This is a genomic window from Streptomyces sp. NPDC127177, assembly GCF_042672475.1.
GTDB lineage: Bacteria > Actinomycetota > Actinomycetes > Streptomycetales > Streptomycetaceae > Streptomyces.
Genome location: NZ_JBHXUW010000027.1, coordinates 56,789 through 103,282 on the forward strand (window position 1 = coordinate 56,789; position 46,494 = coordinate 103,282).

At 71.2% G+C, this 46,494-nt stretch carries 39 protein-coding genes and 2 tRNA genes (1 of these 41 running past the window's edge); 21 read left to right on the forward strand and 20 right to left on the reverse strand.

The features are described 5' to 3' along the window. The 5 genes from ACFVJX_RS18465 to ACFVJX_RS18485 form a co-directional block, all read left to right on the forward strand. Positions 1-349: the end of an extracellular solute-binding protein gene (locus ACFVJX_RS18465; RefSeq protein WP_384127627.1), read on the forward strand. The gene continues 1,025 nt to the left of window position 1, outside the view; the window shows 349 of its 1,374 coding nt (coding positions 1,026-1,374); the start codon falls outside the window, past its left edge; it ends in the stop codon at positions 347-349. A 2-nt stretch (positions 350-351) separates the two neighbouring features. Next, a complete protein-coding gene (locus tag ACFVJX_RS18470; RefSeq protein ID WP_384127700.1) occupies positions 352-1,344 on the forward strand; it encodes a carbohydrate ABC transporter permease in 993 nt (330 codons plus the stop codon). Between the two features lie 11 nt (positions 1,345-1,355). After that, positions 1,356-2,243, forward strand: a complete 888-nt coding sequence (locus tag ACFVJX_RS18475) for a carbohydrate ABC transporter permease (protein WP_384127629.1) — start codon at positions 1,356-1,358, stop codon at positions 2,241-2,243. Positions 2,244-2,275: 32 nt separating this feature from the next. After that, entirely contained in the window at positions 2,276-4,825 is a 2,550-nt protein-coding gene (locus ACFVJX_RS18480) for a CBM35 domain-containing protein (protein WP_384127631.1), read from the forward strand. A gap of 75 nt (positions 4,826-4,900) precedes the next feature. Further along, on the forward strand, positions 4,901-6,517 hold the full coding sequence (locus ACFVJX_RS18485; protein WP_384127633.1) for an alpha-amylase family glycosyl hydrolase: 1,617 nt from the start codon (positions 4,901-4,903) through the stop codon (positions 6,515-6,517). Between the two features lie 112 nt (positions 6,518-6,629). Here ACFVJX_RS18485 and ACFVJX_RS18490 read toward each other — a convergent pair whose 3' ends face one another. The 6 genes from ACFVJX_RS18490 to ACFVJX_RS18515 all read right to left on the reverse strand — a co-directional run bounded on the left by ACFVJX_RS18490 (position 6,630) and on the right by ACFVJX_RS18515 (position 11,910). Continuing rightward, on the reverse strand, positions 6,630-7,388 hold the full coding sequence (locus ACFVJX_RS18490; RefSeq protein ID WP_384127635.1) for an IclR family transcriptional regulator: 759 nt from the start codon (positions 7,386-7,388) through the stop codon (positions 6,630-6,632). 166 nt (positions 7,389-7,554) lie between these two features. Further along, on the reverse strand, positions 7,555-8,406 hold the full coding sequence (gene ehuA / locus ACFVJX_RS18495; protein ID WP_384127636.1) for an ectoine/hydroxyectoine ABC transporter ATP-binding protein EhuA: 852 nt from the start codon (positions 8,404-8,406) through the stop codon (positions 7,555-7,557). Further along, positions 8,396-9,040, reverse strand: coding sequence for an ectoine/hydroxyectoine ABC transporter permease subunit EhuD (gene ehuD / locus ACFVJX_RS18500; RefSeq protein ID WP_384127637.1), 645 nt, complete (start codon positions 9,038-9,040; stop codon positions 8,396-8,398). Before ehuD ends, ehuA begins: the two co-directional genes overlap by 11 nt. Beyond that, a complete protein-coding gene (gene ehuC, locus ACFVJX_RS18505) occupies positions 9,037-9,771 on the reverse strand; it encodes an ectoine/hydroxyectoine ABC transporter permease subunit EhuC (RefSeq protein ID WP_384127639.1) in 735 nt (244 codons plus the stop codon). Before ehuC ends, ehuD begins: the two co-directional genes overlap by 4 nt. A 19-nt stretch (positions 9,772-9,790) precedes the next feature. Further along, positions 9,791-10,693 carry an ectoine/hydroxyectoine ABC transporter substrate-binding protein EhuB gene (gene ehuB, locus ACFVJX_RS18510; RefSeq protein WP_384127641.1) on the reverse strand — a complete coding sequence of 301 codons (903 nt, stop codon included), beginning with the start codon at positions 10,691-10,693 and terminating at the stop codon, positions 9,791-9,793. 257 nt (positions 10,694-10,950) lie between these two features. Then, entirely contained in the window at positions 10,951-11,910 is a 960-nt protein-coding gene (locus tag ACFVJX_RS18515) for a D-2-hydroxyacid dehydrogenase (protein ID WP_384127643.1), read from the reverse strand. 228 nt (positions 11,911-12,138) lie between these two features. Here ACFVJX_RS18515 and ACFVJX_RS18520 point away from each other — a divergent pair, with 228 nt between their 5' ends. Both ACFVJX_RS18520 and ACFVJX_RS18525 read left to right on the forward strand, forming a co-directional pair. After that, complete coding sequence (locus tag ACFVJX_RS18520; RefSeq protein WP_384127645.1) at positions 12,139-12,963, forward strand: decarboxylase; 825 nt, start codon at positions 12,139-12,141, stop codon at positions 12,961-12,963. A gap of 72 nt (positions 12,964-13,035) precedes the next feature. Then, positions 13,036-14,133 carry an LLM class flavin-dependent oxidoreductase gene (locus tag ACFVJX_RS18525; protein ID WP_384127646.1) on the forward strand — a complete coding sequence of 366 codons (1,098 nt, stop codon included), beginning with the start codon at positions 13,036-13,038 and terminating at the stop codon, positions 14,131-14,133. A gap of 47 nt (positions 14,134-14,180) precedes the next feature. Here ACFVJX_RS18525 and ACFVJX_RS18530 read toward each other — a convergent pair whose 3' ends face one another. Continuing rightward, positions 14,181-16,052 carry a putative bifunctional diguanylate cyclase/phosphodiesterase gene (locus ACFVJX_RS18530; protein WP_384127648.1) on the reverse strand — a complete coding sequence of 624 codons (1,872 nt, stop codon included), beginning with the start codon at positions 16,050-16,052 and terminating at the stop codon, positions 14,181-14,183. A 428-nt stretch (positions 16,053-16,480) separates the two neighbouring features. Between ACFVJX_RS18530 and ACFVJX_RS18535 the strand changes: the two genes are divergently transcribed. Next, positions 16,481-17,695: a M6 family metalloprotease domain-containing protein gene (locus tag ACFVJX_RS18535; RefSeq protein WP_384127650.1), complete on the forward strand. Its 1,215-nt coding sequence runs from the start codon at positions 16,481-16,483 to the stop codon at positions 17,693-17,695. A 71-nt stretch (positions 17,696-17,766) separates the two neighbouring features. Here ACFVJX_RS18535 and ACFVJX_RS18540 read toward each other — a convergent pair. The 7 genes from ACFVJX_RS18540 to ACFVJX_RS18570 form a co-directional block, all read right to left on the reverse strand. After that, positions 17,767-17,840 (reverse strand) — tRNA-Lys (locus tag ACFVJX_RS18540). Continuing rightward, a complete protein-coding gene (locus tag ACFVJX_RS18545; RefSeq protein ID WP_384127652.1) occupies positions 17,831-18,538 on the reverse strand; it encodes a bifunctional DNA primase/polymerase in 708 nt (235 codons plus the stop codon). Before ACFVJX_RS18545 ends, ACFVJX_RS18540 begins: the two co-directional genes overlap by 10 nt. 174 nt (positions 18,539-18,712) lie before the next feature. Beyond that, on the reverse strand, positions 18,713-19,054 hold the full coding sequence (locus tag ACFVJX_RS18550) for a hypothetical protein (RefSeq protein WP_384127653.1): 342 nt from the start codon (positions 19,052-19,054) through the stop codon (positions 18,713-18,715). A 109-nt stretch (positions 19,055-19,163) separates the two neighbouring features. Next, entirely contained in the window at positions 19,164-20,498 is a 1,335-nt protein-coding gene (locus ACFVJX_RS18555) for an AAA domain-containing protein (RefSeq protein ID WP_384127655.1), read from the reverse strand. Then, positions 20,495-22,102 (reverse strand): hypothetical protein, encoded by a 1,608-nt coding sequence (locus ACFVJX_RS18560; protein WP_384127656.1) that lies wholly within the window; start codon positions 22,100-22,102, stop codon positions 20,495-20,497. The genes ACFVJX_RS18555 and ACFVJX_RS18560 overlap by 4 nt, the downstream gene beginning before the upstream one ends. Further along, on the reverse strand, positions 22,093-23,259 hold the full coding sequence (locus ACFVJX_RS18565) for a hypothetical protein (protein WP_384127658.1): 1,167 nt from the start codon (positions 23,257-23,259) through the stop codon (positions 22,093-22,095). Before ACFVJX_RS18565 ends, ACFVJX_RS18560 begins: the two co-directional genes overlap by 10 nt. Continuing rightward, a complete protein-coding gene (locus ACFVJX_RS18570) occupies positions 23,165-24,136 on the reverse strand; it encodes a phosphatase PAP2 family protein (RefSeq protein WP_384127701.1) in 972 nt (323 codons plus the stop codon). Before ACFVJX_RS18570 ends, ACFVJX_RS18565 begins: the two co-directional genes overlap by 95 nt. Before the next feature lie 301 nt (positions 24,137-24,437). On the opposite strand from ACFVJX_RS18570, the gene ACFVJX_RS18575 reads away from it, so the two are divergent. Next, positions 24,438-25,034, forward strand: a complete 597-nt coding sequence (locus tag ACFVJX_RS18575; protein WP_384127660.1) for a histidine phosphatase family protein — start codon at positions 24,438-24,440, stop codon at positions 25,032-25,034. Positions 25,035-25,240: 206 nt separating this feature from the next. Here the strand turns inward: ACFVJX_RS18575 and ACFVJX_RS18580 are convergent, their stop codons facing one another. Beyond that, a complete protein-coding gene (locus ACFVJX_RS18580) occupies positions 25,241-26,602 on the reverse strand; it encodes a tetratricopeptide repeat protein (RefSeq protein WP_384127662.1) in 1,362 nt (453 codons plus the stop codon). Between the two features lie 243 nt (positions 26,603-26,845). On the opposite strand from ACFVJX_RS18580, the gene ACFVJX_RS18585 reads away from it, so the two are divergent. Together ACFVJX_RS18585 and ACFVJX_RS18590 are read left to right on the forward strand one after the other, a co-directional pair. Further along, a complete protein-coding gene (locus ACFVJX_RS18585) occupies positions 26,846-27,313 on the forward strand; it encodes a hypothetical protein (RefSeq protein WP_384127702.1) in 468 nt (155 codons plus the stop codon). A gap of 98 nt (positions 27,314-27,411) precedes the next feature. Beyond that, complete coding sequence (locus ACFVJX_RS18590; protein ID WP_384127664.1) at positions 27,412-28,341, forward strand: spermidine synthase; 930 nt, start codon at positions 27,412-27,414, stop codon at positions 28,339-28,341. A gap of 58 nt (positions 28,342-28,399) precedes the next feature. On the opposite strand, the gene ACFVJX_RS18595 is transcribed toward ACFVJX_RS18590, so the two are convergent. Further along, positions 28,400-28,939 carry a hypothetical protein gene (locus ACFVJX_RS18595; RefSeq protein WP_384127666.1) on the reverse strand — a complete coding sequence of 180 codons (540 nt, stop codon included), beginning with the start codon at positions 28,937-28,939 and terminating at the stop codon, positions 28,400-28,402. An 88-nt stretch (positions 28,940-29,027) separates the two neighbouring features. Here ACFVJX_RS18595 and ACFVJX_RS18600 point away from each other — a divergent pair, with 88 nt between their 5' ends. The 8 genes from ACFVJX_RS18600 to ACFVJX_RS18635 all read left to right on the forward strand — a co-directional run bounded on the left by ACFVJX_RS18600 (position 29,028) and on the right by ACFVJX_RS18635 (position 39,947). Next, a complete protein-coding gene (locus ACFVJX_RS18600) occupies positions 29,028-29,735 on the forward strand; it encodes a response regulator transcription factor (protein ID WP_384127668.1) in 708 nt (235 codons plus the stop codon). Next, positions 29,732-31,177, forward strand: a complete 1,446-nt coding sequence (locus ACFVJX_RS18605) for an ATP-binding protein (RefSeq protein ID WP_384127670.1) — start codon at positions 29,732-29,734, stop codon at positions 31,175-31,177. The genes ACFVJX_RS18600 and ACFVJX_RS18605 overlap by 4 nt, the downstream gene beginning before the upstream one ends. A gap of 129 nt (positions 31,178-31,306) precedes the next feature. Further along, the gene (locus ACFVJX_RS18610) at positions 31,307-32,788 is read left to right on the forward strand and encodes a cellulose binding domain-containing protein (RefSeq protein ID WP_384127672.1); all 1,482 of its coding nucleotides are present in this window, start codon (positions 31,307-31,309) and stop codon (positions 32,786-32,788) included. Between the two features lie 783 nt (positions 32,789-33,571). Then, entirely contained in the window at positions 33,572-34,897 is a 1,326-nt protein-coding gene (locus ACFVJX_RS18615; RefSeq protein WP_384127674.1) for an ABC transporter substrate-binding protein, read from the forward strand. 208 nt (positions 34,898-35,105) lie between these two features. Continuing rightward, complete coding sequence (locus tag ACFVJX_RS18620; RefSeq protein WP_384127676.1) at positions 35,106-36,104, forward strand: carbohydrate ABC transporter permease; 999 nt, start codon at positions 35,106-35,108, stop codon at positions 36,102-36,104. Positions 36,105-36,119: 15 nt separating this feature from the next. Next, the gene (locus ACFVJX_RS18625; protein WP_384127678.1) at positions 36,120-37,040 is read left to right on the forward strand and encodes a carbohydrate ABC transporter permease; all 921 of its coding nucleotides are present in this window, start codon (positions 36,120-36,122) and stop codon (positions 37,038-37,040) included. 121 nt (positions 37,041-37,161) lie between these two features. Further along, entirely contained in the window at positions 37,162-38,622 is a 1,461-nt protein-coding gene (locus ACFVJX_RS18630; RefSeq protein WP_384127680.1) for a GH1 family beta-glucosidase, read from the forward strand. A gap of 293 nt (positions 38,623-38,915) precedes the next feature. After that, positions 38,916-39,947, forward strand: a complete 1,032-nt coding sequence (locus ACFVJX_RS18635) for a LacI family DNA-binding transcriptional regulator (RefSeq protein WP_384127681.1) — start codon at positions 38,916-38,918, stop codon at positions 39,945-39,947. A 280-nt stretch (positions 39,948-40,227) separates the two neighbouring features. On the opposite strand, the gene ACFVJX_RS18640 is transcribed toward ACFVJX_RS18635, so the two are convergent. From ACFVJX_RS18640 to ACFVJX_RS18655, 4 genes are all read right to left on the reverse strand, one after another. Further along, positions 40,228-41,778 (reverse strand): FMN-binding glutamate synthase family protein, encoded by a 1,551-nt coding sequence (locus ACFVJX_RS18640; protein WP_384127683.1) that lies wholly within the window; start codon positions 41,776-41,778, stop codon positions 40,228-40,230. Positions 41,779-42,093: 315 nt separating this feature from the next. Then, a tRNA-His gene (locus ACFVJX_RS18645) sits at positions 42,094-42,166 on the reverse strand. 126 nt (positions 42,167-42,292) lie between these two features. Continuing rightward, a complete protein-coding gene (gene orn / locus ACFVJX_RS18650; protein WP_384127685.1) occupies positions 42,293-42,895 on the reverse strand; it encodes an oligoribonuclease in 603 nt (200 codons plus the stop codon). A 10-nt stretch (positions 42,896-42,905) separates the two neighbouring features. Beyond that, positions 42,906-44,141, reverse strand: a complete 1,236-nt coding sequence (locus tag ACFVJX_RS18655; RefSeq protein WP_384127687.1) for a helix-turn-helix domain-containing protein — start codon at positions 44,139-44,141, stop codon at positions 42,906-42,908. A gap of 916 nt (positions 44,142-45,057) precedes the next feature. On the opposite strand from ACFVJX_RS18655, the gene ACFVJX_RS18660 reads away from it, so the two are divergent. Together ACFVJX_RS18660 and ACFVJX_RS18665 are read left to right on the forward strand one after the other, a co-directional pair. Then, positions 45,058-45,579 (forward strand): universal stress protein, encoded by a 522-nt coding sequence (locus ACFVJX_RS18660; RefSeq protein WP_145763629.1) that lies wholly within the window; start codon positions 45,058-45,060, stop codon positions 45,577-45,579. A 282-nt stretch (positions 45,580-45,861) separates the two neighbouring features. Beyond that, positions 45,862-46,434, forward strand: a complete 573-nt coding sequence (locus ACFVJX_RS18665; protein ID WP_384127690.1) for an acetate uptake transporter — start codon at positions 45,862-45,864, stop codon at positions 46,432-46,434. The last annotated feature ends 60 nt before the right edge of the window (positions 46,435-46,494 follow it).

The window sequence follows — 46,494 nt, forward strand, 5'->3', positions numbered from 1 at the left end:
GTGGAAGTACCTGCGCAGCCCCGAGCGGGAGGCAGTCGACAGCAAGCGGGCCAAGAAGGACGGCGTGCCGATCGGACTGCCGCAGCCCCGGCTGTTCGCAGGTGACACCCAGGCCGAGATCGACCGGATCCACGCCCAGTACGCCAACACCCCGGTCAAGAACTACCAGCCGTTCGTCGACCGCAACGCCCAGGTGACGACCAAGGTCGAGCCGCCCAACGCCCAGCAGCTCTACACCGTGCTCGACGGCGTCATGCAGTCCGTGCTGACGAAGAAGGACGCGGACATCGACGCGCTCCTGACCGAAGCGGCGAAGAAGGCCGACACCATCCTCGCCTCGGTGAAGTGACCATGACCGTGTCGCCGCTCTCCTCCGCCGTGGCGAAGAGCACCGGCCGGGAACAGCGGGACCCGGCACCCGCCGGGCCCCCGGCCCCGGCCCGTACCGCCGGCGCTGCCGGTCCCGGCGGCTCCCGGCTGGGGCGCAGGATCCGCGAGAACCTCGTCGCGTACCTCTTCCTCGCCGCCGGTGTGCTCTGCTTCGCCCTGTTCTCCTGGTACCCCATCGTCCGCGGCGTCCTGCTCGGCTTCCAGCAGGTCACCTTCGCCCAGCCCGCCCAGTGGGTCGGACTGGACAACTTCCAGCGGCTGTTCGACGACCCCGTCTTCCTCACCGCCTGGAAGAACACCGGCTACTTCACCCTGCTCGCCCTGGTCTTCGGCTTCGCGGCCCCGTTCGCCACCGCCGTCGTCCTGAACGAGCTCCGGCACGGCCGCTCGTACCTTCGGATGACCGTGTACCTGCCGGTCATGCTGCCGTCCATCGTCACCATGCTGCTGTGGCGCTGGTTCTACGACCCGGGCCCCGGCCTCTTCAACAACGTCCTGGAGGTCCTCCACCTCCCCGGCCAGCAGTGGCTGGAGTCGGAGAACCTCGCCATGGTCTCCCTGGTCCTCGTCTCCACCTGGGCCAACATGGGCACCACCACCCTCATCTACCTGGCGGCGCTCGGCGGCATCCCCGGCGAGCTGTACGAGGCGGCGGAGCTGGACGGGGCGTCCATCCGGCAGCGGCTGTGGCACGTCACCATCCCGCAGATGCGCTTCATCCTGATGATCACGCTGCTGCTCCAGGTCATCGGGACGATGCAGGTCTTCGTCGAGCCCTTCGTGCTCACCGGCGGCGGCCCCGACGACGCCACCGTCACCGTGCTCCTGCTGCTCTACCGCTACGCCTTCGTCTACAACGACTTCGGCCTGGCCAGCGCCATGAGCACGCTGCTGTTCGTGGTGCTCGGACTCTTCGCGGGCGTCTACCTGCGCCTGACCCGGACCAAGGGCTGAGAGGAACCGTCATGCAGGCCGAAACCCCCGTACGCACCCTGATCGCACCCGCCGAGATGAACCGCCGCACCGGCAGGTTCCTCTACCGCTTCGTGCTGGTCCTGACCCTGATCGGCTTCACGCTCACCTTCGTCTTTCCGCTGTACTGGATGGCGACCGGCGCGATGAAGTCGTCCGCCGAACTCGCCGACTCCACGCCCACGCTGCTCCCGCAGAGCTGGCACCCCGAGAGCTACGCCGACGCCTGGACCAACGTCGGGCTCGGGCACTACTTCCTCAACACCCTGGTCCTCGCCCTCGGCGCCTGGCTCACCCAGCTGCTCGTCGACGTCTCCGCCGCGTACGCGCTGTCCAAGCTGCGGCCACTGCTGGGCAACGTGGTCCTCGGCATGATGCTGGCCTCGCTGATGCTGCCGGTGTCGGCGCTGCTCGTCCCGATGTACCTGACCGTCGTCGACGTACCGCTCTTCCACGTCAACCTGCTCAACACCCCGTTCGCGGTCTGGCTGCCCGCCGCCGCCAACGCCTTCAACATCTTCATCCTGAAGCGGTTCTTCGACCAGATTCCCGCCGAACTCCTCGACTCGGCGCGGATCGACGGCGCCGGCACGCTCAGGATCCTGCTCTCCGTCGTCCTGCCCCTGTCACGCCCGGTCCTCGCCGTCGTCTCGATCTTCGCGGTCGTCGCCGTGTGGAAGGACTTCCTCTGGCCGATGCTCGTCCTCCCCGACGAGGCACGGCAGCCGATCACCGTGGCCCTCAACCGGCTGTCGGAGTTCATGCCCGCCAACCAGCTGCTGGCCGGCATGGCCATGGCCGCCGCACCCCTGCTCGTTCTCTTCCTGATCTTCCAGCGCCACATCATCGCGGGCCTCACCGCGGGCAGCCTCAAGGGCTGACCTCACCCCCCCCACAGGAAGGACACACAGTCGTGTCTCCTGCACCAAGAAAGCGCTCCCACACCCACCCCCACCCCCGCCTCCACAGCCTGCGGACCGTACTGCCGCTGCTCCTGTCGATGCTCGGAGTCCTGCTGTACGGGGCGACGGCGACGTCGGCCGCGTACGCCGCAGGCACCGCGCTCGAAGCGGAGTCCGCACAGCTGTCCGGCGGAGCCGCCGTCTCCACCGAGCACCCCGGCTACACCGGCGGCGGCTTCGTCGGCGGCTTCACCGACGCCAACAAGGGTTCCGCCTCCGTCGCGTTCACCGTCGGCTCCGAAGCGGCCGGCGCCGGATCCATAGCCATCCGGTACGCCAACGGCACCACGGCCACGATGACCCTCAGCCTGTACGTCAACGGCGACAAGGTCCGCCAGGTGAGTCTGGCCGCCACCGCGGACTGGGACACCTGGGCCACCCAGGAGGAGGCGGTCACCTACCGGGCGGGCGCCAACACCGTCGCCCTGACGTTCACCGCGGCGGACAGCGGCAACGTCAACGTCGACAGCGCCACCCCGGCCACCCCCAGCACCCCCACGGACCCGGGCCCCACCACCCTGACCCACCAGGCCGAGGACGCCTTCGTCTCCGGCGGCGCCGCGAAGGCCACCACCGCCACCGGCTACGAGGGCAGCGCCTACCTCTCCGGCCTCACCGCGGCGGGAGCCCGCGCGGTCTTCTCCGTCCGCGCACCCGAGGCAGCCACCTACCCCCTGGCCGTCCGCTACCGCACCGCCGGGACCGGCGACGCCACCGTCACGCTCCTCGCCAACGGCACCACCGTCCGCCGTCTCACCCTGCCCGGCACCGGCGGCGCCTGGGCCACCGCCGACACCGACGTGCCGCTGCGCGCCGCGCTCAACAGCGTCACCCTGCGCACCGCGTCCGGTGACAACGGCGACTACCAGCTCGACGGCATCGGCGTCACCGGCTCCACCCCCGCCGCGGCCCGGGGCGCCTCGCTCCCGTACACCGCCTACGAGGCCGAGGACGGCGACACCAACGCCACCACCACCGGCCCCGACCGCACCTACCTCACCGTCCCGTCCGAGGCGTCCGGCCGCAAGGCCGTCGTCCTCGACGCCACCGGCGACTACGTGCAGTTCACCCTGACGAAGCCCGCCAACGCGCTGACCCTGCGCTACTCCCTGCCGGACAACGCGGAAGGCACCGGCACCAATGCCTCGCTGAGCGTGTACGCCGACGGCACCGAGCTGAAGAACCTCGACCTCAGCTCCAAGTACAGCTGGGTCTACGGCGCCTACCCCTACAACAACGACCCCTCCCAGGGCTCCGGCCACCACTTCTTCGACGAGACCCGCACCCTGCTCCCCGGTGAGCTCCCGGCCGGCACCGTGCTGAGGTTCCAGAAGGACGCGGACGACACCGCCGCCTCCTACACCCTGGACCTCGTGGAGACCGAGACGGCCCCGGCCGCGCTCACCATGCCGGACGGATTCGTCTCCGCCACCACGCTCGGCGTCACCCCGGACGACGGGACGGACGACACCTCCGCCCTCAACACCGCGCTCTCCACCGCCACCTCGCAGGGCAAGGGGCTCTGGCTGCCCTCCGGTACGTACGACATCTCCGGACACATCGACCTCGCCGGGGCCGATCTGCGCGGCACCGGCCAGTGGCACACCGTGCTGCGCGGCAAGAACGGCAAGGGCGGCCTCTTCGGCCGCGGCGGCACCAGCAACGTCCAGGACCTGATGATCGCCGGTGACGTCTCCTACCGGGACGACGCCAACTTCGACGCCGCGATCGAGGGCGACTTCGGCAACGGCTCGACCCTGCAGAACATCTGGATCGAGCACACCAAGGTCGGCCTCTGGATCGACGCCCCCACCACCGGCCTCCTCGCCACCGGACTCCGCATCCGCGACACCTTCGCGGACGGCGTCAACCTCCACAAGGGGACCGCGGGCAGCGAGGTCTCGCAGTCCAGCATCCGCAACACCGGCGACGACGGACTCGCGATGTTCTCCGAGAACGAGGCCGTCACGGACTGCGCGTTCCGCTTCAACACCGTGCAGCTCCCGCTGCTCGCCAACACCGTCGGCATCTACGGCGGCCACGCCAACCAGGTCGAGGACAACCTCCTCGCCGACACGGTCACCGGCGCCTCCGGCATCGCCATCAGCAGCAGGTTCGCCCCCGTGCCGTTCAGCGGCACCACCTCGGTCCAGCGCAACACCCTGACCCGGACCGGCGGTTACGAACCCAACTGGGACAGCAAGCTCGGCGCGCTGTGGATCTACGCCGACTCCTCCGACATCACAGCGCCGGTCGAGCTGAAGGACAACGACGTCCTCGACAGCACCTACAGCGGTCTGCTCATCAGCTGGGAGAAGAACGTCGCCGCCCTGACCGTCGACGGTCTGAAGATCGACAAGGCCGGCTCGTACGGCATCGAGATCGACTCCGCGGGAGCCGGGGCCTTCTCCGGCGTCACCGTCAGCGGCGCCACCGACGGCGGGCTCTCGCTCGCGGGCGGCTTCGCGATCACCCGAGGCACCGGCAACACCGGCTGGTAGCCCCGTCCGGTGCGGGGCGGGCCGCCCCTGACGGCGCCCGCCCCGCACCACCCCTTTACCGAGCAAGGAGTCTCAGTGACCCACTGGTGGCGGCACGCCGCGATCTACCAGATCTACGTACGCAGCTTCGCGGACGGCAACGGGGACGGCACCGGCGACCTCGCCGGAGTCCGCAGCCGGCTGCCGTATCTGCGTGAACTCGGCGTAAACGCCCTGTGGTTCAACCCGTGGTACGCCTCGCCGATGGCCGACGGCGGCTACGACGTCGCCGACTACCGCGACATCGACCCGCTCTTCGGCACCCTCGCCGAGGCCGAGCGGCTGATCACCGAGGCGCACGGACACGGGCTTCGGGTACTCGTCGACCTCGTGCCCAACCACTGCTCCGACCAGCACGCGTGGTTCCGCGCCGCGCTCGCCGCCGGCCCCGGATCGCCGGAGCGCGAACGCTTCTGGTTCGTCCCCGGCCGGGGCGCGGACGGTGAACTCCCGCCCAACGACTGGACGTCGTACTTCGGCGGCAGCGCGTGGACGCGGGTCACCGAGGCGGACGGCAGCGCCGGGCCCTGGTACCTGCACATGTTCGCGCCCGAACAGCCCGACCTGAACTGGGAACACCCCGAGGTGCGGGCCGAGTTCGAGGACATCCTGCGGTTCTGGCTGGACCGGGGGGTCGACGGCTTCCGGATCGACGTCGCCCACGGGCTGGCCAAGAAGCCCGGACTGCCCGACGTGGGCCCGGACCCCGACGTCACCGACCTCCCCTACCAGGACTGCGACGCCGTCCACGACATCTACCGGTCCTGGCGCAAGATCCTCGACTCGTACGACGGGGAGCGGGTGTTCGTCGGCGAGGTCTGGCTGCCGTCCGCCGAGCAGACCGCCCGCTATCTGCGCGCCGACGAGCTGCACTCAGCCTTCAACTTCGACTTCCTGTGCTGTGCGTGGGACGCGGCGGCGCTGCGCGGGGTCGTCGACGCCACGTTCGCCGGGCACGCGCCGGTGGGGGCGCCGCCGACGTGGGTGCTGTCCAACCACGACACGATCCGGCACGTCACGCGGTACGGGCGCGCGGACACGTCCTTCGACATGGGGGACAAGCGGCTGCTCGACCCGAGCGACCCGGTGCTCGGCCGGCGGCGGGCGCGGGCGGCGGCGCTGCTGACGCTGGCCCTGCCGGGCGGGGTGTACGTCTACCAGGGCGACGAACTCGGTCTGCCGGAGGTCCAGGACCTGCCCGACGCGCTCATCCAGGACCCCACGTTCGTCCGCTCCGACGGCACGGACCGGGGCCGCGACGGCTGCCGCATCCCGCTGCCGTGGGAGGCGGACGCGCCCTCGCTCGGCTTCTCCCCGGCGGGTGCGGCCTCGCCGTGGCTGCCGCAGCCGGCGCACTGGTCACCGCTGAGCGTGTCGGCCCAGCGGGACGACCCGGACTCCTTCCTCACCCTGTACCGCACCGCACTCTCCCTGCGCGGTGACCGCCTCACGGCTCTCCCGGAATCCCTGACCTGGGTGGACGCGGGTCCGGACACGGTCTGCTTCGACCGTGCGGATTCCTTCCGCTGCGTGGTGAACCTGGGTGCGGATCCGGTGCGGCTGCCGGTGGGGGCGCGGGTGCTCCTGTCCAGCACGGGGCTGGACGACCCGTCGCTGCTGCCGTGCGACACGGCGGTGTGGCTGGAGCTGTAGGGAGCACGGGAGAGGTGCCATCGAGCGCCGGACCGGCTTGATTCTGCCCGCACCGGCAGAACCCGGCCCGTCCGGCGTTCGAGGACGCGGACCGGCCGGGGGCGCCCGGGTGCTACAGGGCCAGGGACAGGAGTACCGGAGCCGCCCGCCGGTTCAACGTGTCCGCCGCCTCGCGCAAGCGATACGCGTCCTCGACCGGCAGCGAAAGCGCCAGGCACCCCGCCGAAGCCCCCGCGGTCAACGGCACCGCAGCGCACACCGTACCGACCGCGTACTCCTGGAGATCGAGCACCGGAACCGTCGCCGGCTGGCTGTCCAGCTTGGAGAAGAGGACCTTCTCGCTCGTGATGGTCCGCGACGTCAGCCGGGCCGGTTTGTGCCGGGAGATGTGGTCGCGGCGCCCGTTCTGGTCCAGCTGGGTCAGCAGGCACTTGCCGATCGCCGACGCGTGCGCCGCGGACCGGAAGTCCACCCACTCGTTGACCGCGGGTGTAGCGGGGCCGTCGGCGTACTGGGTGACCCGGATCTCGCCGTCCACGTACCGGCTGATGTAGATCGCCGCACCGACCGAGTCCCGCAGCTGCACCAATGCCTGCTGGAGCCGCGCCTCGACGGCCTGTCTGCGTGCGGCCCCGGAGCCGAGCAGCAGCAACGAGGCGCCGATCACATACGCCCCGTCGGTGATCTGCTCGACGTATCCCTCGCGGCGCAGCATCAGCAGGAGGGAGGCGAGGTGCCCCACGGGCAGTCCCGTCTCCCGGGCGATCTGGGTGTCCGTCACACCGTTGCCGTGCTTGGAGACCGTCTCCAGAACACGGAGTGCGTACTGCACCGAGTGGAACGGCGCGGTCGGTTCGGGCTTCAACGCCACGGTTTCCCCCTACCAGGTTGTGACCGCAAGCTGTGCCCTCACGATAGCCGCCAAAGGCCTGTTCAGGGGCGGGTGTTGACGACTCGGTGGTGCGCCCCGACGCTGCTGGCTGGGGCGCACCCGTCTGGCATATGCCAGTGTCATGAGCGGGCGGGGGATTCCGAGGTCACAGCACCGCGTTGAGGAATTCGCGCGTACGTTCGTGCTCGGGGTCCGTGAAGATTTTCTCCGGCGAACCCGACTCCACGACCCGCCCGGCGTCGAACATCAGCACCTTCTCCGAGACGTCGCGGGCGAAGTTCATCTCGTGGGTCACGCAGAGCATGGTGATGTCGGTGTTGCGGGCGATGTCGCTCAGCAGCTCCAGTACGCCCGCCACCAGTTCCGGGTCGAGCGCCGACGTCACCTCGTCCAGGAGCAGGATCTCCGGCTCCATCGCCAGCGCCCGCGCGATCGCGACCCGCTGCTGCTGGCCGCCGGAGAGCTGGGAGGGGTGCGCGTCGATCTTCGCGGAGAGGCCGACCAGGTCGAGGAGCTCCTTGGCCCGGGTCTCCGCCTTCTCACGGTCCATGCCCAGGACGTTGACCGGCGCCTCGGTGATGTTCTGGAGCACCTTCATGTTCGGGAAGAGGTTGAACTGCTGGAAGACCATCCCGATCTTCTTCCGGGCCTCGCGCAGATGCTTCTCGGACGCCGGCTTCAGCGAGCCGTCCGCCGCCTGCATGTGCGTCAGCGGGTCGCCGTTGATGCGGATCACACCGTCGCTGACCTTCTCCAGCGTCATCAGCAGCCGCAGGATCGTGGTCTTGCCGGAGCCGCTGGGCCCGATGAGTGTGACGTGCTCGCCGCGCTCCACCGAGAAGTCGAGCTGGTCCAGGACGACATGGTCGCCGTACTGCTTGACGACCTTGTCGAAGCGGACCAGCGGGTGCCCGTTGTCGTTGGAGGCGGGGACCGGCACGACGTCCTGGGGCGCCGTGGCCGCGGTCTTGTCCAGGGGGTGGGGTTCAGTGGCCAAGGCGCTTCTCCAGCTTTCTCATCAGCAGTGAGGTCGGGTAGCTCGCGACCAGGAAGATCAGGCCGGCGAGCGTGAACACCTCGGTGTACACGAAGTGGTCGGCACCGTACTCACGGGCTTTGAAGACCATCTCCTGCACCGTGATCACGGCGAGGAACGGGGTCTCCTTGAACATCAGGATCGCGTAGTTGCCCAGGGCGGGCAGTACGTTGCGCACCGCCTGCGGCAGGATGACTGCCTGCCAGGTCCGCCGGGGCGACATGGACAGCGCCCGGCAGGCCTCCCACTGGCCCTTCGGCACGCTGTCGATGCCGGCGCGGTACACCTCGGAGGTGTACGTCGCGTAGTGGATGCCCAGCACCACGATGCCGACGTACAGCGGCTCCACCGAGCTGAACACCGCGGCAGCGCCGACGAGTTGGATCAGCAGTGGAGTGGAGCGGATGAACTCCATCACCACCTTCACCGGCACGGTCACGAACCGGCTCGGGGCCCGTCCGGCGATCGCGATCACCAGCCCGAGCACCGCGGCGACCGCGATGCCCAGCACGGTGGCCAGCAAGGTGATCCTGAACCCCTGCAGGAGCAGGGGCAGGGCCTCGCCGACGGCGTCCCACTTGAATCCCTCGTTCACCGGGCACCTCCAGCGGCGGCGGCGGTCACGGCGCTACGGGACTTCAGCAGGCTGCCCCCGCCGGTCTCCAGGCCGAGGCGCCGTTTGGCGGACCGCTCCAGCAGGTTCATCAGCAGGGTCAGGGCGTACGCGATCACGAAGTAGCAGACCAGCAGGGTCAGATACGCGACGAGGGTCTCACCCGTGCGGCTGCGCAGCTTCTCGACCGCGGTCATCAGATCGGCCGCCGAGATGAGCCACAGCAGTGGCGTGCACTTCAGCAGCTGGATCAGGAGGTTGGTGAGCGAGGGGAGCATCTGCACCCACGCCTGCGGCATGATCACCTTGCGCATCCGGTGCAGCGGCGTCATGTTCAGCGCGACCGCGGCCTCGTACTGGGCACGCGGCACGGAGTTGATCGCCCCGCGCACCACCTCGGCGCCGTACGCACCGTAGTTGAGTCCGAAGGCGATGACGCCGCAGAGCAGCGGCGACAGCTCGTACCCCGTCAGCGGTGGCATCGCGTAGTAGAACCAGAACAGCTGGACGTACAGCGAGGTGCCGCGGAAGAACTCCACGACGACGCGCGAGACGCCGCGCGCCAGCAGCTTCCTGCTGATCGACATCAGGCCGAGGACGAACGCCAGCACCAGGGCCAGCAGCGCGCCCAGGATCGTGGCCTCCAGCGTCACCCACAGGCCCGAGCGCAACTGTGGGAGGTCGTCCATGAAGGCGGAGAAGAAATCACTCATGCGGTGGGTTCCGTCCCTGTCAGCCCTTGCACAGATCGGCCGTCTTCAGGGTGGCCGGCGGGAGCTCGGTGGCCCCGAAGCCGTAGTCCTGGAGCAGGCTCACATAGCGCGACTTGTCGGAGACGATCTTCTTCAGCTCGCGGTTGAAGGCGTCCCGCAGGTCCTCGTTGCCCTTGCGGAAGACGGCGCCGCCGGGGCTGTACTGCTTCTGCCCCTTGAGCTCCGGCAGGAAGGCCTCGGTGACCTCGGTGCCCGAGTTGGTCTTGGCGAGCCAGCGCAGCGAGATGCCGGTCAGCAGGAACGCGTCGACCCGGCCGCCCTTGACCGCGTCCGCGCCGTCCTGCGGCTTCTGCAGCGTCTTGATCTTGTCCTTGGAGATGCCGGCGCCCTCGGCGTACGAGCCCTCGACCGCACCCGCCATCACACCGATGGTGATCCCGGCCGCCTTCGCGGACGCCAGGTCGGTGATCTTCTTCGGGTTGCCCTTCTTCACCATCATCGCGGTCGGCGAGATGAACTCGGGCTCCGAGAAGAGGGCGTTGGCGCAGCGCTCGGGGGTGATCGCCATACCGGCGCTGACCACGTCGTACTTCTTGGCCTGCAGGCCCGGGATCAGCCCGTCCCACTCGGAGAGGGTGGGCCGCAGTTCGTCGACACCCAGCGCCTTGAAGATCTCCCGGTGCAGGGTGGGCGCCTCGCCCTTGAGCTGCTTGCCCTCCATGTAGCCGTACGGGGCCTCATCCGCGTACGCGACCCGGACGAAGCCCTGCTTACGGAGCTTCTCGAGAGCACCCTCGCCGTCCGCGGAGTCGGCGCCGGTCTTGCTGCAAGCGGTGAGCAGGCCGGGAACGACGAGCAGACCGCCCACGGCTGCCGATCGGTTGAGAAAGCCCCGGCGGGACAGGTTAGGGAAGTCAGCCATGGTTCGCAGTCTCCTGAAAGGGGTCGAACAGTCCGGACAGGGTGAACGCCTGCCCGCTCCTGTGCGTCTATGCAGGACGAAGTCGCATGTAATCGAACGGTGGCCGGAGGGTGACCTTCCCGTGTCCGACGGTGGGCGGAGTGCAACGGCCCGCGTGCGCTGCGTATCGCCTTGCGTACTACACCGCATGACGGAGCGTTATCGGTAAATGTCCGTAATGGTGTGGTGAAGTCGGCATCGGGCGGACCGGGTTGGTTTCACCCGGCCGTGTCCGCCCCGGGGACGTGGCCGAGGCGCTTGTCCACCACGTTCGGCAACGGCTGCCCGGACGCCCACCGTTCGTACATCGCGACGAACTGCTCGGCCAGCCGGTCGCGCCAGCCCACCGTGTCACCGCTCATGTGCGGCGACACGATCAGACCGGGCGCGTCCCAGAGCGGGCTCTGCGGGCCGAGCGGCTCCCGCTCGAACACATCGAGCGCCGCACCCGCGATCCACCGCTTGCGCAGCGCGTCGACGAGATCGTCCTCGACGACCATCGGGCCGCGCCCCACATTGATGAACCGGGCCGACGGCTGCATCAGTCCGAAGAACCGGGCGTCGAACATCCCGTGCGTCCGGGGGGTCAGCGGCGCCGCGCAGATCACCCAGTCGGCCCCCGCCGCCAGCCGGTCCAGATCCTGCGCGCCGTGGATGGTGCGCCGGGCCGTCCGCCCCACCAGGGCCACCTCGACACCCAGCGACATCAGCAGCCGGGTGATCGCCCGCCCGATCGGCCCCGCGCCGACGACCACGGCCCGCGAGCCCGCGACGGGGATGCTCTCGCGGTGGTTCCACCGCCGTCGGCTCTGGAGATCCAGCGTGCCGGGGAGGTCCTTCGCGAACGCCAGCACCAGCCCGGCCACGTACTCGGCGATCGGCTGCTCGAAGACGCCCCGGGCGTTCGTCACCACCGTGTCGCACTCCACCAGCTCCGGACAGAGCAGCCGGTCCACGCCCGCGCTCGCCGTATGCACCCAGGCGGGGCGCGGCCCGGCACCCGGCCAGGCCTCCCGCACCGCGTCGGACGTGAAGTCCCAGACGAGCAGGACGTCGGCCGACGGGAGCCGCGCGGCGAGGCCGGCCCCGTCGGTATGACGGACCCGGACCTGTCCGGCCAGCCGGCCGAGCCGGGGCGGCGGATCGGCGTCCAGGACGAGCAGGACGGGCTCCGGCATGGGGGACCGTTCCTCCCGCGTCGGCCGATATGGGCTCTGGCCCCACGCTCGCAGCCGCTCCCGCGCCCGTCAACAGGTCGGAGCGATGACCGGGGCGGATGGGGGAATACTTGGACAGAGGCGGGGGAGTTTCGGAAGACAGCCGGACAGCCGGACAGCCGGACAGCCGGACAGCCGGACAGCCGGACAGTCGGCCGAATCAGCAGCCGGCGCACAGGAAGGGTGGACATGACGACCGTCGGATTCCTCTACCCGGGCCATTTCGCGGAGGACGACTACCCGCGGATGGAGATCCTGCTCGACAGCACCATCAGACTCGTCGTGAACCACACCGAATGCCCCGACGACGCCTACCGCGAGGACGCCCTGCGGGAGCTGGGCGCCCCCGGTCGGCTGGCGGCCGGCGCCGAGGAACTGCAGCGGTCCGGGGTCGAGTCGGTCGTCTGGGCCTGCGACGGCGGCAGTTTCCTGTACGGACCGCAGGGCGCGCACGCCCAGGCCGCCGCCGTGGCCCGCGCGCTGGGCGTGCCCGTCTCCAGCACCTCGGTCGGTTTCGTCCACGCGGTACGGAAGCTGGGCGCCGCCCGGGTCGCCGTCGCCGCCACCTACCCCGAGGACATCGCCGCGGGCTTCACCGCGTTCCTGGAGGCCGAGGGCGTCGAGGTGGCCGCCACCCGCGCGGCCGGGGTCACCACGGCCGCCGAGGCCGCCGCGTGGAGCCCGGAACAGGTCGCGGAGCTGGCAGCCGCGGCCGACCACCCGGACGCGGACGTCGTCCTGCTGCCCGACACCGCCCTGCACACCGTCGGCCATCTGGCGGAGCTCGAGGAGCTGCTCGGCAAGCCGGTCCTCACCGCGAACCAGGTGAGCGTCCGGGAGGCCCTGCGCCTGGCCGACCGCCCCGCCTGGGCGTCACGGCTCGGCGAGCTCTTCGCCGCCCGCGAATCCCCGCCCGCGCCCGCCGCGCCGTCATCGGGACGGAGCGTCTGGGGCAGTGGCCGCAAGTACGCCCACGGCGGCAACACGCATGGCGGAGGAGGCTCCCGGGAATAAACGGAGTCCACCTCCTGTTGGTTCTCTCCGGACGTACGAGGGATATACGAGCACCACCGGAGAGGTCAGGACGTGGACGAGATTCGAGGCGACGAGATCCGTGGCAAGGCGGAGGGAACGGCACCCGTTCCGCTGTCCGTGCTCGATCTGGTGACCGTGGGCCAGGGCCGCACCGCGAGCCAGGCCCTGCGGACCGGGGTCGAGATCGCGCGGCTCGCCGAGCGGCGCGGCTTCCACCGCTACTGGGTCGCCGAGCACCACTCCATGCCCGGCGTCGCCTCCTCCTCACCGGCCGTGATCCTGGCCCACACCGCCGCGCACACCGAACGCATCCGGCTCGGCTCCGGCGGAGTCATGCTGCCCAACCACGCCCCGCTCGTCATCGCCGAACAGTTCGGCACGCTGGAGGCCATGGCCCCCGGCCGCGTCGACCTCGGCCTCGGCCGCGCCCCCGGCACGGACGGTGCGACCGCGGCCGCCCTGCGGCGCACCGACCGGCTCAACGAGGGGGCCGACGATTTCCCGCAGCAGCTCGCCGAGCTGACCCGCTTCCTGGACGACGACTTCCCCGACGGTCATCCCTACGCCCGCATCCACGCGGTCCCCGGCCCCGTCCAGGCCACCTCCGAGGGTGGCGTCCAGTCCCCGGGCCGCCCGCCCCTGTGGCTGCTCGGCTCCTCCGGCTTCAGCGCCAGGCTGGCCGGCATGCTCGGGCTGCCCTTCGCCTTCGCGCACCACTTCTCGGCCCAGAACACCATTCCGGCCCTCGAGCTGTACCGCGAGTCCTTCAAGCCGTCCGCGGTGCTCGACGCCCCGTACGCCCTGATCGGCGTCGCCGCCCTCGCCGCCGAGGACGAACGCGAGGCGCGCCGCCAGGTACTGACCGGCGCCCTGTCGATGCTCCGCCTGCGCTCCGGCCGCCCCGGCCTGGTCCCGACGCCCGAGGAGGCGGAGGCGTACGCCTTCACCCCGTTGGAGCGCGAGTTCGTCGACAGCTGGCTCGTCAACATCGTCCACGGCACCCCGGACGAGGTCCGCACCGGCCTGGACGACCTGGCCAAGCGCACCGGCGCCGACGAACTGATGATCACCGCCAACGCACACGGCGGTGAGGCCCGCCTCCGCAGCTACGGACTCATCGCGGACGCCTACGGTCTGCCGGGGGCCTGACCCGGACGCCGGGCTGACCGTCCGCGGCGGCGGCCCCCGCCCCCGCCTCAGGCCTCCAGCGCCCGCGCGCCGATCAGTTCCGCGATCCGCTCCGGGGCGACCGCGCGGGAGTAGAGCCAGCCCTGCCCGGTGTCGCAGCCGATCCGGCGCAGCCGTTCCGCCTGGCCGGCCGTCTCCACGCACTCCGCGGTGACGGTCAGGCCAAGGCGGTGTGCGAGCTGGATCATTGCCTCGACGATCGTCTCGTCGGCGGGGCTGGGGTGCGTGCCGTCCTCGTAGCGGAATCCGCGTACGAAGGCGCCGTCCAGCTTCAGTACGGAGACCGGCAGGCGGCTCAGGTAGGCGAGGTTGGAGTAGCCGGTGCCGAAGTCGTCGATGGCGATACGGACGCCCATGTCGCTGAGCGACTGGAGGGCCTGGAGCGGCCGGCCCGCCGAACCCATCACCGCGGACTCGGTCAGTTCCAGCTGGAGCAGCGCCGGGTCGAGACCGGTCTCCGCGAGGATCTCCGCCACATCGGTGACCAGGTCGGAGTCCCAGACCTGGCGGACCGCGACATTGACGCTGATGAACAGCGGCGGCTCCGCCGGGTGGTCGAGCTGCCAGCGCCGGGCCTGCCGGCAGGCCGACCGCAGCACCCACCGCCCGAGCTGCACGATCGAGCCGTCCTCCTCGGCGATCGCGACGAACCGATTCGGCGAGAGCATGCCGAACTGGGGGTGGTTCCAGCGGACCAGCGCCTCGACCCCGCGTACGACCCCGTCGGCCATGCCGACCAACGGCTGGTACTCGATGGTGAACTCGCCGCGTTCGACGGCCGGCCGGAGGTTGGACGAGAGGGCCTGGCGGGTCATCCGGTGGGCGTTGCGCTCCGGGTCGAAGAGGGTCCAGCGGGCCTTCCCGTCGGCCTTCGCCCAGTACAGCGTCGTGTCGGCGGCCTGCATGAGGCCCGTGGCGGACGTGCCGGCCACGGGCCGCTCCACCACGCCGATCGACGCCGAGACGGAGAGCCGCTGTCCGGCCAGGTCGAAGGGGGTCTGGAGGGCGGTGAGCACCGCACGGGCCAAGTCGGTCAGCTGCTGCGTGCCGGTGGACTCCTCGACCAGGATCGCGAACTCGTCCCCGCCCAGGCGCGCGACCAGCGGGGCGCCGGTCGGGCGGGAGGCCTCCTGATCGGCGCAGTCGGTGAGCCGGGCGGCGACGGCGGCGAGCAGCCGGTCACCGATGCGGTGGCCCAGGGTGTCGTTGACGGCCTTGAAGCCGTCCAGGTCGAGGTAGACGAGCCCGATCCGGCCGCGTCCGGGAAGGGTGTCGTCCTGGTACGGCGGGGTCTCCAGGACGGCCGACAACCGCTCGAAGAACAGCGTCCGGTTGGGCAGTCTGGTCACCGGGTCGTGCATCTGGAGGTGGCGCAGCCGTTTCTGCAGCTCGCGCCGGTCGCTGACGTCCGCGACGGAGAGCAGTACCTGACCGGGCGGCGCGCAGGACTCCGGCTCCTGGGCCGGGGGCATGGGCACGACGGTGATCTCGGCCCACAGCGAGCGCCCGTCGGGGTGCTTGAGCCTGCGCGTGCAGCGGAAGCGGGACCGCCTGCCGTGCAGCACCTCGCGGTACGCGTGCCAGCCGCGGCCGTCCGCGGCGAGGTCGACCAGATCGGAGGCGGACTGCGCGGTCAGCGCCGGGGCGGCGATGCCGACCAGGGTGGACAGGGCCTCGTTCGCGGTGACGATCAGGCCCTCGTGGTCGACGACCGCCATCGGGAGCGTCGCGGCGAGGAACGCGGCCCGGTAGTCGTGCGGCCCGGATCCGGCGGCAGCTCCGACGACGGGCCATGAACCGTCACAGTCGGTGACCGATGGTCGTGCGGAAGAGGGTGCTGTGCCTGCCGGGGGCCTCGGCCCTTCGGAGGTTGCGCTCACCGTTCGCTCCCGCCATGCAGTTCTGTCCCGGACAGGTCTGGTCGGACTGGCCCGCCGCGTGGAGCGCCGTTGTGAGAGGCGGAAACCGCGCAGGAAAGCGAGGTGAAGCATAGAGGCTGGCGGCTCGGCCGTTCCAGCGCCCCGACGGTTGTGGACCGTGCGCCCGGTGTGCATGGGCCATTCGCGCGAAGTTCCGGTTTGCCTACGACTGATTGTTTCTGCGCGGTTCTGTTCTCTCTCGTTGCATCGGTGATCGATTGTGACTGTCTGTGAAGAGGTGGCTCGTGCGGCCGCTGACCCGAGTGGGGCAGCTCAACAGGACGTAACACCCGAAACGTCACAGGGTGGTCGGGAGGGTGCTGAAGATCCGAGGCGTCCGCACCCCGCACCCGGAGGTAGATGTGCCGCGTCAGCACGGACCCGGAGGAGTGGTGAGACCGAGTCCGCGCGCCATGGCCGCCGGGCTGATCTCGCTCCTGGCGCTCGTCGCCACCTCGCTCGTCGCGGGCCCCGCGGCGGCGTCGACCGGGGCGGCCGACGCCTGCGCGCTGCCCAGGACGCAGGCCCATCACTCGCTCGGGCTCGACGAGTGGAACGGCGCCTACCCGCGCCCCGACCATCCGCTCGACGCCGTCATGGTCTTCCTCTCGTTCCCGGACGCCCGGCCCGCCACCACCCCCGCCGAGCTCACCTCCGACTACTTCCCCGCCACCACCCGGTTCTTCCGGCACGCCTCGTACGGAAAGTTCACCCTGCGCCCGCACCCGCAGCAGCAGTGGATCCAGATGCCCAAGCCGTCGGTCTGGTACGGCATAAAGCGTGACTGGGCCAACGACCGGCGCAGCGCCTATCTGCGTGACGCCATCGACGCGGCCGACCCCCAGGTGGACTTCTCCAAGTACGACATCGTCTACCTCGTCGCCGACCCCGACGCCCCGGGCGTCGACTCGGACGCCACCAAGGTCGTCAACTTCGAACGGCCCCTGCATGCCGACGGTACGGACATCAGGCGCGTCGTCACCGTTTTCGAACAGCACCCGCCGGACCACAACGTGCTGGCCCACGAGACCGGACACGTCTTCGACCTGCCCGACCTCTACCACCGGCCCTCGGACGGCAAGGGCGACTGGGACACCTACGTGGGTGACTGGGACGTGATGGGCAGTCAGTTCGGGCTCGCACCCGACTTCTTCGGCTGGCAGAAGTGGAAACTGGGCTGGCTGGACGACCGGCAGGTGACCTGCATCCAGAGCGACCGCATCGTCACCCTCGAACCGATGGCTGCCGTGCCCGTGGCCGGTGCGTCCATCGGGACCCGGCTCGCGGTGATCAGGACGGGCGAGGGCAGTGCCGTGGCGATCGAGGCCCGCAGCGCCACCGGCAACGACCGGTCGACCTGCACCGAGGGTGTGCTGCTCTACCGGATCCGCAACGAGACCCCGTCGGGCGGCGGGCCGGTCGACGTCATCGACACCCACCCCGACACGGCGGCCTGCTGGGAGCAGTCGGTCTACCCGCCGCTCGCGGACGCCCCGCTGCGGGTCGGCGAGACGTTCTCCGTACCCGGCGGACACACCACGATCGAGGTCTCCGACCGGACCCCGTCGGGCGCCTGGACGGTCCGGATCACCCCCGGGACATAACGCCTCCCGGGCCGCCCGCGGGCCACGACGAAGAAGCCCCCTCGCTCTCGCGAGGGGGCTCCTTCTGTCTGTGCGCCGCCAGGGACTCGAACCCCGGACCCGCTGATTAAGAGTCAGCTGCTCTAACCAACTGAGCTAGCGGCGCCTGCTGACGTCGTAGACCTTAGCACCCTGATCGGCGGGAGGAAAAATCGAAATCCGGGGCCCCGAAGAGGGCGCGGACCGGGCCACTCGCACACATGCCCACAGCAGTACGTCCGGCCCCGGCAGCCACGGGCTGCGGGTGTCCGGGGCGACCACCCAGCGGGGGCCCGAAGTATCCGGTCCGCAGGTCAGGGGCGGCACGGTCACCGCGTCCCCGGTGCCGTGGCAGAGCAGCGGAGGCACCTTGCGCTCGCCGTCGTCCTGCCCCGGAGCGGCCCGGCCGGCCCGGGAGGCGGGGCCCCCTCCCCACTCCTCCCAGTCCAGCAGCGAGGGCAGCCGCTGGGCCGTCCCGGGGGAGGCGAACAGCAGCATCCGGCCGCGGTGCGTGGCGACCGGACCCGAGCCCGGACCGTCCGCCCAGAGGTGCTCCAGCATCCGCCGCCCGAACAGCGTCGGCACGTTCACCACGTCGAAGGACGAACCGCACGGCAGCACCCCGGGAGCGGACGGGTGCGACTCCCACTGGGCCAGCGCGCTGCGTGGATACGCCGCGGCACCGGCCAGCCAGGCGGCACCGGCCGCGGTGACCTGAGCGGTCTGGTTCCCGGCCTGTTCGCGCAGGACGGCGAAGATGTCGGCGTCCCGGTAGGGGCCGTCGCCGTGATGCAGGGTCGTTTCGTCTGGCAGCCATGCGGTCATATGCACAGGTCTACCGGGAGTGATCGGCCGGATTCCCAGAGTTGCGGGAAACCGGGACAGCTCGGGGTGGTGAGGGGTATCTTGCCCCCAGGCATATGCCAGTGGTTCTACCCGCAGTCAGCACCCGCTCCCCGACTTCCACCGACGCCGGGGCCTCGGGTCGTTCAGTGGACGTCAGGGCCTCGGGTCGTTCAGCAGGCTCCTGCCGAACTCGACCATCTTCTTCGCGTAGTCCTCGGTCCACTCCGCCCGCCGCGCGATGTCCGCGGTGGTCAGCCGGTCGAACCGGCGCGGATCGGCCAGCTGGGCGGCCGCGATCGCCTGGTACTCGACCGCCCGGTCCGTCGCCGCGCGGAAGGCCAGCGCCAGCTCGGTCGAACGGCTCAGCAGCTCCTTCGGGTCCTCCATCGACTCCAGGTCGAAGAAGTGCTCAGGATCGGCGACCGCCGCCGACGGTTCGAAGAGCAGGGGTGCGGGGCGCAGCCGCTGCTGCTCGTTCCGCTCGGGTTGTGCCATGTGGTTGTTCCTCCTCCGGTGGGCCCGACGGCCACCCTCTATTGTCCAACCCGCCGCAAGGGCGCCCGGCGTGCGGTGCGGACGACCCCGCCGCGCGGCGCCCCCGCCGTCAACGTCCCCATGGCACGCGGTGTTCCGCCAGATGCGCCAGCACCCGGTGATTGGCCTCCCAGCCGTCCGGGAACTTCACCGTCACACCCAGCTGGACCGGCTCCGTCGACGGGTGCTCGTCCAGCAGTTCGGCCACCCCCGCTCGGCACACCACGATGCAGGCGTGCCGGTGCCGGGAGGCCAGCACGCACAGCCGGCCCGTCTCCAGATGGAACGCCGTGGCGTCGGGCCGTCCGGACAGCGGGTGCAGGACCACCGTCACATCGAACTCGCGGCCCTGGAGCCGGTTCGCGGTGTCCACCGCCACGCCGGTCACCCCCAGCTCAGCGAGCGCCGCCCGCACCGCCGCCGCCTGATCGCGGTGGGCCGTGCCGACCGCCACCCGGTCCGCCGTCACCGGGGCCGGGTCCGGGGAACGCTCGCTGGTGGCCGCGCCGCCCCGGTCCAGGAGTCGGCGCACCACCGTGGCCACCGCCCGGACGGCCTCGGGGTCCGTGCGCGGGGTGTGCCGGGCGGGCAGCTCCAGCAGACCCCAGCCGGACTCCGCCGCCTCGTCCAGCACCCGGTCGGCCGCCGAACCGTCGGACCCGACACCGAACGACAGAAGCCGGTCCCCGTGGTCCGTACCGCTGCGGAACGGTGTGTACGGGTAGAACGCGTCCGAGACCAGTTGCGCGGCCGACGCGGGCAGCCGCCAGGAGACCGGGAGCCGCCGCTGCGGCAGCTCCGGATTGTGCGCCAGCAGGGTGGTGACCGCGCTCGCCGACGGGTCGTAGCTCAGTCCCGCCCACTGGTCGGCGCCCACGATCGAGAACGGGTCCAACTGGCCCGGATCGCCCACGAACAGCGCCCGTTCGAAGAGTCCGGCGACGGCCAGCAGCGCGTCCGAACGCATCTGGTACGCCTCGTCGACGATCGCGTGCCCCCACGGCTCGACGTTCTTCACGTGCGCCCACTTGGCCGCCGTGGAGATGACGATGTCCAGCCCCGCCAGATCCGCCGCCTTCGCCGACTTGCGTACGTTGTCCAGCCCGTCCAGCACCTTGTCGTACGGGTCGGAGTCGTTGCTGTGCAGCCGGCCGACCGGCAGCCCCGGGTCCTTCTCGGCCAGCCGGACCACCAGGTCGTCGACCTGGGCGTTCGTCTGCGCGACGACCATCAGCGGGCGCCCGGCCGCGGCCAGCTCCAGCGCGGCCCGGACCACGAGGGTCGACTTGCCGGCACCGGGCGGGGAGTCCACCACGATGCCGCGGGCCGTGCCGTTCAGCGTGTCGTCCAGGATCTGGGAGGTGGCCCGGCCCGCCGCCGCACCCGGGTCGAATCCGTCGCTCACAGCACGTCCTCCGGGGTCACGAGGTCAGGGCGCTCGGCGGCCGGGGCTGCGCCCGGCGGACCGCCGTGGGTCCACGGGGTCTCCTCCGCGTCCGGCAGCTTCGGGCCGCCGCGCTGATCGTGCTCGAAGAGGGTCCAGGCGATCCGGTCACCCGGCTCCGGCACCGAGCCCGGAGCCGGCTCCCTGCCCCGGCCCATCCGGTCGGTGATCCGCAGCACCAGCACGGGCGACGCGCCCTCCTCCTGCGGCCCGTACCCGGCGAACTCGGCCGTCTGCGGCTTGCCGTCCAGCGAGCGGTAGACCTTGACGCGGTCGGTCAGCTGAGGCCGCTCGTCGGTGCGGACGCTCACCAGCGGGCGCGGTGAGGGACGCTTCGACTCGCTGTACGCCATCTCCACGCCGGTCACCTCCCCGAGGAACGCCTCGCCCGCCAGCCGGCGGCCGGCCAGCACCAGCGGATCGTCCAGCGCCTCCTGGGCCTCCAGCTGTGCCTGGGCCGTCTCCCGCGAGGCGAGCTTGCGGGCCGCAGTCACCGCGTCGTCCCGGCGCGGCTGGGGCGGCTCACCCGACCGCACCCGGTCGCGGTGGGCGGTGAACGACCAGCGGTCGCGCGTCCACCGGTCCTCGGCCCTGGAGGCCTCGGGAAGCTCCCGCAGCAGGTCCAGGGCCCGCCACACGGCGTCCCAGGTCGGCCGCAGCACACCCGCCAGCAGGGCCCTCGTCTCCCGCTCGGCCGCGGTCAGTTCGGCGAGCCGGGCATCGGCCGCCAGACCGTCCTCGGCGGCGGCGAGCGAGGTGCGCGCGCGGTCGTACTTCTCGATCGCCGGAGCCAGCAGCCGGTTGTCGAAGTCCGGGTCGGTGGCCGGTCCGGCCGGAGGGCACAGCAGCTGCCCTTCGCGGTCCCGGGCCAGCTCGGCGCGGAGCGCCGCCTCGGCCCCCGACTCGCCCGCCGGCGGATCGATCCAGGCGAGCAGGGCGCCCAGGTGCTGGTCCTCCAGGCTGGACTGACCGGTCGCCCAGTGCCTGCCCAGGAGATCCGTGCCGGCCAGCAGCAGCGCGGAGCCCGGCACCCGGGCGCGCTCGCCGTAGTGCGTCAGCCAGCGGCCCAGCAGCGGCACCCGGGCGGGCGCCGGATACGGGGTGTCGGGGTCGTCGTCCGCGGTGCGCCGGAACCGCATGGAGCGGCCGAGCAGCCGGACGAACTCGATGCCCGCCCGGCTCGGCACGATCAGCTGCGCCGCGTCCGTGCACAGCTCCGTCTCGACCTTGACCTTCTTGCCGGTCGCGGGGTCCGTCTCGCTGCGCTCGGCGGGCTCGATCACATCGGCGTACGACTCGATGTGCGGCAGCACCGCCTCGGCCAGCTCCGCGAGGAAGGAGAACCGCAGATCCCGGTCGCGCGGCTGGGCCACGGCCAGCAGCCGGGGCGCGTCCCGGTCGGTGCCGACCAGGGCGCCGAGCGGGGCACCGGCCTCGCCCGCGGTGGTGAGCGGCACCAGGACGAGCGGCCGGCCGGTGAGATGCCGGTGGCGGACCGTGGCCGTCGGCTGCGCCCGGCCGCTCTCCACGGCCTCCAGCCTGGCCAGGGTGGTGATCAGCGACATGTGGCGCCGCCTTCGAGCGCCTCGGCGCGCAGGGCCGCGGCGCGGCGCAGGGCGGCGACCGTCGGATCCGCCGGATCGCCCTCCTTGCCCGCGGCAGCGGCCAGTACCTCACCGACGGTGGTCAGCCCGCCGAGCTCGCCCCGCACACTGCGGCCCAGGGCCTCCACGGCACCGGCGTCACGCGCCCTGCCCCGGCAGTGGAAGGCGAGCTCGCACGCGGCCAGGCACTCCGGCGCGTACGCCGCACCGACCGACTCGACGGCCCCGGCCAGCTCCTCGGGGGAGAGCTCCGGGTCGAAGGTGGTGCCCTCCGGCAGCGCCGCCGCGATGTCCTCGATCCGGGTGAGCCTGGTCAGCTGGCGGCGGGTGACCGCGCGCTGTTTGCGTACGTCGACGACGGAGGCGGCCGGCAGGTTGGAGAAGTCCTTGGGGCAGACCAGCAGCACCCGGTGGCCGACCTCCGCCCCGTCGGTGGCCCCGGCTACCCGCTCCAACGCGAGTACGTAGACCGCGGACTGCCGGGCGGCGGCGCCCACCTTGGCGGCGTCGGCGGAACCGTCGATCATGGGGAAGGACTTGATCTCGACGACCGTCCAGGTGCCGTCGGGGTGGACCACCACCGCGTCCGGCTCCAGATAGGCGGGCGACCCCGCCACCTCCAGGGCAAGCATCGGGTGGTCCAGCAGCGCCCAGCCGCCCGCACCCGTGGCCTCCCGCAGGGCCAGCGCGGTGCGCGCGGCGCGCCCCTCGGGTCCGGCGGCGGTCAGATCGGGCACCGCGACGTCCCGCGGCGGTTCGCCGCCGTCGCCGAGCCGCTCGTGCAGCAGGCGCATCAGCTCCGTACCGCCGTCGGCCTTGACCCTGGCCTCGAAGGCGTTGCCCCGGATGAAGGCGAACTGGGACTGGCCGAACGGGGCGGGTGAACCGAGTGCGGTGGCGAGGGCGGACTTGTCGACGCCCGCCCCGTCGAGCAGGGCGCGCCGCTTGCAGCCGGGGTTGGCGGCGAGGGCGGCCAGTGCGCGGGCGTCCAGCGGACGGGGTGCGACGGCCGGGCCCCTCAGCTCAGCGAGCCGCTGCCGCAGCGTCACCGCCCGCGGCTCTTCCCGCGGAGGCGGGGACGTCGGCCGGGGCAGGTGGACCGGCCGGTCCTGCGGCATCGGTGGGATCTGCGGAGGTGGTCCGCTGGCCGGGGATTCGCTCACCCGCGGAAGTCTTGCATCCGTCACTGACATCCGGGGACTTCGTGGCCGCGGTCACCCGTGCGAAGCGGGTCGCAACGGCGTTCGTGACCTGGTCGGCCAGGAGCGTCACGGGCCGGGCGAGCAGGGCGCCGAGCCCCATGACGGCCGCTCCGGCGACGGCGTCGAGGAAGTAGTGGTTTGCGGTGCCCATCACCACGAAGGTGGTGACCAGGGGGTACGCGATACCGGCGGCCCGTACGAGCGGGTGGCGCCCGTGGCGCCAGAGGAGGATGCCGCACCACAGCGCCCATCCGACGTGCAGGCTCGGCATCGCCGCGTACTGGTTGGTCATACCGCCCATGCCGCGCGGGGCGCTGGCCTCGGTGCCCCACCAGCCGTACGAGCTGTACTGCGCCATCGTGTCGACGAAGCCGTGTCCGGCGGCCAGCAGCCGCGGCGGACAGGTCGGCATCAGTGTGAAGCCGATCAGGCCGAGCATGGTGGAGGTCATCAGCCAGGTGCGGGCCCTGCGATAGGCCTCCGATCGCCTGCGGAACATCCATATGAGGACGCCGGGGGTGACCAGGTAGTGCAGTGAGGCGTACGCGAAGTCGGCGGGTATGCCTATGGAGGAGTGCGCGGTGAGCAGCCGGTTGAGCGGGTGCTCGAAGTTGATGTGGAGCGTCTGTTCCAGGTGCAGGAGGCGCAGTCCGTGGTCGACGGCCGCCGACACGTCCCCGCGCACCAGCAGTCTGCCGCCCGAGTACGCTGCGTACACCAGGGCGAGCAGCGGCAGCTCGGTCCACCAGCGGGGCCGGGGGCGCGGCTCGGGCGCGGTGGTGGCGTGCGGCATCCGGAAGTTCTCCATCACGTTTTCATGCGGCCGACGGCAGACGTTCAACCGTACGGTGCGGGTCGGCCGCGATTCCCCCGGGGGTGTCCTTCGACACCCCTCAGCCGCTCCGATGCGGCTGTGTTGAGAGGGACGCCGGTTCGGCCCCCCAGGTTGCCTCCCCGACATGTACGCGATGATGGAAATCCGGACGATCCGTTCCAACCGTTCACCTTTGATACGTCGGACGGTCACGTCCCCGTCGATGTCCAAGATCTCAGATCCACGCGTCGGAGATCTCAGTTTCAGGGAGAGCCGTCATATGGCACCGCGCATCCTGCTTGCCCGGCACGGACAGACGGAATGGTCCGTCAAGGGGAACCACACAGGCAGGACGGACATCCCGTTGCTCGACACCGGGCGCGCGGGCGCCAAGCTGCTCGGTGAGCGGCTGCACCGCGGGCCGTGGGCGGGTCTGCCCGGTGTCGAGGTCAGGACCAGTCCGCTCGTGCGGGCGGCCGAGACGTGCGAGCTCGCGGGGTTCGGCGAACGGGCCGAGCGGTGGGACGCGCTGATGGAGTGGGACTACGGGGCGTACGAGGGCATGACTCCGGCCGCGATCAAGGCGATCCGTCCGGACTGGTTCATCTGGCGCGACGGGGTGCCGGAGGGGGAGACCCTGGCCGGGCTTTCGGCCCGCGCGGACGAGATCGTGGAGTGGGCCCGTTCCGCCGACCGCGACGTCCTGGTCTTCGGCCACGGCCACATCCTGCGGGCGCTGGGGGCGCGGTGGCTGGGCGAGCCCGTCTCCTTCGCCTCCCGCATCCGGCTGGATCCGACGTCGCTGTCGGTGCTGGGGTGGGCGTACGGGGCGCCTGCCATGGAACGCTGGAACGACACGGGCCACCTGGAGCGGTAGCCGCGGGGGCGCGTTGCGTGTCCGTGCCCACTCGGCCCGTCCGGCCAACTCGGCCCGTCCGGCGTTTGAGGACGGAACCCTGTACCCCGGCCCGGGGTGAGCCACCTTCACCCTCAAACGCCGGGCGGGCTGTTTTCCGCGCCCCGGTCCGGCCGGAGGGTTCCGTCCTCATCGCCGGACGGGCCGAATTGGCCGGGACACGGGGGCTACGGCTTCGGGGGCGTCGTGCCGTGGCGGTCGAGGAAGTCCGTGATTTCGACCGAACCCCGGCCCCGCGGCCGCAGTACCGCCACCGCCCCCGCCAGCATCGTCCTGATCCGCGAGGACCGGACCTGGTCCAGCAGGTCCAGCACCTGGTGGCCGGTGGCCGCCGCCTCCTCGGCGAGGCCCGCACGGGCCAGGTCCGTGGTCAGCTCGGCCCGGTACAGCGCCATGTTCCGGGTGAAGTGCGGATCCTGCAGCCGCGTCGCGCGCCGGGCATGGCGCGCCGCACGCGACCAGTCACCCAGCGCCGACCAGCACTGCGCCTCCAGCATCTCGAGCTCCGCCTCGCGGAAGAAGCTCATCCACTCCGGGTCGGCCGCGGACGGCCCCTTCCCGAACGCGGTGTGCGCCCGGCCGAGCGCCCGCTCGCAGCCTGCACGGTCCCCGAGCCCCGCCCGGCCCCCCGCCTCCCGCAGGGAGAGCAACGCCGTCAGCCGGGGCGAACCCAGCGGCTGCGCGGCCCGCAGCCCCGCCTCCGCGGCCCGCACCGACTCCCGCGAGCGCCCCGTGTCCCGGGCCAGGAACGACGCGTTGCAGAACGCGTGCGCCTCCAGCGCCCGGTCCCCGGCGACCCGGGCGGTGGCCAGCGCCTCCGCGTAGTGCGAGCGGGCGTCGTCGAACCGGCCCGAGTCATGGGCCAGCCAGCCCACGGAGATGGCCAGTTCTCCGGCGCCGGAGTGCAGCCGGTCCGCCGTGGAGCCCCGGGGCGTGGTTCCGGAGTCGAGCAGCGCGTACGCCGCCCGCAGCGGCCGTGAGGCCCGCCGGTACAGGCCGTCGCCGCCGTGCCGGTCGTCCAGCAGACGGATCTGCCGCACCGCCTTCTCGACGGCGGTCACCTCCGTCTCGCCGACCCGGCGCTGCACGGGCAGGGAGACGGCGGTGGCCATGCCACCGAGGACCGGGCCCAGGGAGGCGGCCGCCATCGTGGTGGAGCCGCTCGTCATGAATACGCGACGCAGCACGTCGCACTCCTCGTCGGTGTCGCTGCCTGGCAGCGGGGAAGTGGGGGGAGCGGGAACATTCGCAGCGGTCCTGGCCCCCCTGCCGCGTACCGATTCGCGCGGCGAGAAGCCCAGGTCCGCCAGGTCCGCCCCGGGGAACATGTGCAGGAAGACCCGCTCGTACGCGTAGTTCGGACAGCGGATCTCGCCGGACTCCACGCGTCCGATGTACCGGGCGTCGCACGCGACCTGCTCGCCGATCTCGCGGGCGGACCTGCGTACCGCGGCAGCGAACTCCCCGGCGGAGCGCTGTCCGCGCAGCCGCCGGAAGGCGAGGTTGGGAACTGCCCGTGTCGACACCATGGCGGGACCCTCTCTGGTGCGAGCCGGGCGCTGTTTCCGGTGTCCCGGCGGAGCAAGAACGTACCTGCTGTGACAAGTCGAACACGCTGCGTTTACCAATAAAACAGACATCTTGCCCACGATCCGCCATGAACTGCCACCCTTTGCGGCGGTGCTGGGCCGTAGCCCTTGACGCGGTCGGCGCGTTGGTCCATGTGGAGACGGAGCCCGGCTCCGCCCGGCGATGAGAGGAGAGGTCCCTTGTTGCATCTCGACATGGCGACCGACTCGCGGACCACCGCGACGACGAGCGCGACGACGGCCACGCCCGGTCCCATGGCATCCGCCGAAGGCCCCGGCGGCCGGGACCGGACCCCCGGCGCCGAACCCCGCGACCTGGTGACCGTCCCCGCCAGGCAGGGGCTGGAGGCCGTGGACATCCTGCGCCGCGGCGCCGACCAGGAGGCCGTCGGCCCGGTCATCCACGACGGCCCCTGCGCCGTCCTCGGCTTCCTGGTGCCGCCCGGCACCGCGGAGGCCTGGGACGTGCCCGGCAGCGCCTGTACGCAGACCGACGGCCGTGGGCTGCGCATCCCCGCCGAGCCGTCCGTCTCCGGCAGCGGCTGGCTGCTGCCGCCCGGCGACGACACCGCGGTCACCGACCCGGCGGTGCTGCGGGCCGCGCTCGACCAGGCCGCCCGGCTCATCGAGGCGGCCGACAACTGCCGCTGAGCTCATAATGGCCGGACGGCGGGCACCCCGGAGCAGCCCGCCACGGCCGGTTCCGACCGGTCCCGGACACGATGAGCAGTGAGCAGGGACGAGAAGCAGTGGCACGTCGAGGAGCGGCCGGTGGCGCGGGCGACCGCAAGCAGCGCACGGACCGCAGGGCCGACCGCAAGGCCGCACGCGGCTCCGGCCCCGGAGCGCCCGGCAACGTCTCCGAACCGGTGGACGGCGGCCTGGCCGAGCTGGTGCCCGACCGGGAGCGCAGGCGCGCCTGGACCCTGACCATCGACGGTGCCCCGCAGTCCCACGTCGACCTCGACGACCCGACGTACCTCTCCTTCGAGTACCAGCGCCGGATCGGACACATCGCCGATCTCGCCGCCCCCGCCGGGCAGCCGTTGCACGTCGTCCATCTGGGCGGCGGCGCCTTCACGCTCGCCCGCTACGTCGCCGCGACCCGCCCCCGATCCACCCAGCAGATCGTCGAGGTGGACGCCGCCCTCGTCCAACTGGTGCGCCGGGAGCTGCCGCTCGACCCGCAGGCGAGGATCAGGGTCCGCGCCGTCGACGCCCGTGCCGGGCTCGGGAAGATCCAGGACGGCTGGGCGGACCTCGTCATCGCCGACGTCTTCAGCGGGGCCCGCACCCCCGCCCACCTCACCAGCACCGAGTTCCTCGCCGAGGTCCGCCGGGTCCTGAAACCCGGCGGGACGTACGCGGCCAACCTCGCCGACGGCCCCCCGCTGGCCCATCTGCGCGGCCAGATCGCCACCGCGGCCACCGTCTTCCCCGAGCTGGCCCTCGCCGCGGACCCCACCGTGTTCCGGGGCCGCCGCTTCGGCAACGCCGTACTGCTCGCCTCCGATGTGGCGCCGAAGGTCGCGGAGCTGACCCGCCGGGTGGCGACCGATCCGCACCCGGGGCGCGTCGAACACGGGCGTGCGCTCGCCGACTTCACCGGCGGCGCGGCCCCGGTGCACGACGCCGGGGCCAGGCCCTCACCGCCGCCGCCCGCCACCGCCTTCGACTGACGGCCGGCCGGGGGCAGCCCGCAGCGCCCGGTGACACGGGTGCGATGCCCGGAGCGGCTCAGGAGTTGATGATGTCCACCTGCGGCGGATGGTCGTTCCAGGTGCAGAACACCGAGACCGTCGTGCCGTCGTCCTGGGCGAAGTTCACCCGGATCCAGGTGGTGTTCGACCAGACCTGCATCGACCACCCCTGCTCGGGCGTCGCCGACACCAGCTTCGCCCGGTCCGCCCCCAGTTCGAAGACCACCCGGCCACCGTCCGTCGAGTAGCTCTTCGCCATGCCCGGGGGAGCGGTCGTGGCCGTGGCCGCGGGCCGCGAAGGGGCCGCCGGGGCGGCGTGCGACCGCGCGGGGGAGGGGCTCACCGAAGGCTTGGGGGTGGTACGGGGCGTGCTGCTGGGCGACGGCGACGGTTCCGGGCGGTGCGTCGAGGACGACAGCGTTTCCGTGGCGGCGCGGGCACTCGCGGAGATCGGCAGGGCGCGCGGCGGGTCGTACGCCGTCCCCGCCATCACGGTGTGCACACCCCACCACGACAGGGTGACCGCCGCGCCGGTGGCGAGCGACCACGCGAGAGCGTGTACGACTCCTCGTTGCATCGGCACATCCTGCCCCACGGGCACCCACGCTGTCCCACTACCGCCACCGGCCGGACTCCGGAAGGCCGGATGGCGTACGGTGCCGCCCATGCCAAGTGTGCTCGTGGTCGAGGACGACCAGTTCGTACGTTCCGCCCTCATCCGGCACCTGACCGAGGCCTCCCATACGGTACGGAGTGTCGGCACCGCGCTCGAAGCGCTGCGCGAGGTCGCCCACTTCCGGTTCGACGTGGTCATCCTCGATCTCGGGCTGCCCGATCTCGACGGGTCGGAGGCGCTGAAGATGCTGCGCGGCATCACCGATGTGCCCGTCATCATCGCGACCGCCCGCGACGACGAGAGCGAGATCGTCCGGCTGCTCAACGACGGCGCGGACGACTACCTGACCAAGCCGTTCTCCGTGGAACACCTCTCCGCGCGGATGGCCGCCGTACTGCGCCGCTCGCGCGCCGCGGAGGGCCGGGCGGCCTCCCCGCGCGTCATCCAGGTCGGCGGGCTCTCCATAGACCCGCTGCGGCGCCGGGCCGAGCTCGACGGAGCGGACCTCGACCTCACCCGGCGCGAGTTCGACCTGCTGACCTTCCTGGCCGGCCGGCCGGGCGTCGTCGTTCCCCGCAAGGAACTCCTCGCCGAGGTCTGGCAGCAGTCGTACGGGGACGACCAGACCATTGACGTCCATCTCTCCTGGCTCCGGCGGAAACTGGGCGAAACCGCCGCCCGGCCCCGCTATCTGCACACCCTGCGCGGAGTCGGCGTGAAACTGCAGCCGCCCGCCGCACCGGAGCAGCCCGCATGAGATGGGCGCTGGTCAAGGTCTGCCTGGCCGTCACCGCGATGGTCGTGGTCGCCTTCGCCGTACCCCTCGGCCTCGTCATCAAGGAGATGGCGAGCGACCGCGCCTTCTCCGACGCCGAACGGCAGGCGGCGACGATCGGCCCGACGCTCTCCATCACCACCGACCGGGCCGAACTCGAAAAGGCCGTGCTCACCACCGAACCCGGGGCCGACGGCCGGATGGCCGTCCACATCCCCGCAGCCGACGAGCCGGACCGCCGGGCCGTGGAGATCGGCAGCAGACGCGCCACCCGCAAGGACCTGGAGACCGTACGGGAGTCGGGGCGCGCCTCCATCACCGAGGTCACCGGCGGCTCCGCGCTGCTCCAGCCCACCGCGCTCGGCGCCGGAGGAACCGCCGTCGTCGAGGTGTTCGTGCCCGAGGGCGAGGTCTCCAACGGCGTCGCCACCGCCTGGCTGATGCTGGCGGGCGTCGGCATCGCGCTGATCGTCGGTTCGGTCGCCGTGGCCGACCGGCTCGGCGTACGCATGGTGGAGCCCGCCCGACGCCTCGCCGGGGCGGCGCACGACCTGGGCGAGGGGCGGCTCGGCACCCGGGTGCCCGAGGAGGGGCCGACCGAACTGCACTCGGCGGCCGTCGCGTTCAACTCCATGGCCGACCAGGTCGTCCAGCTCCTCGCCAACGAAAGGGAACTGGCAGCCGACCTCTCGCACCGGCTGCGCACCCCGCTCACCGTCCTGCGGCTCAACGCCGCCTCGCTCGGCGAGGGTCCCGCAGCCGAACAGACCCGGGCGGCCGTCGAGCAGTTGGAGCGCGAGGTCGACACGATCATCCGGACCGCCAGGGAGCAGCGTCCGCAGACCCAGGGGCCGAGCGGCGGTCCCGGGGCCGGCTGCGACGCCTCCGAGGTGATCCGTGAACGCATGGCCTTCTGGTCGGCGCTGGCCGAGGACGAGGGCCGCGAGGTGCGCCTGGCGGGGGTGGACCGTACGGTACGCATCCCGGTCGCCCGGCCCGAACTGGCCGCCGCACTGGACGCGTTGCTCGGAAACGTCTTCCGGCACACCCCCGAGGGCACCGCCTTCGCCGTGGACGTGCACCACAGCGGCGACGCGGTGATCGTGCTGGTCTCGGACGCGGGCGCCGGCATCGCCGACCCCACGGCCGCGCTGGCCCGTGGCGGCAGCGGCCGCGGCGGTGCGAAGGACGCGGTGGGCTCGACCGGGCTCGGCCTCGACATCGTCCGCCGGGTCGCGGAGTCCACCGGGGGCGATGTACGGATCGGGCGCTCGGTGCTCGGCGGCACCGAGGTGCGCATCTGGATCGGGCTCGGCGGACAGCGGCCGAAGGGGCGCGGGCACCGGGTCGGGCGGCAGCGGCGCGGAGTGACCCGCCGCAACACCGGGAGCCGATTCCGCTCCGGGGCGGGCCCGAACCTTTAGGGCGGCCGATGCGCTCCTTAAGCCCACCCTAAGAACATCAACTCGAACCCCAACTGCGGCATTTGCCGGATTCGGTGCCGCTAGCGTGCTGTCGCATCCCCCACTTCCGTATGACGAGGCAGGAACGCGATGGCCACCAGCACGCACCGGCGCACGGCGAGCACCAGGACCAAGGCGATCGGCGCGGTCGTCGCCGCGGCCGTGATCGGCGGGACGGTCTTCGCCCTCACCGGCACGGCCCAGGCATCGGCGGTCGGCGCCGCGTACACCAGGACCAGCGGCTGGACGGGCGGCTACACCGGGCAGTACGTCGTCACCAACGACACGGACCGGGCCAAGTCGGACTGGACCCTGGAGTTCGACCTGCCGGCGGGCACGAAGCTCAGCTCCCTCTGGAACGGCGAGCACACCGTCAGCGGCAGCCACGTCACCGTGCGGCCGGCGGCCTGGAACAAGGAACTGGCCCCCGGCAAGTCCGTCACCATCGGCTTCGTCACCAGCGCCGACGACGAGGCGGCCGACCCCACCGGCTGCCTCATCGACGACGCCAACTGCTCCGTGGACACCGGCGCCACACCGGAGCCCAGCGGCCGCCCCACCGAGACCGCGGCCCCCACCCCCACCGGCCCGGCCACCCCCACCACCCCGCCGGCCGGGACCGCGACTCCCACGCCGACCCCCACCACGACCGACGCGGACGACGGCGGCTCCGCCGCGAGCGGCGCGGGCTTCGCCCCGTACGTCGACACCTCGCTCTATCCCGCCTTCGACCTGACCGGCACCGCCACGAAGACCGGCGTCAAGGAGTTCAACCTCGCCTTCATCACCTCGGGCGGCAGCTGCGCGCCCCTCTGGGGCGGTGTCACCGGCCTCGGTGACGACCAGGTCGCCTCCCAGATCGGCGACCTGCGCGCGGCGGGCGGCGACGTCCGGGTCTCCTTCGGCGGTGCGTCCGGCTCCGAGCTGGCACTGAACTGCACCTCGGCCGACGACCTGGCCGCGGCCTACGGCAAGGTCGTGGACACGTACAAGCTGACCAAGGTCGACTTCGACATCGAGGGCGGCGCGCTGCCGGACACCGCGGCGAACTCCCGCCGCTCCCAGGCCATCGCCGAGCTCCAGAAGTCGCACCCCGGGCTGGACGTCTCCTTCACCCTGCCGGTGATGCCCGAGGGTCTGACCCAGCCCGGAGTGGACCTGGTCGCCGACGCGAAGAAGAACGGCGTCGACGTCGGGGCCGTCAACATCATGGCGATGGACTACGGCGCCTCGTACAGCGGCGACATGGGCGAGTACGCGATCCAGGCCGCCACCGCCACCCAGGCCCAGATCAAGGGCGTGCTCGGGCTCTCCGACGCGGACGCGTGGAAGGCCGTCGCGGTCACCCCGATGATCGGTGTGAACGACGTCAGCACCGAGATCTTCAAGGTCGAGGACGCCACACAGCTGGTGGAGTTCGCCCAGGAGAAGGGGCTCGGCTGGCTGGCGATGTGGTCGGGCACGCGGGACAAGGAGTGCGAGGGCGGTGCGAAGCCGACCGCGGACGCGACGTGCAGTTCGATCGCTCAGGAGCCGCTCGCCTTCACGAAGGCGTTCGGCGCCTACAAGTAGCCACCACCCCCCGCGCATCCCGGCCGGCCCCCACATCCCCCCACGCCCGGCCGGGGTGCGCCCCCATTTGCCCTCAGCCGCTGTCCTCGGCAGCCGCTGTCCTGGGCAGTGGGCGGGCTTGGTTCCCCCCGGTGCCGGTGCCGGTGCCGGTGCCGGTGCCGTGCCCGGTTCCCGGCGCATCGGGTCCGTCCGCCGGTCGGGGCAAGACGTGGCCGAAGGTGACGCGCACGGCCTTCGGCACGTGCCTGCCGCATAACGCACCGGCATGATCCGCACCTCCGGCTTCGGGGAAAGAACGCGGGAGTACTGATCGGCCCCCCTGGAGCGCACTCTCCCGTTCACCTTCCGGTGGGCGGTCCGGGGTGAAGCGGGGGTGGCCGCAGGTGTTTCGGGTGGCCGGAGGAAATCCCGTGAGATCGCCGCCGTTTCCCGGCCCCATCCCCGTGATCCTGCACCAACAGGCCTGTCACCTGCGGGAATTCGGGAACGAGGGATTCCGCATCCCCTGTCGGCCCGCTTTGGCAAGCCTCTGGCCGGACACGGTCTCGTGACTTGCAGGACACGCTCGCGCAACGGAAGCGTCTTCAACTCTTGACACCCACCCCTCCCAGGCAGCAACCTTCCGACATCGACGCATGGGAGCGCTCCCACATTGCATGAGGATTTCTTGTGCGAACGGCACTGCCCGTGTCCTCCCCCCTGAACCACCTGGCACCCGCACCCACCAGCGCGTATGCCACGCAGTCAGAACGCCAGTCCCACCCTGGAACAAGGAGTAGTGGAATGCGTATCACCCGCACCGTCGCCGGCCGAAGCCGCAAAGCCGCGGTTCTGGTCACCACGGGCCTGACAGCCTCGGCCCTGTTGCTGACCGGCTGCAGCAGCGACTCGGACTCATCGGACACGAGCTCCGATGCGAACGGGAAGATCACGCTGACCGTCGCCGACTACGGGCAGTTCGGCTACAAGGAAGCCGGCCTCTTCGCCAAGTACCACGAGCTGCACCCGAACATCACGGTCAAGGAAGACACCACGGCCGAGGAGAAGAACTACTACCCCAAGCTGCTCCAGCAGCTGAACTCGGGCAGTGGGCTGGCCGACGTCCAGGGCCTCGAGGTCGGGCGGATCAAGGAGGTCGTCGACACCAAGGCGGACCAGTTCGCCGACCTCAGCAAGGTGATCGACGTCAACGACTGGGTGTCCTGGAAGGAGAAGCAGGCCACCACCTCGGACGGCAAGGTGATCGGCGCGGGTACCGACATCGGCCCGATGTCGCTCTGCTACAACACCGAGCTCTTCAAGAAGGCCGGCCTGCCGACCGACCGCAAGGAGGTCGCGGCCAAGTTCTCCGGTGGCTGGGAGGACTACCTCAGGCTCGGTGAGGAGTACAAGAAGAATGCCCCCGCCGGCACCTACTTCATGGACTCCGCGAGCGCGATGTTCAACGCCGTCGTCAGCTCGAACGCGAAGCAGTACTACGACGAGTCCGGCAAGGCGATCTACAAGGACAGCCCCAGTGTCAAGCAGGGCTGGGAGCTCTCCGCCGAGGCCGCGGACAAGAAGCTGACCCAGGGCCTCGCCCAGTTCGGCGACCCGTGGAAGGCCGCTCTGCGCAAGGGCACCATGGCCACCGTCGTCTGTCCCGCCTGGATGGCCGCCCAGATCTCGCTGGCCGCCGGTGACGACAACAAGGGCAAGTGGGACATCACCACCGCCCCCGGTGACACCGCGTCCAACTGGGGCGGTTCCTTCCTCGGTGTGCCGAAGTCCGGCAAGAACGTCGACGAGGCCGGCAAGCTCGTCAAGTGGCTGACCGCCCCCGAGCAGCAGGCCGCCGTCTTCAAGGCGACCGGTCTCTTCCCGTCCAACAAGGGCGCGTACGACCTGGCCGACGTGAAGACCGGCAAGCTCCCGTACTTCAACGACGCGCCGATCGGCGAGATCTACGCCGACGAGGCGAAGTCCATCCCGGAGACCGTCCTCGGCCCGAAGGACGCGGCGATCAAGGACAGCATCTCCACCCAGATCAACAACATGGAGCAGCGCGGCACCGACCCCGACAAGGCGTGGGACGCCGCGACCAAGGCCATCGACAAGGTGATCGGCTGACCGTTCGCAGCAGCGGGCGGCCCCCGGGCCGCCCGCACCTGCGTGTCCCATTCCGCGGGAGCGGGGCCGTGCCGGGCGCGTCCGGCGGCGGGCTTGCACGGGGCGACCGGGTACCTCCCGGCCGCCCCGTGGAAGCCCACCGCGCGCGCCCTCGGCCCGGGCTCCCGGACCCGGGTAACTCAAGCACTCCAGGGAAGGACTCCCGCTCGTGGCCACCTCGACTCCCACCCGGGACGCATACGCTCCGCCACCGCGCGGTTCACAGCACAAGCCGGTGAACGCCCGCCGGCAGACGTGGCGGAGCCGCCTCTGGCGGTTCGACGACAAGGCATCGCCGTACGCCTACATAGCCCCGTTCTTCCTCGTGTTCGGTGCCTTCGGGCTCTACCCCTTGATCTACACCGGGTGGATCGCCCTGCACCGGGTCGAGATGACCGGCATGAACCAGATGGAATGGGTCGGCTGGGAGAACTTCGACAGGATCCTGCACGACGCGGAGTTCTGGACGGCCGTCAGCAACACCTTCCTGATCGGTGTCATGTCGACGGTCCCGCAGCTGCTCGTCGCACTGGGCCTGGCCCATCTGTTGAACTACAAGCTCCGCGCCAGCACCTTCTGGCGGACGATCATCCTCACCCCGTACGCCACCTCGGTGGCCTCCGCGGCCCTTGTCTTCGCCCTGGTCTTCCGGGCCGACGGCGGCCTGCTGAACTGGGCGCTGCACTTCATCGGCCTCGGCCACACGAACTGGGCCAACGGCCACTGGACGTCCAAGATCACCATCTCGGTCATCGTGATCTGGCGCTGGACCGGCTACAACACCCTGATCTACCTGGCGGCGATGCAGGCCGTGCCGACCGATCTGTACGAGGCGGCCTCGCTGGACGGAGCCTCGCGCTGGCAGCAGTTCCGCAAGGTGACCATCCCCTCGCTGCGGCCCACGATCCTCTTCACGATCGTCATCTCGACGATCGGTTCCATGCAGCTGTTCGGTGAGCCGCTGCTGCTGGAGGGCGGCACGCTCGGTGCGACCGGCGGGAACGAGAATCAGTACGAGACGCTCAGCGTCTACCTGTACAACTACGGCTGGAACCTCGGGCATCTCGGTCCGGCCGCCGCAGTCGCCTGGGCGATGCTCGCCCTCCTGCTGATCATCGCCGGGATCAACTGGCTGTTCGGCCGCTTCGTACGCAAATCCGCGGTCTGACCGGGAGCGATATCCATGACCATCACCAGCCCCACCCAAGTTCCGGGGACCGCCCTCCCGGCACACACCGTGCACCGCGGCCCCAAGCGCCCGAGTCGTTTCAAGCCCGGCGCCGGCAAGCAGCTGAGCGGCGGCCCGTTCGCCTACATCGCGCTCGCCGTCGTCGGTATCGGCTCACTGCTGCCGCTGTACTGGACCCTGGTGGCCGCGTCCCACACCCAGGACGAAGTACTGGCCTCCACGCCGCCGTTCCTGCCGGGCGGCCGGCTGATGCACAACCTCGACGCCGCCTGGAACCAGGCCCATCTGGGCAAGGCGATCGTCAACAGCGTCATCGTCTCCAGCTGCATCACGGTGGCGACGCTCTTCTTCTGCACCCTGGCCGGCTACGCCTTCGCCAAGATGCGGTTCCGGGGCCGTGGCGGCCTGATGACCGCGGTCATCATGACCCTGACGATCCCGCCGCAGCTCAGCGTCGTCCCGCTGTTCATGCTGATGTCCGACCTCGGCTGGGGCGGAAGCCTGGAGTCGGTGATCTTCCCGACCCTGGTCAGCGCGTTCGGTGTGTTCTTCATGCGGCAGTACCTGAGCGAGGCGCTCCCGTACGAGCTGATCGAGGCCGCCAAGATCGACGGGGCGAACAACTTCCGTATCGTGCTGAGCATCGTGCTCCCGGTGGCCCGTCCGGCGATGATGGTGCTCGGCATGCTCACCTTCGTCCAGGCGTGGAACGACTTCTTCTGGCCCTACCTCGCACTGAACCAGCAGAACCCCACGCTCCAGGTGGCCCTCGGCCAGCTGAGCGCCTCCTACACCCCCGACCAGAGCATCGTGATGGCCGGCGCGCTGATCAGCACGCTGCCGCTGCTCGTGGTGTTCGTGATCTTCGGAAAGCGGATCGTCGGCGGAATCATGTCCGGCGCAGTCAAGGGCTGACCGCACGTCAACTCCCTTGTGCCGGGCACCCCGTACGGCCCGTACCTGACCGCGGGCCGTACGGGGTCCGGAGTCCCACCCTTTCCTGCCCCTGTCCGTCCATTCCTGGGAGCGCTCCCGCATGACTGCTGTACGACCCGACATCGCCCCGAAGCAGGCGCCCGAGGCAACGAGATTTCCGACAGGCTTCGTCTGGGGCGCGGCGACCGCCGCCTACCAGGTCGAGGGTGCCGCGGCCGAAGACGGCCGTACCCCCTCCATCTGGGACACCTTCAGCCGTACGCCGGGCAAGGTCCGCAACGGCGACACCGGAGACATCGCCGCCGACCACTACCACCTGTACCGCGACGACGTGGCGCTGATGAAGCGGCTGGGGCTGAAGGCGTACCGCTTCTCCATCTCCTGGTCCCGGGTGCAGCCCACCGGGCGCGGCCCGGCGGTCGAGCGCGGTCTCGACTTCTACCGCAGGCTCGTCGACGAGCTGCTCGAAGCCGGTATCGCCCCGGTCGCCACCCTCTACCACTGGGACCTGCCCCAGGAGCTGGAGGACGCCGGGGGCTGGCCCCAGCGGGTGACCACCGACCGGTTCGCCGACTACGCCGCGATCATGGCGGGCGCGCTCGGCGACCGGGTCGCGACGTGGACCACCTTCAACGAGCCGTGGTGCTCGGCCTTCCTCGGATACGGATCGGGAGTGCACGCCCCCGGCCGCACCGAGCCCGCGTCGGCCCTGCGGGCGGCCCACCACCTCAACCTCGCCCATGGCCGGGCGATCGAGGTTCTGCGCGGTCAACTCCCCGCTGCCGCGCAGACCTCGGTCACCCTCAACCTCCACCAGGTCCGCCCGCTGACCGCGAGCGCGGCCGACGCGGACGCCGCCCGCCGGATCGACGCGGTCGGCAACCGGATCTTCACCGGCCCGATGCTGCGCGGCGAGTACCCCGAGGACCTGCTCGCCGACACCGCGCACCTGGTGGACTGGTCGAAGCTGGTCCAGGACGGCGACCTGGCCGCCATCTCGCGCCCGGTCGACGTCCTCGGCGTCAACTACTACACGCCGACGCTGGTCTCCACGCCGGAGAAGGACGAAGGCGGTACCGGCAAGGATGTCCACGGTGCCAGCGACTTCTCCCCGTGGCCCGGCTCCGAGCACGTCGCCTTCCACCTCGCCGAGGGGAAGGAGCGCACCGCGATGAACTGGTCGATCGACCCCGACGGGCTCTACAACCTGCTGATGGACGTCGCGCGCGACCACCCCGGCCTGCCGCTGATGGTCACCGAGAACGGCGCGGCCTTCGACGACTACGTCTCGCCCGAGGGCCGGGTCGAGGACCCCGAGCGGATCGCGTACCTGCACGGTCACCTGGACGCCGTGCAGCGCGCGGTGGCCGACGGCGCGGACGTCCGGGGCTACTTCCTGTGGTCGCTGATGGACAACTTCGAGTGGGCGTACGGCTATTCGAAGCGCTTCGGCACCGTGTACGTCGACTACGCCTCCCAGCGCCGCATCCCCAAGGCGAGCGCCCACTGGTACGCCGACGTGATCCGCCGCCACGCCCTGCCGCCGACCAGCTCCTCTTGAGGTGATCCCGGTCAAATGCCTTTGCTCATACGTGGGTTGACCGGGACCCTCTGACCCGGCAGCATCCTGGGACCCGGCCGGTGCGCCGGGTCCCAGGCATGTCCGGGCACGGAGCGTGCGAACCCCCGGCCCCGGCCGCTGCGAGCCGCTTGACCACGCGCGTAGAGTGGGAGCGCTCCCACGATGAGAGCGAGGGAGCGGCCGACCGGTCCCGTCGAGTGTCAAGGGAACCAACACCAGGACTTGGTTTGGTTATCCGACTGTGAGAAATTGACCGCGAACGGGAGGCAGCCATGACGGCAGCGCGAGTACGGAGCGGGGGCCGGCCCACGCTGGAGGAAGTCGCGGCGCGGGCCGGGGTGGGCCGCGGCACGGCCTCACGGGTCATCAACGGCTCACCGAGGGTCAGCGCGCACACCCGGGAGGCGGTGGAGGCCGCCGTCGCCGAACTGGGCTACGTCCCCAACCGCGCGGCCCGCGCCCTGGCCGGGAACCGAACCGACGCCATCGCGCTCGTGGTGCCGGAGTCGGAGAGCCGCTTCTTCGCGGAGCCGTACTTCTCCGACATCGTCCGCGGGGTCGGCGCCGCCCTGGCCGACACCGAGATGCAGCTGCTGCTCACCCTCGTCGGCAGCGACCGTGAACGCCGCAGGCTGGCCCAGTACCTCACCGCGCACCGCGTGGACGGCGTGCTGCTGGTCTCCGTACACGCCGACGACCCGCTGCCCGACCTGCTGGAGCAGCTGGGCATGCCCGCCGTCATGAACGGCCGCAGGTCCGCCACCGAGCCGCTGCCATCGGTCGACTCGGACAACTTCGAGGGCGCCCGCGGCGCGGTCGAGCACCTGGCGTCCCGCGGACGACGCTCCATCGCCACCATCACCGGGCGGCTGGACGTCTACGCCTCCCAGCGGCGCCTCGACGGCTACCGCAAGGCGGTCTCCGAGGCCGGTCTCGAAGCGGACGAGCGGCTGATCGCCCGCGCCGACTTCTCCGAGGAGGGCGGCGTACAGGCCATGCGCGAGCTGCTGGCCCGCCGCCCGGACGTGGACGCGGTCTTCGCCGCCTCCGACCTGATGGCCGCGGGCGCCCGCCAGGTGCTGCGCGAGGCCGGCCGGCGCATCCCGGACGACGTGGCCCTCATCGGCTTCGACGACTCGGCGGTGGCCCGGCACATGGACCCCGCGCTGACGAGCGTGCGCCAGCCGATCGAGGAGATGGGGCGCACGATGACCCGGGTGCTCCTCGAGAAGATCGCGGGCGAGAGCGGCGAGCGGCACCAGATCGTGCTGCCGACCGAACTGGTGGTCCGGGACTCGTCATGAGGGCGGGCGGCGTGGCAGCGCACCTGCTCGTCGACACCGTGCTGCCGCGGGAGTCCGGCGGCGTGCACATGAGGGTCGGCCGCTGAGGCGCGGCGTGGTGGGCGCGCGCGCCCTCCACGGCCGGGGAGGCCGGCGGTGAGCCTCCCCCCGCGGGAAGGCCCGTGCACCGCAGGCGCTGAGCGCCACGCCGGTCCCAGGGGGTGGCCGGCTGCGCGAACGTGAACACCCCGCACGGCCGATCGCACCGCCCGGCCTCGCAGATCAGGCCCCGGCCGACTCGTCACACGTCGGTACCGGCCTCACCGAGAGGCGCCGGCTCCGTGGTGAGGAGCGCGGTGATCTCCTGGGCGAGCTCCGGGCCGAGCTCGCCCCAGCCGTCCTTGTAGCCGTAGACGCCCGCCAGGACGCGGGCGTCGTAATCGCCGTTCATGATCTCGATGTCGCCGGTGGTGATGAGTGCCGGGTGGGCGACGCCGACGGCGCCCGAGATCTTCAGCAGTTCCTTGCGCAGGGTCCGCAGGTAGGTGGCGGCCCGAGTGGCCTTCGAGGGCGCGTCGACGCCGCGCACCAGCCACGGGTCCTGGGTGGCGATGCCGGTGGGGCACTTGTCGGTATGGCATTTCTGCGCCTGGATGCAGCCGATGGACAGCATCGCCTCACGGGCGACGTTGATCATGTCGACACCCAGTGCGAACGCGACGACGGCGTTCTCGGGCAGACCGAGCTTGCCGGAACCGATGAACGTGATGTCGTCCGTCAGACCCCGTTCGGCGAACGTGCCGTAGACGCGGGAGAAGCCCATCCGGAACGGCAGCGACACCGAGTCGGAGAAGATGAGGGGCGCCGCCCCGGTGCCGCCCTCGCCGCCGTCGATGGTCACGAAGTCGACCCCTCGGTCGCCCCGCGCCATCAGAGTCGCCAGCTCCTCCCAGAAGCCCATCTCCCCGACAGCGCTCTTGATCCCGACCGGCAGACCGGTCTCCGTGGCGAGCAGCTCGACGAAGTCGAGCATCGACTCGACGTCGTGGAACGCGGTGTGCCGGGAGGGCGAGGCGCAGTCCACGCCCTCCGGGATGCCGCGGATCCCGGCGATCTCGGGTGTCACCTTCGCGCCCGGAAGCAGCCCGCCGAGCCCCGGCTTCGCGCCCTGCGAGAGCTTGATCTCTATCGCCTTGACCGGGGCGCTCTCGATCACGCCCTTGAGCTTGTCGAGGCTGAAGGTGCCGTCCTCGTTGCGGCAGCCGAAGTAGGACGTGCCGATCTGGAGGATCAGGTCACCGCCGTTGCGGTGGTACTGCGAGAGGCCGCCCTCGCCCGTGTTCTGCATCGCGCCGGCCAGCGCCGCGCCCTTGTTGAGCGCGGTGACGGCGGGGCCGGACAGCGATCCGAAGCTCATCGCCGAGATGTTCACGACGCTCGCCGGCCGGAACGCCTTGGCGCGCCCGCGCGGGCCGCCCAGCACCTTGGCCGAGGGCAGCGGGCTCTGCGGATCGTGCAGATCGGGCAGCGCACCGGCGAACGTCCGCTGCTTCACGTACGCGTGCCCCTGTATGTGCTCGACGTCCATGTCGGTCCCGAACCCGAAGTAGTTGTTCTCCTCCTTCGCCGACGCGTAGATCCAGGTGCGCTGGTCACGGCTGAACGGGCGCTCCTCCTCGTTGGAGGTCACGACGTACTGCCGCAGCTCCGGTCCGATCGTCTCCAGCAGGTACCGGGCGTGTCCGATCACGGGGAAGTTTCTGAGCAGTGCGTGCTTCTTCTGGACGAGGTCGCGGGCAGCCACCAGGGCCAGTGCCGCGGCGGCGGCCGCACCGATGCTCCGAGCGCGCATGAACGTTCCTCTCGTCGACTGCTCGATACCCGACTCCATCGCTGAGCGGCGGATGTCGTGACATTGCGCGGCGGACGTGTCCGGGTAGGGATCGGCGCCCGCCGACGAAACGCCACATGATGCTAGAAGTCTCGCGGACGGACGGATGCGGCAGGGTGCGTGAGCGAGTGGCGGGCAGCGCGACGTCGCAGGTCGCGGGGGTGGGGGCGCGGAACTCGGGGTGTGGTCCCCGCGCACAGCGCACAGGCGGCTCCGCCGCCTCGGGACATGAAGAAGGCCTGACCCGTTCGCACGGGTCAGGCCTTCTTCGTTGAGGGTGAGTAACGGGACTCGAACCCGCGACATCCTGGACCACAACCAGGTGCTCTACCGTCTGAGCTATACCCACCATGTCCGGGCGTTTCCGACCGGCCGAGAAAAAGTGTACAGGGTCCGGGAGGGTGCTCGCGCCCCCATTGTTCTGCCGCCGGCCCCGGCCCCCGAAAGGGCCGTGACCAGCGACTTTCCCAAGGAGCTAGGCCGAGGGCTGCGACAGGCGCGCAGCGATCGACTTGGCGCGCTCGGAGTCCGGTCCCGGCTGCGGCACGAAGACCGCCTCGCGGTAGTAACGCAGTTCCGTGATGGAGTCACGGATGTCCGCGAGTGCCCGGTGGTTGCCGTTCTTCTCCGGACTGTTGAAGTACGCCCTCGGGAACCAGCGGCGGGCCAGCTCCTTGATCGAGGAGACATCGACGATCCGGTAGTGGAGGTACCCCTCCAGCGACGGCATGTCCCGCAGCAGGAAACCGCGGTCGGTGCCGACGGTGTTCCCGCAGAGCGGGGCCTTGCCGGGCTCCTTCACGTGCTCGCGCACATAGGAGAGGACCATCTCCTCGGCGTCGGCCAGGGTGGTGCCCCCGGCCAGCTCGTCGAGCAGGCCCGAGGCGGTGTGCATCTGCCGCACCACCTCGGGCATGGTCTCCAGGGCCGCGTCCGGCGGGCGGATCACGATGTCCACCCCGTCGCCGAGCACGTTCAACTCCGAGTCGGTGACCAGTGCGGCCACCTCGATGAGTGCGTCTTCCGTCAACGAGAGCCCGGTCATCTCGCAGTCGATCCACACCATGCGGTCGTTCATGCGCCCCACCCTACGGGGCGCTCCGCTGCCCCGGCAGGGCCGGGCGCCCTGCCGCGTACGCGTCGGAGCCCGGCCTGCCGTGCTCGGCGCGGCCCGTTTCCAGCGCTGCCGGGGCGGCGGCGGACGGACCCGCGGGCGCGGCCGCCGCGGCGGCGCGACGGTTGGCGGGACCGCCCTGGGCGGGCACCACCTGCTCGGCGATCTGGACCACCGGCTCCGGACCACCGCCCTGCGGACGACGGGCCCGGTAGGCGGCCCGGTACGCGGCGGGGGAGGAGCCCAGCTGACGTCGGAAGTGTCCGCGCAGCGCGACCGGCGAGCGGAAGCCGCAGCGGCCCGCGACCTCGTCGACCGAGTAGTCGGACGTCTCCAGCAGCCGCTGCGCCTGCAGCACCCGCTGGGTGATCAGCCACTGGAGCGGTGCGCTGCCGGTGAGTGAACGGAACCTCCGGTCGAAGGTCCGCCGGCTCATGTAGGCGCGCGCGGCCAGCGTCTCCACGTCGAACTGCTCGTGCAGATGCTCCAGCGCCCAGGCCACGACCTCGGCGAGCGGGTCGGAGCCGATCTCCTCCGGTAAAGACCTGTCGAGGTAGCGCTCCTGGCCGCCACTGCGCCGGGGCGGCACGACGAGCCGGCGGGCGAGTGCCCCGGCGGCCTCCGTGCCGTGGTCCGAGCGGACTATGTGCAGGCAGAGGTCGATGCCCGCCGCCGTGCCCGCGGAGGTGAGCACGTCGCCGTCGTCGACGAAGAGTTCACGCGGATCGACGTGCACCGACGGGTAGCGCTTGGCCAGCGTCGGTGCGTACATCCAGTGCGTGGTCGCCGGGCGCCCGTCGAGCAGTCCGGCCGCGGCGAGGACGAAGGCCCCCGTGCACAGGCCGACGATCCTGGCGCCCTCCTCGTGGGCGCGGCGCAGCGCGTCCAGTGCCTCCACGGGCGGTGGTGAGGTGATCGAGCGCCAGGCGGGCACCACGACGGTGCCGGCCCTGCTGATCGCCTCCAGCCCGTAGGGCGCGGTGAGTTCGAGTCCCCCGGTGGTGCGCAGCGGTCCTTCTTCGCCGCTGCACACGAGAAGCCGGTAGCGCGGAACTCCCGCGTCCTGGCGGTCGATACCGAACACGGAGAGCGGGATGGAGCTCTCGAAGATGGGGCCGCCGCTGAACAGCAGTACGGCCACGACCTCTCGGCGTCGGCGTCCGCTCAGCTTCCGTACAGCCTCCGTTGCGGTGGCGGAGTCCTGGCTCATGACGCTAAGCCCCCCTCGGTGTTCGCGTCTTCCTGGTCCTTACGGGCCTGTCGCACCTGCACATGTCCCCTCGGTCGTGCACGAGTCCCCAGCCTTCGACACCCAAGATCGAATCTACTGCGTCCCGTGGTGCCGTCGTGACAAGTTCACCAACCGGCTTTATGTCGACAAGGCAACCTGGCGGGAAGCATTCGATCACGAAGCGTTTCACTCGTGAGTCGTGCAGGGAAGTGCGCCTCACGTTCATGGCCCGTCCCCATTGGGTGGAAGCGTACCGCGCGGTCTCTTCCTGCCTGCTGGCAAGGGGGTTGATCGGCCATTTCGACAAGGAATCGACTGTGGAATGAAGTTGGCTGAAAACATACGGTTGCGTGTGCGGAAATCGTTCCTTCAACCGGCGCACGCCCCAGGGAGGCGGTCGCCTCTATGCGCCCCTTCTGCCGGTGGGACGGCCGGGCGGCCGGTGCCGGCGGGCGGTCGCGGACCGTCCGCCGGACCGTGACGGGGGTATCCGGGGCGGCGGATTCCGGATGGAGGGGTGTGCCGGGTCCGGCTGAGGGGTCGTTCCCGGGAGCGGGCCGGCGGCGCCGCGGTCGTACCGAACGGTCGGGGTTCCGCGGGAGGGCGTCGGGTGCGGCCGTCCGGCCGGGCCCGGTCACCGAGCGCGGTCGTCCGGCTCCTCTGCGGTGCGTGCCGCGTCGGTGTACCGCACAACCGGCATTGCCATACGGGGCGGTCTCGGGCATGCTCCGTGAAACGTCGCATGCGCTTTGCGCGGGTCTGGGCAGTGGAGGAGTGGCGCCGTACCCTTGGGGGTAAGGGGTTGGGAAGATGATTCCCGGACACCGCCACACCGCCCACTGACGCAGTTCCCCAAGTCGCTCTCCTCACGAGGACTCTCTTCGCCGAGACACCGATGGCCGGTCACGAAATCCCCGAACCCGCGGACCGCAGGCAGGTAGCCGACCCAGAGTCGGGCCCCCAGGCGGCCGAAGAAACACGTCACTCCTGCGATCCCGCGTTCCGCCACGGGGTCGTCGTCGGCTTCGACGGCTCGACCTCCAGTGAGCGGGCCCTCGCGTACGCCATCGGCATGGCCCGAAGATCAGGTTCAGGCCTGATCATCGTCCATGTCGCCAATCGGCTGCCGACCACTGTCTGGGCGGGCTGCGAGCCCCCCGTCTTCGTCGATGTGCCCGATCACCGCACCGAGGTCCTCGGTCTCGAGCTCGCCTGCGCGGACTACCTCACCGAGGTGCCGTGGGTCCTGGTGGAGCGCGGCGGGGACATCTGCCACGAGCTGGAGGAGGTCGGCCGGGAGTACTCGGCCGACGCGATCGTCGTCGGTTCCACGCAGGGCATCGTCGGGCGGATCTTCGGCTCGGTGGCGGGCCGGCTGGCGCGGCGCGCCCAGCGCCCGGTCGTCGTCATCCCGTAGCCCCGCCCCCACCCGCTCCTTCGAGGCCTTTCGGGCGCCTCCTGCCCCTTTGATCGCTTTCGTGCCGCTTCTCGGTGCCCGCTTTCGGCGCACTGCCGCCCGCTTCCGGATCTTCCGGGGCGGGCGGTCCCGTTCCGGCCGACCGGGGCCGGGTGGCGTCAACTCGCCTACGAAAACAGCGGGATGAAAGAAGATGCCGACCCGCTGAGGTGGATTGTGCGCTTGTGAAGGGTACATAAAAGTCACTGGTAACAGCACGATTGCATGTGAAGGGAGCCCGCCGTGGACAACGACGTCTCTGCGGGAAACACCAGCACCTCCACCCTCGGCCATCTCGCCCTGGGGATCACCCTGTTGGCATTCGGGATCGGGCACACCGGAGCCGTGGACGGGGTGACGGCGGCCGACGCCGTCTCACTCGCCCTGTATGTCGGCGGCACGGCGCTGTTCGTCGCCGGACTCCTGGAGTTCCGCGCCGGCGACGGCTTCACCGGGACGGCCTTCGCGGGCCTCGGCGCCTTCTGGTTCACCTGGGGCACCGGCGCCGATGCCCGGGTCTCCGCGCACGCGGCAGGGCTGTTCCTGCTGCTCTGGGCCCTGTTCGCGCTCACCCTGACGCTCGGGGCCGCCGGGCGCGGTCTGCTCGGCCAGGGAACGTACGGTCTGCTGTTCGTGGCGCTTCTGCTGCTGGGCGTCGGGCAGTTCGCGGACAGCGGCTTCCTGGCGAAGGCGGGCGGCTGGTTCGCCGCGGTGGCCGGCCTCGCCGCCTGGTACGGGGCGACGGCAGCGGTGGCCCACTGGCCGACGGCGGTGCCGAGGCGTGCCGCCGGCCGAGGAGCGGCGGCCACCGGCTGACGGCCCGTCTGCGGCCACCACGCGGAGCGGCCCCGCACCCACGACTCGTGGGTGCGGGGC

What these genes read in the sequence shown, in the direction of transcription:
- ACFVJX_RS18560 (WP_384127656.1), bottom strand. Translation starts at nt 22,102, where the DNA reads ATGTCGCTGATCACCACCCTGGCCAGGCTGGAGGCCGTGGAGAGCGGC.
- orn (WP_384127685.1), bottom strand. Translation starts at nt 42,895, where the DNA reads ATGAACGACCGCATGGTGTGGATCGACTGCGAGATGACCGGGCTCTCG.
- ACFVJX_RS18600 (WP_384127668.1), top strand. Translation starts at nt 29,028, where the DNA reads ATGCCAAGTGTGCTCGTGGTCGAGGACGACCAGTTCGTACGTTCCGCC.
- ACFVJX_RS18545 (WP_384127652.1), bottom strand. Translation starts at nt 18,538, where the DNA reads ATGACCGCATGGCTGCCAGACGAAACGACCCTGCATCACGGCGACGGC.
- ACFVJX_RS18515 (WP_384127643.1), bottom strand. Translation starts at nt 11,910, where the DNA reads ATGCCGGAGCCCGTCCTGCTCGTCCTGGACGCCGATCCGCCGCCCCGG.
- ACFVJX_RS18475 (WP_384127629.1), top strand. Translation starts at nt 1,356, where the DNA reads ATGCAGGCCGAAACCCCCGTACGCACCCTGATCGCACCCGCCGAGATG.
- ACFVJX_RS18575 (WP_384127660.1), top strand. Translation starts at nt 24,438, where the DNA reads ATGGCACCGCGCATCCTGCTTGCCCGGCACGGACAGACGGAATGGTCC.
- ehuB (WP_384127641.1), bottom strand. Translation starts at nt 10,693, where the DNA reads ATGGCTGACTTCCCTAACCTGTCCCGCCGGGGCTTTCTCAACCGATCG.
- ACFVJX_RS18580 (WP_384127662.1), bottom strand. Translation starts at nt 26,602, where the DNA reads ATGGTGTCGACACGGGCAGTTCCCAACCTCGCCTTCCGGCGGCTGCGC.
- ehuC (WP_384127639.1), bottom strand. Translation starts at nt 9,771, where the DNA reads ATGAGTGATTTCTTCTCCGCCTTCATGGACGACCTCCCACAGTTGCGC.
- ACFVJX_RS18470 (WP_384127700.1), top strand. Translation starts at nt 352, where the DNA reads ATGACCGTGTCGCCGCTCTCCTCCGCCGTGGCGAAGAGCACCGGCCGG.
- ACFVJX_RS18615 (WP_384127674.1), top strand. Translation starts at nt 33,572, where the DNA reads ATGCGTATCACCCGCACCGTCGCCGGCCGAAGCCGCAAAGCCGCGGTT.
- ACFVJX_RS18520 (WP_384127645.1), top strand. Translation starts at nt 12,139, where the DNA reads ATGACGACCGTCGGATTCCTCTACCCGGGCCATTTCGCGGAGGACGAC.
- ACFVJX_RS18610 (WP_384127672.1), top strand. Translation starts at nt 31,307, where the DNA reads ATGGCCACCAGCACGCACCGGCGCACGGCGAGCACCAGGACCAAGGCG.
- ACFVJX_RS18605 (WP_384127670.1), top strand. Translation starts at nt 29,732, where the DNA reads ATGAGATGGGCGCTGGTCAAGGTCTGCCTGGCCGTCACCGCGATGGTC.
- ACFVJX_RS18630 (WP_384127680.1), top strand. Translation starts at nt 37,162, where the DNA reads ATGACTGCTGTACGACCCGACATCGCCCCGAAGCAGGCGCCCGAGGCA.
- ACFVJX_RS18570 (WP_384127701.1), bottom strand. Translation starts at nt 24,136, where the DNA reads ATGCCGCACGCCACCACCGCGCCCGAGCCGCGCCCCCGGCCCCGCTGG.
- ACFVJX_RS18660 (WP_145763629.1), top strand. Translation starts at nt 45,058, where the DNA reads ATGGCCGGTCACGAAATCCCCGAACCCGCGGACCGCAGGCAGGTAGCC.
- ACFVJX_RS18640 (WP_384127683.1), bottom strand. Translation starts at nt 41,778, where the DNA reads ATGCGCGCTCGGAGCATCGGTGCGGCCGCCGCCGCGGCACTGGCCCTG.
- ACFVJX_RS18565 (WP_384127658.1), bottom strand. Translation starts at nt 23,259, where the DNA reads ATGCCGCAGGACCGGCCGGTCCACCTGCCCCGGCCGACGTCCCCGCCT.
- ACFVJX_RS18635 (WP_384127681.1), top strand. Translation starts at nt 38,916, where the DNA reads ATGACGGCAGCGCGAGTACGGAGCGGGGGCCGGCCCACGCTGGAGGAA.
- ACFVJX_RS18625 (WP_384127678.1), top strand. Translation starts at nt 36,120, where the DNA reads ATGACCATCACCAGCCCCACCCAAGTTCCGGGGACCGCCCTCCCGGCA.
- ACFVJX_RS18595 (WP_384127666.1), bottom strand. Translation starts at nt 28,939, where the DNA reads ATGCAACGAGGAGTCGTACACGCTCTCGCGTGGTCGCTCGCCACCGGC.
- ACFVJX_RS18550 (WP_384127653.1), bottom strand. Translation starts at nt 19,054, where the DNA reads ATGGCACAACCCGAGCGGAACGAGCAGCAGCGGCTGCGCCCCGCACCC.
- ACFVJX_RS18655 (WP_384127687.1), bottom strand. Translation starts at nt 44,141, where the DNA reads ATGAGCCAGGACTCCGCCACCGCAACGGAGGCTGTACGGAAGCTGAGC.